Annotated in this window: 63 protein-coding genes, 5 tRNA genes and 2 pseudogenes (1 of these 70 running past the window's edge); 10 read left to right on the top strand and 60 right to left on the bottom strand. The window is 61.9% G+C overall.

The genetic code is table 11. The features are described 5' to 3' along the window. From ABR989_RS11425 to tldD, 7 genes are all read right to left on the bottom strand, one after another. Window positions 1-739, bottom strand: partial view of an efflux RND transporter permease subunit gene (locus ABR989_RS11425; RefSeq protein WP_428128570.1) — the start only. 2,387 nt of this gene lie to the left of the window's left edge; 739 of the gene's 3,126 nt are visible here — the first part of the coding sequence; the start codon lies at window positions 737-739; its stop codon lies off the left edge, out of view. Between the two features lie 33 nt (window positions 740-772). Further along, window positions 773-1,738, bottom strand: a complete 966-nt coding sequence (locus tag ABR989_RS11420; protein ID WP_428128567.1) for an efflux RND transporter periplasmic adaptor subunit — start codon at window positions 1,736-1,738, stop codon at window positions 773-775. A 161-nt stretch (window positions 1,739-1,899) separates the two neighbouring features. Beyond that, window positions 1,900-3,084: a TolC family protein gene (locus tag ABR989_RS11415; protein WP_428128565.1), complete on the bottom strand. Its 1,185-nt coding sequence runs from the start codon at window positions 3,082-3,084 to the stop codon at window positions 1,900-1,902. A 351-nt stretch (window positions 3,085-3,435) separates the two neighbouring features. Next, complete coding sequence (locus ABR989_RS11410; RefSeq protein ID WP_428128563.1) at window positions 3,436-4,038, bottom strand: c-type cytochrome; 603 nt, start codon at window positions 4,036-4,038, stop codon at window positions 3,436-3,438. A gap of 33 nt (window positions 4,039-4,071) precedes the next feature. After that, window positions 4,072-6,684, bottom strand: a complete 2,613-nt coding sequence (gene clpB / locus ABR989_RS11405) for an ATP-dependent chaperone ClpB (RefSeq protein ID WP_428128562.1) — start codon at window positions 6,682-6,684, stop codon at window positions 4,072-4,074. A gap of 143 nt (window positions 6,685-6,827) precedes the next feature. Continuing rightward, the gene (locus ABR989_RS11400) at window positions 6,828-8,177 is read right to left on the bottom strand and encodes a TldD/PmbA family protein (protein ID WP_428128560.1); all 1,350 of its coding nucleotides are present in this window, start codon (window positions 8,175-8,177) and stop codon (window positions 6,828-6,830) included. A 28-nt stretch (window positions 8,178-8,205) separates the two neighbouring features. Next, window positions 8,206-9,654, bottom strand: coding sequence for a metalloprotease TldD (tldD, locus tag ABR989_RS11395; protein ID WP_428128557.1), 1,449 nt, complete (start codon window positions 9,652-9,654; stop codon window positions 8,206-8,208). A 127-nt stretch (window positions 9,655-9,781) separates the two neighbouring features. Here tldD and ABR989_RS11390 point away from each other — a divergent pair, with 127 nt between their 5' ends. Then, window positions 9,782-10,036 (top strand): hypothetical protein, encoded by a 255-nt coding sequence (locus tag ABR989_RS11390; protein ID WP_428128555.1) that lies wholly within the window; start codon window positions 9,782-9,784, stop codon window positions 10,034-10,036. Between the two features lie 102 nt (window positions 10,037-10,138). Here the strand turns inward: ABR989_RS11390 and rplQ are convergent, their stop codons facing one another. From rplQ to ABR989_RS11145, 49 genes and pseudogenes are all read right to left on the bottom strand, one after another. Then, complete coding sequence (gene rplQ, locus ABR989_RS11385) at window positions 10,139-10,591, bottom strand: 50S ribosomal protein L17 (protein ID WP_428128552.1); 453 nt, start codon at window positions 10,589-10,591, stop codon at window positions 10,139-10,141. A gap of 16 nt (window positions 10,592-10,607) precedes the next feature. After that, a complete protein-coding gene (locus ABR989_RS11380) occupies window positions 10,608-11,636 on the bottom strand; it encodes a DNA-directed RNA polymerase subunit alpha (RefSeq protein WP_428128549.1) in 1,029 nt (342 codons plus the stop codon). 83 nt (window positions 11,637-11,719) lie between these two features. Next, the gene (gene rpsD / locus ABR989_RS11375; protein ID WP_428128546.1) at window positions 11,720-12,346 is read right to left on the bottom strand and encodes a 30S ribosomal protein S4; all 627 of its coding nucleotides are present in this window, start codon (window positions 12,344-12,346) and stop codon (window positions 11,720-11,722) included. A gap of 103 nt (window positions 12,347-12,449) precedes the next feature. Then, a complete protein-coding gene (gene rpsK, locus ABR989_RS11370; RefSeq protein ID WP_428128544.1) occupies window positions 12,450-12,911 on the bottom strand; it encodes a 30S ribosomal protein S11 in 462 nt (153 codons plus the stop codon). 48 nt (window positions 12,912-12,959) lie between these two features. Then, a complete protein-coding gene (gene rpsM, locus ABR989_RS11365; RefSeq protein WP_428128542.1) occupies window positions 12,960-13,343 on the bottom strand; it encodes a 30S ribosomal protein S13 in 384 nt (127 codons plus the stop codon). 13 nt (window positions 13,344-13,356) lie between these two features. Next, window positions 13,357-13,470: a 50S ribosomal protein L36 gene (gene rpmJ / locus ABR989_RS11360; RefSeq protein WP_324096801.1), complete on the bottom strand. Its 114-nt coding sequence runs from the start codon at window positions 13,468-13,470 to the stop codon at window positions 13,357-13,359. 29 nt (window positions 13,471-13,499) lie between these two features. Further along, the gene (gene infA / locus ABR989_RS11355; protein ID WP_304829624.1) at window positions 13,500-13,718 is read right to left on the bottom strand and encodes a translation initiation factor IF-1; all 219 of its coding nucleotides are present in this window, start codon (window positions 13,716-13,718) and stop codon (window positions 13,500-13,502) included. Beyond that, a complete protein-coding gene (gene map, locus ABR989_RS11350) occupies window positions 13,711-14,481 on the bottom strand; it encodes a type I methionyl aminopeptidase (protein WP_428128539.1) in 771 nt (256 codons plus the stop codon). The genes infA and map overlap by 8 nt, the downstream gene beginning before the upstream one ends. Then, window positions 14,468-15,127, bottom strand: a complete 660-nt coding sequence (locus ABR989_RS11345; RefSeq protein ID WP_428128536.1) for an adenylate kinase — start codon at window positions 15,125-15,127, stop codon at window positions 14,468-14,470. Before ABR989_RS11345 ends, map begins: the two co-directional genes overlap by 14 nt. A gap of 4 nt (window positions 15,128-15,131) precedes the next feature. Further along, window positions 15,132-16,439 (bottom strand): preprotein translocase subunit SecY, encoded by a 1,308-nt coding sequence (gene secY / locus ABR989_RS11340; protein WP_428128533.1) that lies wholly within the window; start codon window positions 16,437-16,439, stop codon window positions 15,132-15,134. Continuing rightward, window positions 16,440-16,907: a 50S ribosomal protein L15 gene (gene rplO / locus ABR989_RS11335; RefSeq protein ID WP_428128531.1), complete on the bottom strand. Its 468-nt coding sequence runs from the start codon at window positions 16,905-16,907 to the stop codon at window positions 16,440-16,442. It lies immediately after the preceding gene. An 8-nt stretch (window positions 16,908-16,915) separates the two neighbouring features. Further along, window positions 16,916-17,098, bottom strand: coding sequence for a 50S ribosomal protein L30 (gene rpmD / locus ABR989_RS11330; protein ID WP_428128527.1), 183 nt, complete (start codon window positions 17,096-17,098; stop codon window positions 16,916-16,918). A gap of 28 nt (window positions 17,099-17,126) precedes the next feature. Next, window positions 17,127-17,636 carry a 30S ribosomal protein S5 gene (gene rpsE / locus ABR989_RS11325; RefSeq protein ID WP_428128698.1) on the bottom strand — a complete coding sequence of 170 codons (510 nt, stop codon included), beginning with the start codon at window positions 17,634-17,636 and terminating at the stop codon, window positions 17,127-17,129. A 32-nt stretch (window positions 17,637-17,668) separates the two neighbouring features. Continuing rightward, complete coding sequence (gene rplR / locus ABR989_RS11320; RefSeq protein ID WP_428128524.1) at window positions 17,669-18,031, bottom strand: 50S ribosomal protein L18; 363 nt, start codon at window positions 18,029-18,031, stop codon at window positions 17,669-17,671. A 15-nt stretch (window positions 18,032-18,046) separates the two neighbouring features. Then, entirely contained in the window at window positions 18,047-18,598 is a 552-nt protein-coding gene (rplF, locus tag ABR989_RS11315) for a 50S ribosomal protein L6 (RefSeq protein ID WP_428128522.1), read from the bottom strand. Window positions 18,599-18,604: 6 nt separating this feature from the next. Further along, the gene (gene rpsH, locus ABR989_RS11310; RefSeq protein ID WP_428128519.1) at window positions 18,605-19,003 is read right to left on the bottom strand and encodes a 30S ribosomal protein S8; all 399 of its coding nucleotides are present in this window, start codon (window positions 19,001-19,003) and stop codon (window positions 18,605-18,607) included. Between the two features lie 12 nt (window positions 19,004-19,015). Continuing rightward, the gene (locus ABR989_RS11305) at window positions 19,016-19,201 is read right to left on the bottom strand and encodes a type Z 30S ribosomal protein S14 (protein ID WP_423948858.1); all 186 of its coding nucleotides are present in this window, start codon (window positions 19,199-19,201) and stop codon (window positions 19,016-19,018) included. A 128-nt stretch (window positions 19,202-19,329) separates the two neighbouring features. After that, window positions 19,330-19,866, bottom strand: a pseudogene (gene rplE / locus ABR989_RS11300) (50S ribosomal protein L5); the annotation flags it as partial. Between the two features lie 179 nt (window positions 19,867-20,045). Then, window positions 20,046-20,378, bottom strand: coding sequence for a 50S ribosomal protein L24 (gene rplX / locus ABR989_RS11295; protein WP_428128517.1), 333 nt, complete (start codon window positions 20,376-20,378; stop codon window positions 20,046-20,048). After that, window positions 20,378-20,746, bottom strand: coding sequence for a 50S ribosomal protein L14 (rplN, locus tag ABR989_RS11290; protein ID WP_428128515.1), 369 nt, complete (start codon window positions 20,744-20,746; stop codon window positions 20,378-20,380). Before rplN ends, rplX begins: the two co-directional genes overlap by 1 nt. A 6-nt stretch (window positions 20,747-20,752) precedes the next feature. Next, entirely contained in the window at window positions 20,753-21,007 is a 255-nt protein-coding gene (gene rpsQ / locus ABR989_RS11285; protein WP_428128512.1) for a 30S ribosomal protein S17, read from the bottom strand. Further along, a complete protein-coding gene (gene rpmC / locus ABR989_RS11280; RefSeq protein WP_428128509.1) occupies window positions 20,991-21,224 on the bottom strand; it encodes a 50S ribosomal protein L29 in 234 nt (77 codons plus the stop codon). Before rpmC ends, rpsQ begins: the two co-directional genes overlap by 17 nt. Beyond that, window positions 21,214-21,639 (bottom strand): 50S ribosomal protein L16, encoded by a 426-nt coding sequence (rplP, locus tag ABR989_RS11275; RefSeq protein WP_333646407.1) that lies wholly within the window; start codon window positions 21,637-21,639, stop codon window positions 21,214-21,216. Before rplP ends, rpmC begins: the two co-directional genes overlap by 11 nt. 10 nt (window positions 21,640-21,649) lie before the next feature. Continuing rightward, the gene (rpsC, locus tag ABR989_RS11270) at window positions 21,650-22,327 is read right to left on the bottom strand and encodes a 30S ribosomal protein S3 (protein ID WP_428128507.1); all 678 of its coding nucleotides are present in this window, start codon (window positions 22,325-22,327) and stop codon (window positions 21,650-21,652) included. Window positions 22,328-22,335: 8 nt separating this feature from the next. Further along, window positions 22,336-22,674 carry a 50S ribosomal protein L22 gene (gene rplV / locus ABR989_RS11265; RefSeq protein ID WP_423944898.1) on the bottom strand — a complete coding sequence of 113 codons (339 nt, stop codon included), beginning with the start codon at window positions 22,672-22,674 and terminating at the stop codon, window positions 22,336-22,338. Between the two features lie 20 nt (window positions 22,675-22,694). Further along, window positions 22,695-23,033, bottom strand: a complete 339-nt coding sequence (gene rpsS, locus ABR989_RS11260; RefSeq protein WP_428128503.1) for a 30S ribosomal protein S19 — start codon at window positions 23,031-23,033, stop codon at window positions 22,695-22,697. 5 nt (window positions 23,034-23,038) lie between these two features. After that, complete coding sequence (gene rplB, locus ABR989_RS11255; protein WP_428128501.1) at window positions 23,039-23,869, bottom strand: 50S ribosomal protein L2; 831 nt, start codon at window positions 23,867-23,869, stop codon at window positions 23,039-23,041. A gap of 67 nt (window positions 23,870-23,936) precedes the next feature. Next, complete coding sequence (gene rplW, locus ABR989_RS11250; protein ID WP_428128499.1) at window positions 23,937-24,227, bottom strand: 50S ribosomal protein L23; 291 nt, start codon at window positions 24,225-24,227, stop codon at window positions 23,937-23,939. After that, window positions 24,224-24,883, bottom strand: a complete 660-nt coding sequence (rplD, locus tag ABR989_RS11245) for a 50S ribosomal protein L4 (protein ID WP_428128496.1) — start codon at window positions 24,881-24,883, stop codon at window positions 24,224-24,226. The genes rplW and rplD overlap by 4 nt, the downstream gene beginning before the upstream one ends. Further along, window positions 24,876-25,544, bottom strand: a complete 669-nt coding sequence (gene rplC, locus ABR989_RS11240) for a 50S ribosomal protein L3 (RefSeq protein WP_428128494.1) — start codon at window positions 25,542-25,544, stop codon at window positions 24,876-24,878. Before rplC ends, rplD begins: the two co-directional genes overlap by 8 nt. A 5-nt stretch (window positions 25,545-25,549) precedes the next feature. Next, complete coding sequence (gene rpsJ / locus ABR989_RS11235; protein ID WP_304829554.1) at window positions 25,550-25,858, bottom strand: 30S ribosomal protein S10; 309 nt, start codon at window positions 25,856-25,858, stop codon at window positions 25,550-25,552. Window positions 25,859-25,933: 75 nt separating this feature from the next. Further along, the gene (tuf, locus tag ABR989_RS11230; RefSeq protein ID WP_428128493.1) at window positions 25,934-27,133 is read right to left on the bottom strand and encodes an elongation factor Tu; all 1,200 of its coding nucleotides are present in this window, start codon (window positions 27,131-27,133) and stop codon (window positions 25,934-25,936) included. Window positions 27,134-27,171: 38 nt separating this feature from the next. After that, window positions 27,172-29,244: an elongation factor G gene (gene fusA, locus ABR989_RS11225; RefSeq protein ID WP_428128491.1), complete on the bottom strand. Its 2,073-nt coding sequence runs from the start codon at window positions 29,242-29,244 to the stop codon at window positions 27,172-27,174. A gap of 17 nt (window positions 29,245-29,261) precedes the next feature. Then, window positions 29,262-29,732 (bottom strand): 30S ribosomal protein S7, encoded by a 471-nt coding sequence (rpsG, locus tag ABR989_RS11220; protein WP_331961100.1) that lies wholly within the window; start codon window positions 29,730-29,732, stop codon window positions 29,262-29,264. Between the two features lie 6 nt (window positions 29,733-29,738). Further along, window positions 29,739-30,110, bottom strand: coding sequence for a 30S ribosomal protein S12 (gene rpsL, locus ABR989_RS11215; RefSeq protein WP_428128489.1), 372 nt, complete (start codon window positions 30,108-30,110; stop codon window positions 29,739-29,741). Window positions 30,111-30,319: 209 nt separating this feature from the next. Next, window positions 30,320-34,597: a DNA-directed RNA polymerase subunit beta' gene (gene rpoC / locus ABR989_RS11210; protein WP_428128486.1), complete on the bottom strand. Its 4,278-nt coding sequence runs from the start codon at window positions 34,595-34,597 to the stop codon at window positions 30,320-30,322. 20 nt (window positions 34,598-34,617) lie between these two features. Next, window positions 34,618-38,727: a DNA-directed RNA polymerase subunit beta gene (gene rpoB, locus ABR989_RS11205; protein WP_428128484.1), complete on the bottom strand. Its 4,110-nt coding sequence runs from the start codon at window positions 38,725-38,727 to the stop codon at window positions 34,618-34,620. Between the two features lie 190 nt (window positions 38,728-38,917). Continuing rightward, window positions 38,918-39,307, bottom strand: a complete 390-nt coding sequence (gene rplL / locus ABR989_RS11200; RefSeq protein WP_428128482.1) for a 50S ribosomal protein L7/L12 — start codon at window positions 39,305-39,307, stop codon at window positions 38,918-38,920. Between the two features lie 103 nt (window positions 39,308-39,410). Then, a complete protein-coding gene (gene rplJ, locus ABR989_RS11195; RefSeq protein WP_428128480.1) occupies window positions 39,411-39,986 on the bottom strand; it encodes a 50S ribosomal protein L10 in 576 nt (191 codons plus the stop codon). 35 nt (window positions 39,987-40,021) lie between these two features. Then, on the bottom strand, window positions 40,022-40,735 hold the full coding sequence (gene rplA, locus ABR989_RS11190) for a 50S ribosomal protein L1 (protein WP_428128477.1): 714 nt from the start codon (window positions 40,733-40,735) through the stop codon (window positions 40,022-40,024). Window positions 40,736-40,746: 11 nt separating this feature from the next. After that, window positions 40,747-41,172 (bottom strand): 50S ribosomal protein L11, encoded by a 426-nt coding sequence (rplK, locus tag ABR989_RS11185; RefSeq protein ID WP_423945201.1) that lies wholly within the window; start codon window positions 41,170-41,172, stop codon window positions 40,747-40,749. An 89-nt stretch (window positions 41,173-41,261) separates the two neighbouring features. Then, window positions 41,262-41,813, bottom strand: a complete 552-nt coding sequence (gene nusG, locus ABR989_RS11180; protein WP_428128474.1) for a transcription termination/antitermination protein NusG — start codon at window positions 41,811-41,813, stop codon at window positions 41,262-41,264. Between the two features lie 67 nt (window positions 41,814-41,880). Further along, complete coding sequence (secE, locus tag ABR989_RS11175; protein ID WP_428128472.1) at window positions 41,881-42,084, bottom strand: preprotein translocase subunit SecE; 204 nt, start codon at window positions 42,082-42,084, stop codon at window positions 41,881-41,883. Window positions 42,085-42,140: 56 nt separating this feature from the next. After that, window positions 42,141-42,217, bottom strand: a tRNA-Trp gene (locus tag ABR989_RS11170). Between the two features lie 106 nt (window positions 42,218-42,323). Next, the gene (rpmG, locus tag ABR989_RS11165) at window positions 42,324-42,479 is read right to left on the bottom strand and encodes a 50S ribosomal protein L33 (RefSeq protein ID WP_428128469.1); all 156 of its coding nucleotides are present in this window, start codon (window positions 42,477-42,479) and stop codon (window positions 42,324-42,326) included. Window positions 42,480-42,531: 52 nt separating this feature from the next. Further along, window positions 42,532-42,604, bottom strand: a tRNA-Thr gene (locus tag ABR989_RS11160). 79 nt (window positions 42,605-42,683) lie between these two features. Then, a tRNA-Gly gene (locus ABR989_RS11155) sits at window positions 42,684-42,759 on the bottom strand. A gap of 26 nt (window positions 42,760-42,785) precedes the next feature. Continuing rightward, a tRNA-Tyr gene (locus tag ABR989_RS11150) sits at window positions 42,786-42,871 on the bottom strand. 23 nt (window positions 42,872-42,894) lie between these two features. After that, window positions 42,895-42,966, bottom strand: a tRNA-Thr gene (locus tag ABR989_RS11145). Window positions 42,967-43,168: 202 nt separating this feature from the next. Between ABR989_RS11145 and ABR989_RS11140 the strand changes: the two genes are divergently transcribed. Next, window positions 43,169-43,519 carry a hypothetical protein gene (locus ABR989_RS11140; protein ID WP_428128467.1) on the top strand — a complete coding sequence of 117 codons (351 nt, stop codon included), beginning with the start codon at window positions 43,169-43,171 and terminating at the stop codon, window positions 43,517-43,519. 288 nt (window positions 43,520-43,807) lie between these two features. Further along, window positions 43,808-45,124 carry a collagen-like triple helix repeat-containing protein gene (locus tag ABR989_RS11135; RefSeq protein ID WP_428128464.1) on the top strand — a complete coding sequence of 439 codons (1,317 nt, stop codon included), beginning with the start codon at window positions 43,808-43,810 and terminating at the stop codon, window positions 45,122-45,124. Window positions 45,125-45,202: 78 nt separating this feature from the next. Here the strand turns inward: ABR989_RS11135 and rlmB are convergent, their stop codons facing one another. Then, window positions 45,203-46,114: a 23S rRNA (guanosine(2251)-2'-O)-methyltransferase RlmB gene (rlmB, locus tag ABR989_RS11130; RefSeq protein ID WP_428128462.1), complete on the bottom strand. Its 912-nt coding sequence runs from the start codon at window positions 46,112-46,114 to the stop codon at window positions 45,203-45,205. A gap of 137 nt (window positions 46,115-46,251) precedes the next feature. On the opposite strand from rlmB, the gene lptF reads away from it, so the two are divergent. From lptF to ABR989_RS11115, 3 genes are all read left to right on the top strand, one after another. Beyond that, on the top strand, window positions 46,252-47,442 hold the full coding sequence (gene lptF, locus ABR989_RS11125; RefSeq protein WP_428128459.1) for an LPS export ABC transporter permease LptF: 1,191 nt from the start codon (window positions 46,252-46,254) through the stop codon (window positions 47,440-47,442). Then, a complete protein-coding gene (lptG, locus tag ABR989_RS11120; RefSeq protein WP_428128457.1) occupies window positions 47,439-48,539 on the top strand; it encodes an LPS export ABC transporter permease LptG in 1,101 nt (366 codons plus the stop codon). The genes lptF and lptG overlap by 4 nt, the downstream gene beginning before the upstream one ends. 87 nt (window positions 48,540-48,626) lie before the next feature. After that, window positions 48,627-49,286, top strand: coding sequence for a tetratricopeptide repeat protein (locus ABR989_RS11115; RefSeq protein WP_428128695.1), 660 nt, complete (start codon window positions 48,627-48,629; stop codon window positions 49,284-49,286). Here the strand turns inward: ABR989_RS11115 and ABR989_RS11110 are convergent. Beyond that, window positions 49,283-49,618: a gamma-butyrobetaine hydroxylase-like domain-containing protein gene (locus ABR989_RS11110; RefSeq protein WP_428128455.1), complete on the bottom strand. Its 336-nt coding sequence runs from the start codon at window positions 49,616-49,618 to the stop codon at window positions 49,283-49,285. The genes ABR989_RS11115 and ABR989_RS11110 overlap by 4 nt on opposite strands. 61 nt (window positions 49,619-49,679) lie before the next feature. On the opposite strand from ABR989_RS11110, the gene ABR989_RS11105 reads away from it, so the two are divergent. The 4 genes from ABR989_RS11105 (at window position 49,680) to ABR989_RS11090 (ending at window position 53,321) form a co-directional block, all read left to right on the top strand. Continuing rightward, entirely contained in the window at window positions 49,680-50,726 is a 1,047-nt protein-coding gene (locus tag ABR989_RS11105) for a glycoside hydrolase family 88 protein (RefSeq protein ID WP_428128453.1), read from the top strand. A gap of 78 nt (window positions 50,727-50,804) precedes the next feature. Next, on the top strand, window positions 50,805-51,641 hold the full coding sequence (locus ABR989_RS11100; protein WP_428128451.1) for an SDR family NAD(P)-dependent oxidoreductase: 837 nt from the start codon (window positions 50,805-50,807) through the stop codon (window positions 51,639-51,641). A gap of 5 nt (window positions 51,642-51,646) precedes the next feature. Beyond that, entirely contained in the window at window positions 51,647-52,264 is a 618-nt protein-coding gene (locus ABR989_RS11095; RefSeq protein WP_428128448.1) for a TetR/AcrR family transcriptional regulator, read from the top strand. Between the two features lie 163 nt (window positions 52,265-52,427). After that, window positions 52,428-53,321, top strand: a complete 894-nt coding sequence (locus ABR989_RS11090) for an alpha/beta fold hydrolase (RefSeq protein WP_428128447.1) — start codon at window positions 52,428-52,430, stop codon at window positions 53,319-53,321. Between the two features lie 208 nt (window positions 53,322-53,529). Here ABR989_RS11090 and ABR989_RS11085 read toward each other — a convergent pair whose 3' ends face one another. Both ABR989_RS11085 and ABR989_RS11080 read right to left on the bottom strand, forming a co-directional pair. Then, window positions 53,530-54,450: a lysophospholipid acyltransferase family protein gene (locus ABR989_RS11085; protein ID WP_428128445.1), complete on the bottom strand. Its 921-nt coding sequence runs from the start codon at window positions 54,448-54,450 to the stop codon at window positions 53,530-53,532. Window positions 54,451-54,522: 72 nt separating this feature from the next. Continuing rightward, window positions 54,523-54,755: pseudogene (locus ABR989_RS11080) on the bottom strand (hypothetical protein); the annotation flags it as partial.

The raw sequence follows: 54,755 nt of genomic DNA, 5'->3' as shown, positions 1-54,755 counted from the left end.
TGTTCGATGTGAGCACGACGTTGCCGATGTCGCCGACCCCGCGGATCAACCCAAGCCCCCGCACATCGAATGCCTGTTCGCCCACGTTGAGATAGCTTCCTCCCGAATTGGTGTTCGAGTTCTGAATCGAACTGATCACCTGGGAAAGCGGTATGGAGTAGTGATTGAGTTTCTGCGGGTCAACTTCGACGTGGTACTCTTTCGTGAGACCGCCAAAGCCCGAGACGTCGAGCACTCCAGGCACGGTCTTAAACTGTTTCTGACAAATCCAGTCCTCGACCTCTTTCTCTTTGACCAGGTCGTGATCGGGGGCTCTGACGGTATATCGATAGATCTCACCGATGGGGTTTTCCGCCGACAGGCCAGCCTGGATACCCTGGGGAAGAGTAACGAACTGCAACTGGTTTATCGTCTGAGTGCGGTCAAACTCGTAATCACTGTCCCAATCGAAGTACAGGCGGACGTCGGATAGCCCGTATAGCGATATGGATTCCATCGATGTCAAATGAAGCATACCGCTCATCCCATACTCAGTCGGGACCGTGACGAGTTTCTCGACCTCCTCGGCGCTGAGACCGTTGGGCAGCGTCAGAACCTCGGTCATGGGTTGCACAGGATCGGGATAAGCTTCGATGTCAAGCTGTGAGAATGAATAAAGCCCCGCCAGCAGCAAAAGCACGGCGGCGCCTATCACGACCGCGCGCTCGCGAAGCGCCAGCGCCATCAATGCTTGAATCATCGCTTTAACCCTTGAAGGCGATAGACCGCCCGGCTATGAGCTCTCTCCGCGTGCTTGATGCCAGAGGGCGTTGACCTGGATTGTCTCACCCGTGACGACGCGATCGCCCGCTCTTAGTCCTGAGATCACGCGTGCATAGCCTTCCTGATCCCACGCACCGATCACGACCGTGCGCCGTTCGAGCATGTGGTTACCGGCATCGACGTATGCGAAGTACTTGTCGGTTTCAAACACGAGTGCGTCCAGCGGCACTAGCAGCGCTTGCCCGGGCCGCACCGCGATCGTGACGCGCGCGAGCATTTGCGGCTTCAACTTAAAACCGGGATTCTTTACTTCGCAGCGAATCTGGGCAGTATGCGTGGTCGGATCGACGTTGGGACTGATCCGTGCAATCGTTCCATGGAAAGTCTCGTCGGGGTATGCGGTGGTGACCGCTGAGAGCTCCTGCCCGGGTTTCACGCGAGCAAGCTCATCTTCGTAGATGTCTGCGGTAATCCAGACGTCTTCGAGTGTGCCGAGTGAATACAATACGTCGCCGGGATTAACCGCCGAACCGCGCAGGGTCTGATTCTGAACTATATTTCCGCTTATCGGTGCGTGCATCACGAAGGTTGGAGCCGGTACCGTGATCTTCGCTATCTGCTCAGGCTCGATCCCCAGTAGGTCTAGCTTTCGTCTCGATGCTTCCAGCATCGCGCGTCCGAACTCGCCATTATTGATGCCCGCCAGCTTGGAAACAGAGTCCTTGGCTTGAAGATACTCCGCCTCAGCAGTCATGATGTCCGGGCTGTAGAGCGTGGCGATCGCCTGGCCGCGTTGAACATAATCCCACTGCGAGACCCGCACTTCCTCGATACGGCCTGCCACCCGCGAAATAATGGAGGCCACTCGACGATCGTCGAAGGTAACCTGCCCCGACGTTTCCAGAGTCCCGGGTAGATCGACCGATTGGATGGTCGTCATAGTCATGCCCGGCAAATCCGCCTGAGCCAGTTCCATCAACTCGGGACCTTGTCCCTGGTGAATAAATTTCGGCAATTCCAGACCCGGCTGGTCATTTGCAGTAACGCTTGGAGAACGGCCGCAACCAATCGTCGCGCTCGCAATCACTGCGAGTAACCAAGTGACCAGTAGCCGCGGCCGGGAAGGCCTGATCAACGTCATTGGAGATTTCCTCCCGCCGCCTGCTCGATGGCCACTTTCCCCGCCAATAGCTGATTCACCGCCTGCAGATACGTCGCCCTTGAATCGCTTTCCTGACGGAACGCCGATATGAGCGTGGTAAAATCAACCTTCTCGTTCTGGTACGCGACCATCATGACCTCGAATGCCTGACGTGCGAGTGGGATAAGCGTATCTCTATACAGGAGCGCGGTTTCGCGCGAACGAAGTATCTGGCGATAGAGCGTGGTGACTTGCCCCGCGGTCTGGATGCGGATCGACGAGAGGTCTTCTTTGGCGGCCTCCAGATCCTGATGGGCTTTCGCGATGTCTTCGTTCTTGGCCCAGAAGAAAATCGGCACGTTGAAGCCTACGGTGAAGCTGTAGTCTTCGGTGTGACTCAGCGTCGGCGCCCAGCTGGCAATCAGGTAATGATCGAAGGTGAAACCCAGCGAATAGTCGGGCGCGTATTCGAGACGCGCCAGTGTCAGCGCGGTACTCTGGTTTTGCTGGGCGAGGGCGGCTTGGAGAATCTCCTGACGCGCGGCAATCGCGCGCGCGACGATCTCATCGAGACTGGTTTCGAAGGGCGCAAGGTCGAAGGCACGATCGACTTCCAATGGCTCGTCCGGGCGCCGGGCAAGTAAGACATTCAGGGCAGTCTTATCGTTTGCAACCGTAACTCGCCCCTGACGCAGCGTTTCCCGGTCTGCTTCGAGTGCGAACTGGCCGTTGATGTAGTCGCCCTGGGTTACCATGCTCGCCGCATACGCGATTTGGGTGACCTTCTGAACCCGCTCAAGGTTCGCGACGTTTTCGGTGAAGAGATCGATCAGGGCGTTATCGAGCTGGAGCTGGTAATAGCCGGTTTCCGCCTGTGCCTTGATGTCGCGAACAGCGGCAAAGTAGGTAAGCCGCGCGATCTCGGCAGTCCGTTTTGCCTCTTGGCCCTGCAGCAGACCCTTTCCCGGGAACTGCAAGGACTGAGTGACCGTGACATTGTGAAGATCGGTGCCGCCGCCGAGCCAATGATCAGGGCTGTCTGAATCCAGAAACGTGAACTGCGGATCCGCCGGCGTGTAGTTTTGAATTATGTGGTGAGTTGCCGATTCCCATCGATGAAGCGCCCCGCGAACCTGCGGATTTTGAGTTTGAACCTCGGCTACAACCTGCTGAAGCGACATGACCTCGGCTCTCGCGTGGGCGGGAACGCTCAATAGACTGAGCGACACAAGAACGATCCGGAGAGACTTTGTTCGCATCGGGGTTCCTCACGCCGCGCTATTCGGAAAACCGCTCGCTTCTCGCAACTCCTCGATCCACCTCGCCCATGGCAATACGCAGTCGGCTCGGAAAGGTTCCATCGCCTGACGTGAATTATTTGTGTTTAACCTAAATGAGAATGAGAATCAATCTCTATACTAGCCACGCCGCGTCAGCAATCGATAATCAATTAAACCGATTTGAATCGACGACCGAAAGCACTCCTTCGGATCGCAATTGTGGAAGGCTGGCGGGCGCCGCGCCGGCAACCGTCAGTTGCCGGCGACCTTGGCTTTTGCGGCCGCTGCACTCTGCATCGATCGCAGGTACATCACGACCTGCCAGCGCTGCTCGGCGGGCATTTCTTCAGCGTAGGAGGGACTCGACAGAACACCGTCGCGGATCACGCCGTAGATATAGCCGTCGGGACGATCCTTGATGACGCCAATGAGCAGACTTTTCGGCGGCTTTGCCAGGATGTGCGCGACGGGGCCGTTACCCTGCGCCGATTCTCCGTGACACGGCGCGCAGTAGGCATTGAACTGCTCTTTACCCTTGGCGAGATTTTCCGGCGTCGCCTGCAAGGGGTTGTGCATCTTGATCGCCGCCTGCTCGAGGCTCATCGGCGGTTCTCCGCCATGAACCGGAATTGTGTCCGCGGGAGTGACGCGCGGCGCCTCGGCGAACGGCTGAATCTCCGGCCCGCGGTACATGTCGATACTCCACGGGAAACAAGCAGCCGGCGCCGGGATCGCCGCGATCGCAATCGCAACGGCGAGCATCAATCCCGCGGCGCGAATCACCCTGGAATGCGGACCAATCACTTTTCTGAAAATCTCCCGGCTCTGCTTCTTTATGACAACCACCCCGAGCATACCCGCCTTCTCATGCCGAAGGCAAAAGTAGCATTACGTGGCGCTGGCCAGCGGCTGGCTCGAGAACTTCAGCCCTCGAGCGCCGGCATCGACCGTGACCCGCGAACTGTCGCGAATCTCACCCGCGAGCAATTTCCGCCCCAGCGCCGTCTCGAGCTCGCGCTGGATGAGTCGTTTCAACGGACGCGCCCCATACGACGGATCGTAGCCATGCTCGGCCAGATAATCGCGCGCTTTGTCGGTCAATTCGAGCTCGATCTTGCGCTCCTCGAGCCGCGCGCGCAGCCGCACCAGTTGGATGCCGACTATTTGGCGCAGCTCTTCGCGGGTCAGCGGATGGAACACGACGACCTCGTCAACCCGGTTGAGAAACTCGGGCCTGAAACTCTGGCGCAAGACCTCGAGCGCCTGCGCCTTCATCTTCTCGTAGTCCTGTCCCTTGAACCCGAGAATAATCTGGCTGGCGATATTCGACGTCATGATCACAACGGTGTTGCGGAAATCTACCGTGCGTCCGTGACCGTCGGTAAGCCGGCCGTCGTCGAGCAATTGCAGCAGGATATTGAACACGTCGGCGTGCGCTTTTTCGATCTCGTCGAACAGGATTACCGAGTACGGACGGCGCCGCACGGCTTCCGTCAGTTGCCCGCCCTCCTCGAAGCCGACATAGCCCGGAGGCGCGCCGACCAGCCGCGAGACGGTGTGCTTCTCCATGTACTCGGACATGTCGATTCGGATCATCGCGGCTTCGCTGTCGAACAGGAACTCGGCCAGCGCGCGCGCCAGTTCGGTCTTGCCCACGCCGGTGGGGCCGAGAAAAATGAAGGACCCGATCGGGCGGTTGGGATCCTTGAGTCCGGAGCGGGCGCGAATTACCGAATCGGAAACGGCGATCACCGCTTCGTCCTGGCCGATGACGCGTTTGTGCAGATGCTCCTCGAGATGCGCGAGCTTCTGCACCTCGCCTTCGAGCAGGCGCGAGACGGGAATTTTGGTCCATCGCGCGACGACTTCGGCGATATCGTCCTCGTCCACTTCTTCCTTGATCAATCGCTTGCCGCCGGAGTGCTTCTCGACGAGCTTCTGCTCCTCGGCGCCGAGCTCCTTTTCGAGCGACGCGAGCTTGCCGTACTGCAGCTCCGCGACCTTGTTGAGGTCGTACTCGCGCTTGGCTTTTTCGATCGCAAGCCTGGTTTGTTCGATCTCGGCTTTAATTTTTGCGAGTTTCTCCAGTCCGCTCGTTTCGGTTTCCCACTGCGCCTGCAGGCCCGAACGCTTTTCCTTGATCTCGGCGAGCTCCTTCTCGAGTTTCTGCAGCCGATCGCGCGAGGACTGATCGGTCTCGCGCTTGAGCGCCTCGCGCTCGATTTCCAGCTGCATCACGCGCCGATTGACCTCGTCGATCTCGACCGGCATCGACTCCTTCTCGGTGCGCAGTTTGGCCGCCGCTTCGTCCATCAGGTCGATCGCCTTGTCGGGCAGGAATCGATCGGTGATGTAGCGTTTTGAGAGCACCGCGGCCGTCACCAGCGCGGCGTCCTTGATTCGAATTCCGTGATGGACTTCGTAACGTTCCTTCAGCCCGCGCAGAATCGAGATGGTGTCCTCGACGCTCGGCTCCTCGACCATCACGGGCTGAAAGCGCCGCTCCAGCGCCGCGTCTTTCTCGATATACTTGCGGTACTCGTTGAGCGTGGTCGCACCGATGCAATGCAGTTCGCCGCGCGCCAGCATGGGCTTGAGCAGGTTCGACGCATCCATCGCGCCTTCAGCGGCGCCGGCGCCGACGACGGTATGCAACTCATCGATGAACAGAATTATCTCGCCCGCGGCTTCCTGCACCTCCTTCAACACGGCCTTGAGCCGTTCCTCGAACTCGCCGCGGAACTTGGCGCCCGCTATCAGCGCTCCCATGTCGAGCGCGACCAGCTTGCGATTCTTGACGCCCTCGGGCACATCGCCCGCAACGATTCGCCGCGCAAGGCCCTCGACAATCGCGGTCTTGCCGACCCCCGGCTCGCCGATCAGCACCGGGTTGTTCTTGGTGCGGCGCGAGAGAACCTGGATTACGCGTCGAATTTCCTCGTCGCGTCCTATCACCGGATCGATTTTGCCGGCCGACGCGAGCTTGGTCAGGTCGCGGCCGTATTTTTCCAGCGACTGGTAGGTCGCCTCGGGATTCGACGAGGTGACGCGCTGGTTGCCGCGGACCTTCTTGAGCACGGCCATCAGCTTGTCGTGGGTCAAACCGGCTTCGCGCAGAATTTTCGAAGCGGCGCCCGGCTCATCGAGCATCGCGATCAACACGTGCTCGACCGAAACGTACTCGTCCTTGAGCTTGCCCGCCTCCTGCTCTGCGCGCGCCAGCACCCGGCCCAGGCGCTGGGTCGCGTAAACCTGCCCGCTGTCAGAGCCGCCGCCGGTTACTTGCGGAATTTTGCCGAGTTCGGCGGCGAGCTTGCGGCGGATCGCGTCGCGATCGACGCCCGTCAGCTTCATGATCGAGGACGCCAGGCCTTCGTCATCTTCGAGCAGCGACGCTAGCAAATGCTCGACGTCGACGGCCTGGTTATGCGCGCTGAGCGCGGCGTTTTGCGCGCGCCCGAGCGCCTCCTGGAGTTTTTCGGTGAATCGGTTGGCGTTCATGCGATCGTCGGTTTTCCTTGCTGATTAAGCTAACCATTTTCCGGTTTAGGGCAAACTGAAATTCATCATCGGCCGTCGCGGTGCTCAGATGCGCGCCTCGGTCAAGCGGAGCCGAAATACCTGTAATAAATTATCGCAAGCGCTCAGGCCCCGGCGATCGTCATCTCGGCTATCTTGATCGTGGGCGCGACGGTGGATGAACGCCAGTTGAGATCGTTGCCGATCATCTCGACGCCGGCCATCATGTCTTTCAGGTTGCCCGCGATGGTGATTTCATTCACCGGATAGGCGAGTTCGCCGTTCTCAATCCATATTCCACCCGCGCCCCGCGAATAGTCCCCGGTGACCATGTTCACGCCGAAACCGATGATCTCGGTCAGGTACAGTCCCTGCTTCACCGATCCGATTATCTGCGCGGGCGTATAGCTGCCGGGCGCCAGGTACAGATTGGTGGTCGAGACGCTGGGAGCCTCGCCCACCGAACGCGCGGCGTTGCCCGTGGGAGCCAGACCGAGCTTGCGCGCTGAATAGCAGTCGAGCAGGTAGGTCGCGAGCACGCCCTTGTCCACCAGGTTCTTGCGGGAGGTCGGCAACCCCTCGCCGTCGAACGGCTTGGAGCCAAGACCGCCGGGGATCAGCGCGTCGTCGATGATAGTAACGCCGGGGGCGGCGATCGGATTGCCCAACTGTCCCACCAGAAATGACGCTCCCTTGTACAGCGAGGGACCCGAAGCTGCGCCGGCAATCGATCGAATCAATCCCGCAGCCATGTCGGGATCGAAGACGATCGGCGCGCGCATCGTCTTGATCTTGCGCGCTCCGAGCCGGCGAATCGCCCGCCTGGCAGCGGTTATTCCGACCGACTCCGCATCTTCGAGTTTTCCGAAGCGGCGGTTCGAGGTGTACCAGAATCCCTGTTGCATCGCGTCGCCGTCTTGCGCGATCGGCTGCACGACAAGGGTGTACGAGGTGCCGGAATACTCGCCTGAAAAACCCTGGCTGTTGGCGAACAGAATCTGGCCGCGCCCGGAGCTGAATTCGGCCCCCTCGGAGTTCTTCATGCGCGGATCGAATTTCAGCGCCGCGTTCTCGGCGGTGCGCGCGATCTCGAGCGCGCGATCCGCGGCCACTATTCCGCTGTCAGGATCCGCCAGCGAAAGCTCGGGCAATGACTTCGGATGCATCGAAGGGTCGGGCAATCCGGCCCACGGATCGGCGGCCGACAAGCGCGCAAGCTCGACCGTGTTCGCGATGAAGTCGCCCAGTGAATCGCGCTCCAGTTCGGCCGTCGATGAGGTCGCGGAAGACTGTCCGCAAAACACCCGTAGACCCAGCCGCCGCTCGCGCGAGCTCTTGAGTTTCTCGACTTCGCCCAGCCGCACACCGGCAGCAAGAGACTCCGCGGTCACGCACAGAACTTCCGCCGCGCTGGCGCCTTTGCGCCTGGCCTCGTCGAGCGCCCAGTTGGCGAGTTCAATATCAACCGTCGCCATCAGATTATTCTCATTCTCATTCCATTTGTCAGGCGCGCGTGCCGCCGACCGTTATGCCGTCGATTCGAATCGTCGGCAGACCCACGCCCACCGGCACCGATTGGCCATCCTTGCCGCAGGTCCCGATCCCGGCGTCGAGCGCGAGGTTGTTGCCGACCATCGAGACCCGGGTCAGCACGTCGGGACCGTTGCCGATAAGCGTGGCGCCCTTGACCGGCCGCGTCACCTGGCCGTCCTCGATCAGGTAAGCCTCGCTCGCGGAGAAAACAAATTTGCCGTTGGTGATATCGACCTGTCCGCCGCCGAAGCTGACCGCATAGAGGCCGTTCTTGACCGACTTTATTATCTCCTCGGGCGTGGATTCGCCGTTAAGCATGAAGGTGTTGGTCATTCGGGGCATCGGCGAATGCGCAAAGCTCTCGCGCCGTCCGTTGCCGGTGGGCGCCATCTTCATCAGCCGCGCGTTCATCCGGTCCTGCAGATAGCCGCGCAGGATTCCCTTTTCGATCAGCACCGTGCGCGAAGTGGGCGTGCCTTCGTCGTCAACGTTCAGGCTGCCGCGGCGATTCGGGATGGTGCCGTCGTCGATCACCGTGCAAAGTTCGCTCGCGACTTTCTGGCCGATTCGATTCGCGAATGCCGACACGCCCTTGCGGTTGAAGTCGCCTTCCAGCCCGTGGCCAATCGCTTCGTGAAGCAAAATTCCGGGCCATCCCGGGCCGAGCACGACCACCATCTCGCCCGCGGGCGCATCGACCGCGTCGAGATTCACGATCGCCTGCCGCGCCGCTTCCAGCGCGTACTCGCGCCAGCGGTCATTTTCGATGAAGTAGTTCCACTCGACGCGCCCGCCGCCGCCGTAGGAGCCCATCTGGCGACCCTTGCCGTCGTCGGCGATTACGGTGACGTTGAGCCGGCACAGCGGCTGCACGTCGGCCGCGACTTGCCCGTCGCTGTTCACGACCATCACGATCTTCCGCTCGCACGCGAACGACGCCATCACGTTCTTCACGCGCGGATCGGAGGCGCGCACCACGCGATCGATCTCGCTCAGCAGCCGCGCACGCTCCTGCACCGGAACTTCGAGCGGGGTGCTGTCGAGATCGTACAGCGCATGACGCGCGACCGGAGTGCCGACCCGCACCGCGGCCGCTGTCGTACCGCGCTGATCGGCGATCGCGCGGGCGGCCTCCGCCGCAAGGCGCATCCTGTCGATCGTGACTTCGTCGGAATACGCGTAGCCGGTGCGATCCTCGGCGCACACGCGCACGCCGACGCCGTGGCTCACGCTCTTGCTGGTGTGATTCACCATCGATTCCTCGAGCCCGAGACCCTCGGCGCTGCGGTACTCGAAGTAGAGATCGGCGTAATCGGCCTTGCGTTCGAGCGCAGTGCCGAGGATTCGCTCGAAACTGCGCTCGCTCACGCCGAAGCGGTTAAGAAAGAATTTATCGGGAGCAAGCAATTCGTTGGACATCGTTTTTGTCGCCTGTGAATCAAGTTTATCAAAGCGCGCAGCCGCCAAGAAGGTCGCTTGCTCGAATCCGCGCAAAGAATCGGCTCGACGATGGCGAAGCGGCCGCGAAACGGGTTACGATTTACCAATGGCGGCGGCAACGCGAAATACATTGGCGCTCGTCGATCGCCTGATGCTCGACATGATCGCGCAGCAGGAGACCAAGGTCCTCGCGATGGCGCGCGCGATTCATCCCGGGCTCACCTCGGAGGACATCCGCAATCCGAACGATTTCGCCGACTTGATGGCGAGCGGCGAGTGGAACTTCGAGGACGGAATTCTGGCCGGGCTCAAGAGCGCGCACATGGCGCTCCGCGCCAGGCTGCTTGAGAGCGTCGAGTAAGAACTCGAAAAAGTTCCACCAGCAGGACGCCGAGAAGAAAGAAAAGGCACGAAGAGATTTTCTTCGTGCCTGCGCGTCTCTGGCCGCGACGTTCGAGCTGGATTAGCCGGCGGCCGCCGCTCGACGAGGTTTCTCGGCAGGAGCGCCTTCCTTCTTCGCAGCCGAGCGCTTGCGCGGCTTCTTCGACTTGCTCTGCTCCTCGCTGCCGGTGAACTCGATGACTGACAGCATGGCGGCATCGCCGCGGCGATGACCGAACTTGATCACCCGCGTATAGCCGCCGTTGCGATCTTTGAAGCGCGGCGCGATCTCATCGAACAACTTCTTGACCGCCTCATGCGACTGCATGAACGCAAACGCGCGCCGTCGCGCAGCGAGATCGTTCTGCTTGCCGAGCGTGACCATCCGGTCCGCGATGCGTCGCAGTTCCTTGGCCTTGGGATCGGTCGTCTTGATTCGCTCATGACGAATCAGCGCGAGCACCATATTCTTGAACAGCGCCTTGCGATGCGCTGAGGTGCGATTGAGCTTGCGGCCCGAGTTGAGATGACGCATCAGTTACTCCAAACCGCTATGCCGATTCGCGGCGTTCCTGCTCTTCCCACATGCGGTCGAGCTCGCCGCGCGGCGGCAGGTTCTCCAGCCGCATCCCGAGCGAAAGGCCCATGTCGGCGAGGACTTCCTTGATCTCGTTGAGGGACTTGCGTCCGAAGTTTTTGATCTTGAGCATGTCCTGCTCGGTGCGCTGCACCAGCTCGCCGATGTACTTGATGTCGGCGTTCTGAAGACCGTTGAACGCGCGCACCGAAATCGGCAGCCCTTCGACGGGCCGATAGAGCAGCTCGCTCATCGAGGGACCGGCCTCGCCGCCCTCGGCCGTGCCGGCGGGTGCTCCCGCCTCTTCCTCGACGCCCGCGAAAATCGTCATCTGATCGCGCATCACGCGCGCCGCGTAGGTAAGCGCCTCGCGCGGGTTGATCGAGCCGTCGGTCCAAATCTCCAGCGCCAGCCGATCGTAATCGGTGCGCTGTCCGACGCGCGCGTTGGTCACGGTGAAGTTGACCTTGCGAATCGGCGAGAAGATCGCGTCGAGGCGAATCGTCCCGATTGGCTCCTCGTCTTCGGTGCGCTCGCCGGGGACGTAGCCGCGGCCGCGCTTGATGACGAGTTCCATGTCGAGTTCGGCGCCCTTGTCGAGCGACGCGATATGCTTGTCGGGGGTCAGGATTTCCAGGCTCGGTCCGCCGGTGATATCGCGCGCGGTCACCTGCGCCTCGCCCTTGACCTTGAGGGTCGCGGTAATCTGCTCGCCCTCATGCAGCCGCAAGCGGATTTCCTTGAGGTTGAGGACGATGTCGGTCACGTCCTCTTTGACTCCGGCCAGAGTCGAAAACTCGTGAAGAACGTTTTTGATCCTGACTGCCGTAATCGCGTAGCCGGGCAGCGTGGACAGCAGGATGCGCCGCAGCGCGTTGCCAACGGTGATTCCGTAGCCGCGTTCGAGCGGTTCCGCGGAAAACTTGCCGTAGGAAGGAGTGACTTCCTTCTCGTCGAACTCGACAGCCTTGGGTTTGATCAGATCTCGCCAGTCGTTCTGCATAGTCTATGCTCTTTTTTCCGATGGATTTCCCGCGCCCACACAGGTCCACCACGGACCGGGACGCCGATCGGTATGCCTCCGCCCTATCTGGAGTAATGCTCGACGATCAGCTTCTCGCTGATCGGCATCGTCAGTTCAGCGCGCGCCGGCAGCGACCGGAGCGAGCCGCGGAATTGTTCGCGCTCGAGTGCCATCCACGGCGGGACGCCGCGGCGCTGCGCCATCTCGATTGCCTCGACGATCACCTTCTTGGTGCGACTCGCCTCGGCCACGCTGATTACACTGCCAACCTCGACCAGCGTCGAGGGAATCGTGACTTTCTTGCCGTTGACGTGAATATGCCCGTGGCGAACCACCTGGCGCGCCTGCGCCAGCGAACTGGCGAAGCCGAGACGATAGACCACGTTGTCAAGCCGCCGCTCGAGCAGCACGAGCAGGTTCTCGCCGGTAATTCCGTCCATCCGCTCAGCAATCTTGAAGTAGGCCGAGAACTGCGTTTCCATCATTCCGTAAATGCGCTTGACCTTCTGCTTTTCACGCAGTCGAATCGCGAATTCCGAAAAACGCGTGCGCGCCTGACCGTGCGCTCCGGGCGGATAATTGCGCCGCTCGATCGCGCACTTGTCGCTGTAGCACCGCTCTCCCTTGAGGAAGAGTTTCAGTCCTTCGCGCCGGCACAGCCGGCATACCGGACCCAGATTCCTAGCCATCTTCGATTACGCCTTCTTTTTTCAGTGAATCCGCTTGCGTGCTGACAGCATGATGAAAATTTCCCTGCTTGCCCGCGTTTTCATCGCTCGTTCGTATTTCTGCTCAGACTCTGCGCCGCTTCGGAGGACGGCATCCGTTGTGCGGAATCGGCGTGACGTCCCTGATCGAGATGACGCCGAGTCCCGCGGCTTGCAGCGCGCGCACTGCCGATTCGCGTCCTCCGCCCGGGCCTTTGACGTGAACGACCACCGCGCGCATCCCCACTTCCGAGCACTTGCGCGCGCACGCCTCCGCCGCCATCTGCGCTGCGAACGGCGTGCCCTTGCGCGAGCCCTTGAAGCCTACCGAGCCGGCGCTCGACCATGCGATCACGGTGCCCTGCTGATCGGTGATCGTCACGATCGTGTTGTTGAAGGTCGCGTGCACATGCGCGACGCCCTCGGGCACGTTGCGGCGCACCTTCTTGCGCCGCGGCGCAGGCGCAGGCGCTCCAGCAGCGGGGGCCGCGGCAGCAGCGGCCTTCTTTTCGGGCGCGGCTTTCGTCTCTTTGATTTCTTCAGCCATTTATTCCAAACGCTCTCGTCCTGATGCTTGCTATGTCACTCGCGCCCGTTAGCCCTTGGTCGGCGCCTGCTTCTTGCCCGCGACCACTTTGCGCGGACCCTTGCGCGTACGCGCGTTGGTATGCGTGCGTTGCCCGCGCACCGGAAGTCCGCGACGATGCCGAATCCCGCGGTAGCACCCCAGATCCATCAGGCGCTTGATCGACTGCTGAAAGTCGCGCCGCAGATCGCCTTCGACCTCGAAGTCGGTGTCGATCACCTGGCGGATATGGACCTGCTGGTCTGCCGACAGGTCGTCGGTCTTGGTCGCGGGATCGACTTTGGCGGCGGTGAGGATTTTCAGCGCACTCGGCCGGCCTATTCCGTAGATGTAGGTCAGCGCGATATCCATCCGCTTGTTCTTGGGCAGTTCGACTCCAGCTATGCGTGCCATCGCGAAACCCCTCCTAGCCCTGACGCTGCTTGTGGCGCGGGTTCGAGCACAGGATGCGCACGACGCCTTCGCGGCGCACCACCTTGCAGTTCTTGCAAATCTTTTTAACCGACGCTCGGACTTTCATATTTCGCCAATCTCTATCCGGCGCGCCCGCTAGCGCATCCGGTACGTAATCCGGCCGCGCGTGAGGTCGTAAGGCGACAACTCAACCGTGACCTTGTCGCCGGCCAGAATCTTGATGTAATGCATCCTCATTTTGCCCGAGATATGAGCCAATACCTTGTGCCCATTGTCGAGCGTCACCCTGAACACCGCATTGGGAAGCGCTTCCTGAACCGTCCCCTGTACTTCGATCGCGTCGCCCTTAGACATTTTCGAGTTCGCTTAAGATTTCCGGCCCGTTGGAGGTAATCGCGATGGAATGCTCGAAGTGGGCAGATAGTTTACCGTCCGCCGTCACCGCAGTCCAGCCATCGGAAAGGATCTCCAAATCGGGGCTTCCCTCGTTAACCATCGGTTCAATCGCCAGCGCCATTCCCTCGCGCAGCCGCGGATTAGGCATCCCGGGACGGAAATAATTCGGCACCTGCGGATCCTCGTGGAGTTGGCGGCCGATTCCATGTCCCGCAAAGTCGGTCACGACCGAAAACCCCGCCCGCTCGACCATGTCCTGCACCGCGCGTGCAATATCGCTGATACGATTGCCCGCGCGAGCCTGCGCGATTCCCGCGTAGAGCGACTCGCGCGTCACCCGCAGCAGTTTCGTCACCCGCTCCGGCACCGGGCCGACCGCGACCGTCCGCGCCGAGTCGCCGAAGAAGCCCTCGTACATCACACCGAAATCGAGCCCGACGATGTCACCGGCCTTCAATTTGCGGCTCGACGGGATGCCATGGACGATCTCGCTGTTAACCGACACGCACAGGCACTTCGGATAAACGACGTCGCCCGGTTTGTAACCCTTGAACGCCGGTGCCGCGCCTTTTTTGTAGGTCAGCTCCTCGGCCAGCTTATCGAGCTCCTCGGTCATGATTCCGGGGCGCACTGCCGCCGCCAGCGCCTCCAGGATCTCGGCGACGATTTGATTCGCCTGGCGCATCACGGCGATCTCCGCCGGGGTCTTAATCGTAATCATGATCGCCCGTTACCGCGGCCAGAATTCGCTTCTCGACTTCGTCGATGCGCCCCTCTCCGTCAACCTGCGCCAGCAGCCCCAGGCGCCGATAATGATCGAGCAGCGGCCGCGTCGTCGCATGATAAACCTTGATCCGTTCGCGCACGGTTTCCTCGGCGTCGTCCTCGCGCTGATAAAGTTCCTCGCCGCACTTATCGCACACGCCCGCTTTGGCCGGCGGCTCGAAGATTACGTGATACATCGCCGCGCAATTCCTGCAGGTGCGCCGTCCTGAAATCCGTTTCACGACCTCTTCGTCCGGCAGCATCACCGCGACAACTTTGTCCAGCTTCCGGCCCGCGCGCTCGAGTCCCGCCGCCAGCGCCTCGGCTTGCATTACGTTGCGGGGGAATCCATCGAGGATAAATCCGTCGCGGGCGTCTTTTTTTCGCAGCCGCTCCGCGATCATCTTCAACACCAATTTGTCGGGGACCAGCTGCCCGCGATCCATATAGCCGACCGCCTCGCGGCCAAGCTCCGAGTCTTCGTGCACTGCTGCACGCAGCAAATCTCCGCTGGCGACCTGCGGGATGCCCCACCGCGCAGCGAGCGCCTGCGCTTGCGTACCCTTGCCCGCACCCGGCGGCCCCAGCAGCACCAGCCGCACCAGCCTAGGCGCCCCTCTTGGTCTTGACCCGTCCGCGGCGCATGAAGCCTTCGTAGTTGCGGGTCAGCAGATGGGTTTCGATTTGCGCAACCGTGTCCAGCGCCACACCCACGACGATCAGCAGCGCGGTGCCGCCGAAGAAAAACGGCACGTTGAAGCGCGCGATCAGAATCGTCGGCAGCACGCACACGGCGCTGACGTAAACCGCGCCGCCGAGCGTGATTCGCGACAGCACGCGATCGATATAGTCGGCGGTGAAACGCCCGGGCCGGATTCCCGGTATAAAGCCGCCGTACTTTTTCAGATTGTCGGCGACGTCCACCGGGTTGAAAGTCACCGACGTGTAGAAGTAACAGAAAAAGACGATCAGCCCGACGTAAACCAGGTCGTAATAGAAGCCGCCCGGCGTCAGGTAGCTCGAGTACGGTTTCAGAAATGGAACGAAGGTGGCCAGCGTCGCCGGGAACACCAGCAGCGCCGACGCAAAGATCGGCGGAATTACACCCGAGGTGTTGATCTTCAGCGGCAGATGCGAAGTCTGACCGCCGTAAACGCGCCGTCCAACCACTCGGCGCGCATACTGAATCGGGATGCGCCGCTGCGCCGTCTCGATATAGACGATACCGGCGATCACCCCGGCTGCGACTGCCAGGATGAAGATGAGCAGAAAGATGCTCATTTCGCCCTCGCGCACGAACTGCGCCGTGGTGCCGATCGCGCTGGGCAGACGCGCCACGATTCCCGCCATGATGATCAGCGAGATGCCGTTGCCGATTCCGCGCTCGGTAATCTGCTCGCCGATCCACATCAGGAACATCGTGCCCGCCGTGACGGTGAGCACCGTCATCACGATAAACCCCGGTCCGGGATTGTAAACGATACTGCCGCCGCCGGGCGCCTGAATCTTTTCGAGCGAGAACGCGATCATCGTGCCCTGAAACAGCGCCAGAGCCACCGTGCCGTAGCGCGTGTACTGGGTTATCTTGCGCCGGCCCGCCTCGCCTTCCTTGTAAAGCTCGTCGAGATAGGGCGACGCGATTTTCAGCAGGTCAAGGACGATCGCGACCGAGATGTAGGGCATGATGCCGAGCGCCAGGACCGAGAAGCGCTCCAGCGCGCCGCCCGAAAACAGGTTGACCCATCCGAACAGCGTGCCGCTGGCCGCGTCGAAAAACGACGCGAGCGCCTGCCCGTCGATGCCGGGTGTAGGCACGGCCACGCCGACGCGGTAAACGGCCAGCATAAAAGCCGTGAATACCAGCCGGCGGCGCAACTCCGGGATGCGCGAGGCGTTTGAAAACCCATCCAGCATCTAGCTTTCGGTGGACGTTACCAACTCCGCGACGCCGCCGGCGGCGGCGATTTTGTCCAGCGCGCTTTTCGAGAACGCATCCGCGCGCACTTTAATCTTACTCTTCAGATCGCCGTCGCCTAAAACCTTGACCTTCCGTCCGGCGGGAATCAGTCCGCGCGCGGCGAGCGCGGCCGCATCGATCAGGACGCCGTCGGCGAAATCGCCCAGCCGCGACAGGTTCACAATCGCGAATTCGTCGCGGCGCGCCTGGTTCTTCAGCGTGCGTCGAAAACCCTGCTTGGGCAACCGTCGCTGCAGCGGCATCTGGCCGCCTTCGTAACTCGGCGGCGTGTTGCCGTGCGAGCGCGCGCCCAGTCCCTTATGCCCGCGGCCTGCGGTCTTGCCGTGGCCGGAGCCGATTCCCCTGCCGACGCGGCGTTTGCGATGCGTCGAGCCGGGGGACGGTTTCAAATCCTTCAAATCCATGACTGAGCCTAATCCTTGAGCTCGACCACCAGGTGCTTCAGACGCTTGAGCATCCCTTCGACCGCGGCGCTGCGCTTGAGCTCGCGCACGCTTCCGACTTTGCCCAAGCCCAGCCCCTTGACCGTCTCGCGGACGCGCCGGGTGGTGCTGATCGGACTGCCGACGAGTTTCACGCGAATTTTATCGGACATCGTATTCCTCGATCACGGTAAACCTCGATCACGCCGCCGCTTCGGGATGATTCGGCGTGCGTCCGCGAAGCCGATTAATATCCTGCATGCTGCGCAGTTCGGCTAGCGCCTCGAGCGTCGCTCTCACCAGGTTGTGAGGATTCGACGACCCCAGCCGCTTGGTCAAAATATTGCGGATTCCCGCCAGCTCGACCACCGCGCGCACTCCGCCCGCCGCGATCACTCCGGTGCCCTCGGCCGCCGGCCGCAGCACAACCCGGCCCGCGCCGAAACGTCCGACCACTTCGTGCGGAATCGTACCGTCCTGAATCGGCACGCGCACCAGGCTTTTCTTGGCCCGATCGACGCCCTTGCGAATCGCCTCGGGCACTTCGTTGGCCTTGCCCAACCCGAATCCAACCAGCCCGTTATGATCGCCTGCGACCACCAGCGCGCTGAAGCTGAAGCGCCGTCCGCCCTTGACGACCTTCGCGACGCGGTTGATATGCACGACCTTCTCTTTGATCTCGAGGCCCTGCGGATCGATTCGCTGCGTAATAGCGCTTTCTCTTAGCGTTCGTTGCCTGCCGTTCAAAATTTTAACCCCGCTTCGCGCGCCGCATCGGCCAGCGCCTTGACGCGGCCGTGATAGAGAAATCCGTTTCGGTCGAACACGACGCTCGAAATCCCGCTTTGAAGGCATCGCTCGGCAATCGCCTTGCCCACGGCCTTGGCGGCCGCGAGGTTGCGCTTGCTCTTGAGCCCCTCGCGCACGCCGGCGGTGGCGGTCGAAGCCGCGGCCAGCGTACGTCCGCTCTGGTCGGAGATAACCTGGACGTAAATATGATGCAGCGAGCGGAAGACCGAGAGCCGCGGGCGCTGATCATTGCCGACCGCCTTGCGCCGCACCCGGCGCTGGCGCAGCTTGCGTTTTTCTGATCGCTCTACAGCCATAATCGCAACCAACCTTTATGCCGATGTGGAGCCCGCCGCGGCCTTGCCGGCCTTGCGGCGAATCGTTTCGGTCGCGTACTTGATTCCCTTGCCCTTGTACGGTTCGGGCGGCCTGAGTTCGCGAATCTGCGCCGCGACCGTCCCGAGCAGTTGACGGTCGGCGCTCTCGAGGGTCACCGTCACCTGTTTCTCGACTTTGGCCGTGACCCCGGGCGGAAGCTGATAGACGATCGGATGCGAATAGCCCAGCGTCAGGTTGACTTGATTGCCCTTGGCTTCCGCGCGGTAGCCGACGCCGTTTATCTCGAGCACGCGGGTAAAGCCCTTGCCGACGCCCTCGACCATGTTGGCGACCAACTTGCGCATGAGACCATGGATGGCGCGATCTTCGCTGGTATCGCCCGGCCGCTTCACGACGATTTCCGAGTCCTTGATCTCGGCGCTGAAGCCGGGATGAAGCCTGAGCTCGAGCTTGCCCTTGGGGCCCTCGACTTTAAGCGTCCCGTCGGCGACCGAAGCCTTGACGCTCTTATCCAGATGAATCGGCAGTCTTCCTATCCGCGACATCGCTGATCACCAAACCCTGCAGAGGATTTCGCCGCCGACTTTCCTGCGCCGCGCCTCGCGTCCGGTCATCACGCCGAGCGGCGTCGATACGATTTGCACGCCCATCGCGCCGCGCACCTTGCCGATCTCCGCGGCGCCCGCGTAGCGCCGATTGCTCGGCTTGCTGATGCGGTCGATTCCGCGGATCACGGATTCGCGGGTCGGCGAGTAACGAAGTTTGAGCGCCAGCATCTTCTTGGGCACTTCGCCGCCGACTTCGACCCCGCCGAGGAAACCTTCGGCCATCAGCACCCGGCAAATTGCTTCGCGCAGCCGTGAATGGGGCACCGTGAGTTCATTGTACCGCGCGCGCATCGCATTGCGGATTCGCGTAAGCAGTTCTGCAATCGGATCGGTCTGCGACATAATTCGTCTCTCTTACCAGCTCGCCTTGATCACGCCCGGCAACTTGCCGTCGAGCGCCAGTTTGCGCAGGCAAAGGCGGCACATTTTGAACCGCCGATAGTACGCGCGCGAGCGGCCGCATAGCGGACAGCGGTTGTACTGGCGCACTTTGAACTTTTGTTTACGGGTTGCCTTAACCCGCAGGCACATTTTCGCCATTCAACTATTCCTTATGTCCCCTGCGCCGGCGTCGGCGCGGCGGCTGCGGCCTTGGCGGCGGCGGCGGCGGCGTGGGCCTGCACGGCGGCTGCGGCCTTGGCCGCGTCCGCCTCGCGCTCCGCCGCTCCGCGCATCGGCATCCCGAGCGCGCGCAGGAGCGTCAGCCCCTCGAAGTCGCTGCGCGCCGTGGTCGTGATCGAAATTGTCAAACCCTTCACCTTCTCGACCTTGTCGAGGTTGAGTTCGGGAAAAATCGTATGTTCCTTCAGCCCGAGCGAGTAGTTGCCCCGGCCGTCGAAGGCCTTGTCGCTGACCCCGCGGAAGTCGCGCACGCGCGGCAGCGAGATATTCACCAGCCGGTCGAAAAACTCCCACATCTTTTCGCGCCGCAGCGTTACCATCACGCCAATCGGCATCCCCTGGCGGAGCTTGAAGTTCGATATCGCCTTGCGCGCGCGCGTCAGCACCGGCTTCTGCCCGGCGATCACCTTGAGCTCTTCGAGCGCGGAGTCGAGAATCTTGACGTTGTCGCGCGCTTCCTGGAGCGCCATGTTAATCGTGATCTTCTCAAGCCGCGGCACCCGCATCTTGTTGTCGATCTTCAGCTCGCGCATCAGCGCCGGCGCGATCTCGTTGTCGAACCGAACGCGCAGCCGGGCCGGCAGCTTGGGCTCGGGCGGCAGCGGCGCCGCAGCCGCGGCCTTGGCTTCTTCGGCCGCTTGCTTGGACTGAGCCTGGCGGGCCTTGCCTTCGCGCTTGGCCTTGGCCGCCTGATCGGACTTGGCGGTCTGTTCGGCCTTGGCGGCCTGCTCCGTCTTGTCGGGCTTTTCCTTTTTGTCGGCCATCAGTCGTTACCTATCACTTCGCCGCAGCGGCGGCAGACCCGGGTCTTGGCGCCGTCGCCGGCAATCTTGACCCCGACCCTGACCGGAGCGTTGCAGCGATCGCAAAAAATCATGACGTTCGAGATGGCGATGGGCGCTTCCTTCTCGACGATGCCGCCGGGGCTCTGCGCGCCGCGCGGCTTGCTGTGACGCTTGACGATATTGAGCCGCTCGACGACGACGCGGCCGCGCTCCGGCAGCACGCGCATCACCTTGCCGGTCTTGCCACGGTCGCGGCCGGTGACGACCATCACGGTGTCATTCTTCTTGATCTTGTACTTCGCCGACGCCATCACAGCACCTCCGGCGCGAGCGAGATGATCTTCAGGAACTTTTTCGCGCGCAGCTCGCGGGCCACCGGTCCAAAGATGCGGGTGCCGACCGGTTCGTGATCCTTGTCGAGCAGCACCGCCGAGTTGCCGTCAAAGCGGATGTAACTGCCGTCGTCGCGGCTGATTTCCTTGGCCGTTCGCACGATAACCGCGCGCGACACGTCGCCCTTTTTGACCTTGGCGTTGGGAATCGCCTCTTTGATCGCCACCACGATCACGTCGCCGACCGACGCGTATCGGCGCTTGGAGCCGCCGAGCACCTTGATGCACATCACTTTGCGGGCGCCCGAGTTATCGGCGACATCCAGAACCGTTTGTACCTGTACCATCGCGCCTTACCCCGCGGCCTTTTTGAGAACGCGGCTGACGCGCCAGCGCTTGTTCCTGGAGAGCGGCCGCGACTCGATAATCTGCACGCGATCGCCTTCCTTGCACTCGCCGCCTTCGTCGTGCGCCATGAAGCGGGTGCTGCGGCGCACGCGCTTGCCGTACAAGGGATGCTCGACCATGCGGTCCACCCTGACCAGGACGGTTTTGGCCATCTTGGCGGACACCACAGTGCCCTCGCGCCGTTTAATTCGTTCCCGCATTGGCCACCTTCTTGTCGGCCGCGGCCGCGCCGCGCGCCTTCTCGCCGAGCAAAGTCATGATGAGCGCCAGCTCGCGGCGTGCGCGCCGGTAGCCGGCGTGATTGTCCAGCTGATTGGTGCGCAGCTTCAGGCGCAGCCGGAAAATTTCCTCGCGCGCCTCGCGCTCCTTGACGCGCAAATCCGGCGCGGTCATCTGCCTTAGTTCGTCAAGCTCCAAGGCCGCCCTCCTCGCGCTGGATCATAATTGTTTTGATCGGCAGCTTGTGCGCCGCCAGGCGCATCGCTTCTTTTGCCGTGGCGTAATCGACGCCTTCCATCTCGAACAGAATCCTGCCGGGCCTGACGCACGCGACCCATCCCTCGGGCGAGCCCTTGCCCTTGCCCATGCGGGTTTCGGCCGGTTTTTTGGTGAAGGGCTTGTCGGGGAAGACGCGAATCCAGACGCGGCCGCCGCGCTTGATATGGCGGGTCAGCGCGATACGGGCGGCCTCGAGCGCGCGGGTATCGATGCGGCAAGTCTCCAGCGACTTGAGTCCGTAGTCACCGAACGCGAGCGTGAGTCCGCGCGACTCGGCGCCGCGGACGCGGCCCTTCATCATTTTGCGCCATTTAACTTTTTTTGGTGCGAGCATCTTGCCTTCGTCAATTCGCCTGCGCAGGCGTGCCTGCGCGTTTCGCGTCCGCATCCTTGCGGGTGAGGACTTCGCCGCGGAAAATCCAGACCTTCACGCCGATCTGGCCGTAGGTGGTGCGCGCTTCGGCAAATCCGTAAGCCACGTCCGCGCGCAGCGTCTGCAGGGGCACGCGACCCTCGCGGTACCATTCCTGACGCGCGATTTCCGCGCCGCCCAGGCGTCCGGCGACGTGGACCTTGACGCCCTGCGCACCCATCCGCATCGCGCGCGTGACGGCTTCCTTCATCGCGCGGCGAAAGGCGACGCGGCGCTCGAGCTGGAGCGCGATATTCTCGGCGACCAGCTGCGGGTCGAGGTCGGGGCGGCGCACCTCGTGGATATTGATAAACGAGTCGCGCCCTTTCATCAGCTTCTGGATATCGGTCTTGAGCTTGTCGATTTCGGCGCCCTTCTTGCCGATGACGATGCCGGGGCGCGCCGTGTAAATATTTATTTTGGCCTTGTTGGCCATCCGCTCGATTTCAATCCGCGAGATGCCAGCGTGGTAGAGCCGCTTCTTGATGAAATCACGCAGCTTCAAATCCTCGTGCAGCAATTTGGCGTAGTCGTGGCTGGCGTACCATCTGGAGTCCCAGCTTTCGATGATGCCGAGGCGAAACCCGCGCGGATGTACTTTCTGTCCCATCGAAGACCTCAGGACGCCCGCTCGTCCACGATTACCGTGAGATGGCTGGTGCGTTTGTGGATTGGCGTCGCATGCATATGTGCGCGCATGAGCGATCGCTTCCAGGTCGGCCCGGTGTCGGCGGTCGCGCGTTTTACGAACAACTTGTCCTCGTCCACGTTCTGTTGATCGCGCGCGTTGGCGATTGCGGCAAGCAAAGTTTTAGAGACGAACCTGGCCGCCTTCTTGGGCGTGAACTCGAGGATCGAAAGCGCCTGATCGACTTTCTTGCCCGCGATCAGCTCGCACACAAGCTTGAGCTTGCGCGGCGAGATCCTGATGAAGCGGGTTCGCGATACGGATTCCATGACTGTTACAACTTCCCCGCTTACGCGCCCTTGGCCGGGGCCGGAGCCGGAGCCGGTGCGGCGGGAGCGGCGCCGGCGGCCGGCTTCACTTCGCCCTTGCGATCGCCGGCATGACCGTGGAAGGTCCGGGTCGGCGCGAATTCGCCGAGCTTGTGGCCGACCATGTTCTCGGTGCAGTACACGGGGATGAACTTGTGCCCGTTGTGGACGGCGAACGTCAGCGCGATCATGTCCGGCGTTATCATCGAGCGCCGCGACCAGGTCTTGATGATTCGCTTGTCGCCCGAGGCGGACGCGGCGGTGACTTTTTTCTGCAGATGCCCGTCAACGAATGGACCTTTTTTGAGTGACCTGGCCATAACGATTAATGCTTCCCGCGCGGCCGGCGGCTGACGATCAGATTGTCCGACGGTTGCTTCTTGCGCGTCTTGTATCCCTTGGCGGGCTGGCCCCACGGCGACTGGGGATGGTTTCCCTTCGACTTGCCCTCGCCACCGCCGTGCGGATGGTCAACCGGGTTCATCGCGACTCCACGCACATGGCCGCGCTTGCCGAGCCATCGCGAGCGCCCGGCCTTGCCGATAGAAATATTTTCGTGGTCGAGATTGCCGACCTGGCCGATGGTGGCGCGGCAATCGGCCTGCACCATCCGCTGCTCGCCCGAGGGCAGCTTGAGCAGCGCCATCTTGCCCTCTTTCGCCATCAACTGAGCCTGCACACCCGCGCCGCGCGCGAGCTTCGCGCCGGCTCCCGGTTTCATCTCGATGGCGTGAACGATGGTGCCGAGCGGGATGTTCTTGAGCATGAGCGCGTTGCCCGGCTTGATGTCGGCGTTCTCGCCCGACTCGACTTTGGCGCCGACCTTGAGCCCGGCGGGGGCCAGGATGTAGGTCTTGACGCCGTCGGCATAGTGGAGCAGCGCGATATTGGCGGAGCGATTGGGATCGTATTCGAGCGCGAAGACGACGGCCGAAATACCGTCGCGGTTGCGCTTGAAATCGATCAGGCGAAGACGGCGCTTGTGTCCGCCGCCGCGATGACGCGAGGTCATGCGGCCGCGATTGTTGCGCCCGCCGGTGCGCTGGAGCGGGACCAGCAGGCTTTTCTCCGGCTCTTTTTTGGTGAGCTCGGAGAAATCGGCTATCTGCATGAAGCGCTGGCCGGGAGTGCGCGGATTTAATTGTATGACTGCCATTTTTCTTTTTTCAGTGTCTCTTCTGTCTAGCTACGAGCGCTCTCGTCCAGGCATCGCGCTCCGCCGCTTATAGGCCTTCGAAGAATTCGATCTTGTCGCCTTCCTTGAGGGTTACGTAGGCCTTCTTCCAGTCCATCTGGCGGCCCTTGATTGCGCCCTTTTTCCGTTCCTTGCCCATGAAGTTCGAAGTGCGGACCTTGAGGACGGTGACCTTGAACAGATGCTCGACGGCCTCGCGAATGTTGTCCTTGCTCGCCCCGGGACGCACGCGGAACAGCACCTGGCCGGCCTTTCCGCTGACCATGGTGCCCTTCTCGGTGATGATGGGCGCGAGAATCCGACTCTCGGGGCTGCTCATTTCGCTTCTCCGGCAAATCGGGCTTCGATCGCTCTGGCGGTCTGACTCGTCATCACGAGTTCCCGGTAATTGAGCACGTCGTAAACGTTAAGCCCTTCCAGCGCGAGCACCTTGTGCGCGGCGAGGTTGCGCGCGGCGAGAAGAAACTTGCCATCGCCTTCGCCCAGCACTATCAGCGCGTGCTCGAGGCCGAGCTTGTCGAGCGCGGCCTTGGCGGCTTTGGTTTTCGGCTCGGACAGATCGAGCGACTCGACGACAAACAGCTTGCCGTTTTTGGCGCGATCGGAAATCGCAATGCAGAGCGCGGCGCGCCACGCCTTTTTCGGCATCTTGTACGAATAGTCGCGCGGCTGCGGGCCGAAGATGGTTCCGCCGTGACGCCATAGCGGCGATCGCGTCGATCCTGCGCGCGCACGTCCGGTGCCCTTCTGCCGCCACGGCTTGCGGCCGCCGCCGGAGATGAGTCCCTTGGTCTTGGTGGACGCCGTTCCGGAGCGGCGATTGGCAAGCTGCATCCGGACCGCCTCGTGCAGCAGCGACAGATCGCCGTCGCGGCCGAAAACTGTGCCGGCGACTTCGAGCTCGCCGACTTTTTCATGGGCGGCCGAGTACAGCGGCAGCTTGACCGGCGATAGTTTTTCTTTCCGCTCAGGCATTGGCCACCTTCACATTGGCGCGTCGGCGCGGGCGGGCCGCGTGATGAACGACGAGCAAAGCGCCGTCGGGTCCGGGCACCGCGCCCGACACGACGACTGCGTTGTCATCGGCAAGTATCTCGATCACCTCGAGATTCAGGATCGAGGCCGTCTCATTGCCCATCTGCCCCGCCATCCTCATCCCTTTGCGCACGCGCCCGGGATACGAGCGGTTACCGATCGATCCGCCGTGGCGGAAATACTCGTGGGTGCCGTGGGAGCCGGGGAAGCCGGAGAAATGGTGGCGCTTGATGACGCCAGCATAGCCGTGGCCCTTCGAGACCCCGGTTACATCGACCTGATCGCCGACCTTGAACACATCGGCAGCCGCGATGGGCTGTCCGAGCTTCAACTCGCCCTCGCCGCGGCGTTCAAACTCGCCCGATCTGATTCCGGCCGCGATGTTGGCGCGGGCGAAATGGCCGCGCTCGCCGCCGGTCACGCGGTTGAGCTTTTTTTTGCCGAAGGTGACCTGCACGGCTTCGTAGCCGTCGGTCGCCGCGGTCTTTAACTGGGAGACGGTGCATGGACCGAGCGTCAACACGGTGGCGGCGCGCACGCGGCCGGCGGCGTCGGTCATCTGGGTCATCCCGATTTTCTTTCCAATCAATCCGGTCAGCATCGGCCCTACTCGAGCTTGATTTCGACGTCCACGCCCGCGGCCAGATCGAGCTTGCCCAGCGCGTCGATGGTCTGTTGGGTCGGCTCGAGGACGTCGAGCAGACGTTTATGAGTACGAATTTCAAAATGCTCGCGCGATTTCTTGTCCACGTGCGGCGAGCGGTTGACGGTGAAGCGCTCTATGCGGGTCGGCAGCGGAATCGGACCGGCCACGCGGCCGCCGGTGCGCCGGATGGTGTCCACGATTTCGCGAACCGACTGATCGAGCAGGCGGTAGTCGTACGCCTTGAGGCGTATGCGTATCTTGTCGTTCATCTGGGAATACCGCGCCCGATTCGTTAAGCGCTCCGCTCCATCTCAGTTCGATTGCGCACCCTGCTTCGGTGTCCGTTACTTCAAAATCTTCGAAACGACGCCGGCGCCGACCGTGCGGCCACCCTCGCGGATGGCGAAGCGCAGCCCTTCGTCCATCGCGACCGGCGTGATCAGCTCGCCAAGAATCTTAATGTTGTCGCCCGGCATCACCATCTCGGTGCCCTCGGGCAGCGTGAGCACTCCGGTGACGTCGGTGGTGCGGAAATAGAACTGCGGGCGATAGCCCGAGAAAAACGGAGTATGGCGACCGCCCTCGTCCTTGGTCAGGATGTACGCCGACGCCTCGAAGTTGGTGTGCGGGGTTATCGAGCCGGGCTGCGCGAGCACCTGTCCGCGCTCGACGTCTTCGCGCTTTAGGCCGCGCAGCAGGACGCCGATATTGTCGCCGGCCCGGCCCTCGTCGAGCAGCTTGCGGAACATCTCGACGCCGGTGACCACCGTCTTTTGGGTGTCCTTGAAGCCGACGATTTCGACTTCCTCGCCGACCTTCACCTTGCCCTTCTCGACGCGCCCGGTGACTACCGTGCCGCGGCCCGAGATCGAGAACACGTCTTCGACCGGCATCAGGAACGGCTTTTCGGTCTCGCGCTTGGGCTGCGGGATGTAGCTGTCCACTGCGTCCATGAGATCGAGAATCGGCTTGCAGTTGGGGCAGTCGGCCTTGCCGCATCCGCAGTTGAGCGCGTTGAGAGCGCTGCCGCGAATGACGGGCACCTCGTCGCCCTTGTAATTGTACTTGGTGAGCAGGTCGCGGACTTCGAGCTCGACCAGGTCGAGCAACTCGGGGTCGTCAACCATGTCGACCTTGTTCATGAAGACGACGATCGACGGCACGCCGACCTGGTACGCGAGCAGGATATGCTCGCGAGTCTGCGGCATCGGGCCGTCGTTGGCGCCGACCACCAGAATTGCGCCGTCCATCTGCGCGGCGCCGGTGATCATGTTCTTGATGTAGTCGGCATGTCCGGGGCAGTCGACGTGCGCGTAGTGGCGCTTGGTCGTTTCGTATTCGATGTGGGCGATGGAAATCGTGATGCCGCGTTCTTTCTCTTCGGGCGCCTTGTCGATCTGATCGAAAGCGGTGAAGACGGCGAGCTTCTTTGACGCAAGCACCTTGGTAATCGCAGCCGTCAGCGTGGTCTTGCCGTGATCGATATGACCAATGGTGCCGACGTTCGCGTGCGGCTTGGTGCGTTCAAATTTAGCCTTTCCCATTTAAGTAACCTCCGATTGAGACCCTTGCTCGCAGGTCCCTATGATGCGCGCTTGAGCGCCGTCAATTCTTCAAAAATATTTCGCGGCACGGGTTCGTACGCGCCGAACTGCATGGTGTAAGTTGCGCGGCCCTGGGTCATCGAGCGCAGCCGCGTGGCGTAACCGAACATGGTGGCGAGCGGGACGCGGGCCTCGATGACCTGCGCGCCGGCGCGATTTTCCATGTCGAGAATCTTGCCGCGCCGCCCGCTGAGATCGCCGATCACTTCGCCCATGAACTCCTGCGGGGTGACCACCTCGACATCCATCACGGGCTCGAGCAGAATCGGGTCGGCCTTTTCGCAGCATTCCTTGAACGCCATCGAGCCGGCGATCTTAAACGCGAGTTCCGACGAGTCCACTTCGTGGTACTTGCCGTCGAGCACGGTGGCCTTGATATCGACCATCGGATAGCCGGCGACGACACCGTTTTCCATCGCCTCTACGACGCCGTCTTCGATCGACGGAATGAAATTGCGCGGAATCGATCCGCCCTTGGTGCCGTCCTCGAACTCGAAGCCGGAGCCCTTGGGAAGCGGCTCGATGCGCAGCTCGACGACGCCATATTGGCCGTGGCCGCCGCTCTGGCGGACGAACTTGCCCTCGGCTTCGGAGGCGCGCTTGATGGTCTCGCGATAGGCGACCTGCGGCTTGCCGATATTGGCGTCAACTTTGAACTCGCGCAGCATGCGATCGACGATAATCTCGAGATGCAACTCGCCCATGCCGGCGATGAGGGTCTGCGAGGTTTCCTTGTTGACGCTGACGCGGAACGACGGGTCTTCCTTGGCGAGCTTCTGGAGCGCCTCGGCGAGCTTCTCCTGGTCGGCCTTGGTCTTGGGCTCGATGGCGATCTGGATGACGGGCGCGGGGAACTCGATTGACTCGAGCACGATTGGCGCGGCGGGATCGCACAGCGTGTCGCCGGTGTTCGTGTCGCGCAGGCCCACCGCGCAAATCTCGCCGGCGTAAACCTCGTTGAGCTCCTCGCGCTTGTTCGCATGCATCTTGAACATGCGGCCGACGCGTTCGCGCTTGCCGCGCGTCGAGTTGAGCACCGAGGTGCCGGTCTCGAGCTTGCCCGAGTACAGCCGCAGGAAGGTCAGCGTGCCGAGATACGGGTCGGTCATTATCTTGAAGGCGAGCGCGGAGAACGGCGCGTCGTCGCGCGGCCATCGCTCTTCGATCTTGTCGCCCGCCCTGCCGACGACCGGAGGCAGGTCCAGCGGCGACGGCAGGTAGTCGACCACCGCGTCGAGCATCGGCTGCACGCCCTTGTTGCGAAACGCGGAGCCGAGAATCACCGGCGTAATCGCCATCTTGAGCGTGGCGGCGCGAATCGCGGCGCGAATCTGGTCGGGCTCGGGCGCCTTACCCTCGAGATAAAGCTCCATGATGCGCTCGTCGTGATCGGCGAGCGTCTCGACCATCTTGTCGCGGTATCCCGCGGCCTGCTCCTTCAAATCGGCCGGGATCTCTTCGACGCGAAAGCTCGCGCCGAGCCGATCCTCGTCCCAAATCAGCGCCTTGCGATCGATCAGATCGACCAGCCCGGTGAATTTTTCCTCGGCGCCAATCGGCAGATGCAACAGCAGCGGCGTAGCCTTGAGCTTGTCGCGCATCTCCTGCACGACGCGCTCGAACTCCGCGCCGACGCGATCCATCTTGTTGATAAATGCGACCCGCGGCACGCGGTACTTGTCGGCTTGGCGCCAGACGGTTTCCGACTGCGGCTCGACGCCGCCGACCGCGCAGAACACCGCGACCGCGCCATCGAGCACGCGGAGCGAGCGCTCGACCTCAATTGTGAAATCAACGTGTCCGGGCGTGTCGATAATATTGATGCGGTTGTCGCGCCAGAAACACGTGGTCGCCGCCGACGTGATCGTGATGCCGCGCTCCTGCTCCTGCACCATCCAGTCCATCGTCGCGGTGCCTTCGTGCACCTCGCCGATCTTGTAGTTGATGCCGGTATAGAAGAGCACCCGCTCGGTGGTGGTGGTCTTGCCGGCATCGATGTGCGCCATGATGCCGATATTGCGCACCCGTTCTATTGATGTCTCACGAGCCATCTAAAAAAACTCGGTAATTACCAGCGGTAGTGGGCGAACGCCTTGTTGGCGTCGGCCATTCGATGTGTGTCTTCGCGCTTCTTGACCCCGCCGCCGCGATTGGCGGCTGCGTCGAGGATTTCGGCGGCCAGCCGCTCTTCCATCGACTTCTCGCCGCGCGCACGCGCCGCCGCAACCAGCCATCGCATCGCCAGCGAATTGCGCCGCACCGGGCGCACCTCGCTCGGCACCTGGTAGTTGGCGCCACCGACCCGGCGCGAGCGAACCTCGACGGCCGGACGAACATTGTCGAGCGCGCGTTTGAAAACGACCAGGCCGTCTTCCTTCGAGCGTTCCGCGACGAGATCGAGCGCGTGATAGAAGATCTGCTCGGCGAGCGACTTCTTGCCGCGTTCCATCACGACGTTCATGAACTTCGCGACGGTGCGGTCGTGATACTTGGGGTCCGCCGGAATTTCGCGGACGCGAATTTGTCCTTTGCGCGACATATAACTCTACTTGGGTTTCTTCGACCCGTACTTGGAACGGCTCTTGCGCCGCTCCTGCACGCCGATCGAGTCGAGGGTGCCGCGAATCACGTGATAGCGAACGCCCGGCAGATCGCGCACGCGACCACCGCGAATCAGCACCACCGAATGCTCCTGCAGGTTGTGTCCGACGCCCGGAATATAGGTATTCACCTCGATCCCGTTGGACAGCCGCACGCGTGCGACCTTGCGCAGCGCGGAGTTGGGCTTCTTGGGCGTAGTCGTCTTCACCTGCGTGCATACGCCGCGCTTCTGGGGCGAGCCTTCGAGCGCGCGCGCCTTAACCTTGAAGCGCTTTTTCACGCGCGCCTGTCGGATCAACTGGTTTATCGTCGGCACGTTATAATTCTCGTTCTCTTCGTTTCTCTTCCATTTCGACCAGCGTACCCATCGGACGTTTGCCGACTCTCCAGACCGCTCGGCGCTCGCATCGCGCCGGCCCGGTGCGCCGGATTGCCTCTAGTGGGACGCGGTGTTCAAACAAACCCCCCAAGGACACTTATGCCCTTGGGGGAAACATCATTATGTACGGGACCAGACCCGCCGTGTCAATCTCCGCCCGGTGCGGGAGCGGCAGCCAGCTCCGGTTTCCCCGCATCTTCTTCTTCGGTCGCGGCGCCTTCGACCTTGACCACCATCCGGTTGTACAAGTTCATGCCCGTGCCGGCCGGAATCAAGCGTCCCATGATCACGTTTTCTTTCAGTCCGACCAGCCTGTCAACCTTGCCGTTGATGGCCGATTCGGTGAGCACGCGCGTGGTTTCCTGGAACGACGCCGCCGAGATGAAACTCTCGGTGGAGAGCGACGCCTTGGTGATGCCGAGCAGCAGCGGCTCCGCGATCGCCGGCTCTCCGCCGCGCGTGAGCACGCGGCCGTTCTCCTCGTCGAAGCGCCATTTCTCGACCTGATCGCCGACCAGGAACGGCGTGTCGCCGACTTCCTTGATACGCACCCGGCGCAGCATCTGGCGCACGATCACCTCGATGTGCTTGTCGTTGATACGCACGCCCTGGAGCCGGTAGATTTCCTGGATTTCGTCAACCAGGTATTTCGCCAGCGCCTTTTCGCCGAGGATCGTCAGGATGTCGTGCGGATTGGACGAGCCTTCCATCAGCGGCTCGCCGGCCTTGACGATATCGCCCTCGTGGACCGCGATATGCTTGCCCTTGGGGATCAGGTATTCGCGCTTCTCGCCGATTTCGGGAGTGACTTCGACCTTGCGCTTGCCCTTGGTGTCCTTGCCGAACGAAACCTGCCCGTCGATTTCCGAGATGACGGCGAATTCCTTGGGCTTGCGCGCTTCGAACAGCTCCGCGACGCGCGGCAGACCGCCGGTGATGTCCTTGGTCTTGGTGGTCTCGCGCGGGATCTTCGCGATCACGTCGCCGGGCTCGACCGCGGTGCCTTCGGGCACGTTGATATACGCGCCCACCGGCAGGAAGTAGCGCGCGACGTTGTTCGAGTTGGGCAGCTTGGCGGTCTTGCCCGACGCGTCCTTGATCGAGATACGCGGGCGCACGTCGAGGTCCTTGAACTCGACGATAACGTTGGAGCGCGCGCCGGTTCGTTCATCGACCCGCTCCTCCATCGTTTTGCCTTCGATAATATCGCCGTACTTAACCGTGCCGCCGACCTCGGTGATGATCGGCGTGGTGTATGGATCCCATTCCGCGATCAGCTCGCCGGGCTTGACCTTGTCGCCCTCGGCCTTGCGCAGCTTGGCGCCGTACACCAGCGGATAGCGCTCGCGTTCGCGCTCGCGGACGCGGCCGCCTTCATCGGTGACCTGCGCCGCAATAACGACCTCGCCGTGGCGCGTCATGACGACCAGGCTGCCGTCGCGGCTCTTGACGGTGTTGACGCCATGCAGGCGCATCACGCCTTCGTTGCGGACCTCGAGCGTGGTATCCGCGGCACGCCGGCTGGCGGTGCCGCCGATGTGGAAGGTGCGCATCGTGAGCTGCGTGCCCGGCTCACCGATCGACTGGGCGGCGATAATTCCGATCGATTCGCCGAGGTTCACCAGATGCCCGCGGCCGAGATCGCGTCCGTAACACTTCACGCACACGCCCTGGCGCGACTGGCAGGTCAGCACCGAGCGAATCTTGATTCGCTCGACGCCGGCGTCTTCGATTCTCTTTACCTTGTCCTCGTCGATCATCTCGTTGGCGCGCACCAGCACTTCGTTGGTGAACGCGTCGCGGATATCTTCGAGCGCGACGCGTCCGAGCACGCGATCGCCCAGTCCTTCGATTATCTCGCCGCCTTCGACCAGCGGCGACATCTCGATCCCGTCCAGCGTGCCGCAATCGTCCTCGCTGATGATCGAGTCCTGCGCCACGTCAACCAGGCGCCGCGTCAGATAGCCGGAGTTCGCCGTCTTGAGCGCGGTGTCGGCCAGGCCCTTGCGCGCGCCGTGGGTCGAGATGAAGTACTGCAGCACCGTGAGCCCCTCGCGGAAGTTCGCGGTGATCGGAGTCTCGATGATTTCACCCGACGGCTTCGCCATCAGGCCGCGCAGTCCCGCCAGCTGGCGAATCTGCTGTTCGGAACCGCGGGCGCCCGAGTCGGCCATGATGAAGATCGGATTGAACGACGGCCCGGTGACGGTCTCGCCCTTGTCGTTCTTGCCGAAGACCTGGGTCGAGAGGCCCTTGATAACGGCGCTGCCGATTTGGTCCTGAACTTCGGCCCAGATATCGACGACCTTGTTGTAGCGCTCGCCGTCGGTGATCACGCCGTTGTTGTACTGCTGCTGAATCTCGTTGACCTGCTTCTGCGCGCCGTCGAGCAGATGCGCCTTTTGGGGCGGAATCGTCATGTCCTTGATCGAGATCGAGATTCCCGCCTTGGTGGCGAATTCAAAGCCGATGTCCTTCAAGCGGTCGGCGAAGATAACCGTCGCCTTGTCGCCGGCGCGCCGATATACGAAGTCGATAAGGTTGCCGAGCTCCTTTTTCTTCATCGTCTTGTTGAGCTCGGTGAACGGAATCTCGGGCGGCACGATTTCGTACAACAGCACGCGGCCGACGGTGGTGGTGACCCGCTCGTAGCGCGGCATCGCGGCTGCGGCGGCTGCGGCTGCGGCAGCGCGCTCTTTGGCCTTGCCGCGAGGATGGCCGTTGGTCTCGGCCGCTGCGGGGACGATTCCGGTCGCCAGCAGCGGCGACATCCGCACCGTGATTTTCGCGTGCAGATCGATTTCCTCGTGATCGTACGCGATTCGCACTTCCTCGACGTTGGCGAAGTTCTTGCCCTCGCCGCGCGCCAGCGGACGCTCGCGCGTCATGTAGTAAAGACCCAGCACCATGTCCTGGGTCGGCACGATCACCGGCTTGCCCGACGCCGGCGACAGGATGTTGTTGGTGGACATCATGAGCGCGCGCGACTCGACCTGCGCCTCGATCGACAGCGGCACGTGCACCGCCATCTGATCGCCGTCGAAATCGGCGTTGTACGCCACGCATACCAGAGGATGCAGCTGAATCGCCTTGCCTTCGATCAACACCGGCTCGAACGCCTGGATGCCGAGCCGATGCAGGGTAGGCGCGCGATTGAGCAGCACCGGATGCTCGCGGATAACCTCGTCGAGGATATCCCAAACGTCCTTGCCCTCTTTCTCGACCATCTTTTTGGCGCTCTTGATGGTCGTGACGTAGCCCTTTTCTTCGAGCTTGTTGTAGATGAACGGCTTGAACAGCTCGAGCGCCATCTTCTTGGGCAGCCCGCACTGATGCAGCCTGAGCTCGGGGCCGACCACGATTACCGAGCGGCCCGAGTAATCGACGCGCTTGCCGAGCAGGTTCTGCCGGAAGCGGCCCGACTTGCCCTTGAGCATGTCGGACAGCGACTTGAGCGGACGCTTGGACGGTCCGGTGATCGCGCGGCCGCGCCGTCCGTTGTCAAACAACGCATCGACGGCTTCCTGGAGCATCCGCTTTTCGTTGCGAATAATGATGTCCGGGGCGTTGAGCTCGATGAGCCTCTTCAACCGGTTGTTGCGGTTGATCACGCGCCGGTACAGATCGTTCAGGTCCGAAGTGGCGAAGCGGCCGCCGTCCAGCGGCACCAGCGGACGGAGATCGGGAGGAATCACCGGCAGGATGGTGAGAATCATCCACTCGGGCTTGTTGCCCGAGTCGCGAAACGCGTTGACGACCTTCAGGCGCTTGGCGACTTTCTTGCGCCGCGCCTCGCTGGCCGTCGCTTTCATCTCGGCGCGCAGCTCTTCGGCAAGCTTGTCGAGCGTGAGTTGTCCCAAGAGCGAGCGAACCGCCTCGGCGCCCATCTCGGCCTTGAAGCCGTCGGCGTATTGCTCGCGCGCCTCGCGATATTTGCGCTCGGTCAGCAGCTCCCTGTACTGGAGCGGGGTCTCGCCGGGGTCGATGACGATGTAGCACTCGAAGTAGAGGACCTTCTCGAGTTCCTTGAGCGTCATGTCGAGCAGCGTGCCGATCCGCGACGGCAGCGAGCGCAGGAACCAGATGTGCGCGACCGGAGCGGCGAGATCGATATGACCCATGCGCTCGCGGCGGACCTTGGACTGAATCACTTCGACGCCGCACTTTTCGCAGACCACGCCGCGATGACGCATCCGCTTGTACTTGCCGCAGTTGCATTCGTAGTCCTTGGTCGGCCCGAAAATCTTGGCGCAGAACAGTCCGTCCCGCTCCGGCTTGAAGGTCCGGTAGTTGATCGTTTCGGGCTTCTTGACCTCGCCGTGCGACCACGAGCGGATCATTTCCGGCGACGCGATCGAAATCCGGATCGCGTTGAACGCCAGTGGATTCTTGGGCTTCTCGAAAATGCCGAAGAGATCTTCCATCTCTTTATTACTCCCTGGCCTTAAGCCCTTTGCGGCTGCTCAAGCAGCTCCATGTTCAAGCACAGCGATTGGAGCTCCTTGACCATAACGTTGAACGACTCGGGCAGTCCGGGCTCCAGCGTGTTCTCGCCCTTGACGATCGCTTCGTACATCCGCGTTCGTCCCGCCACGTCGTCGGATTTAACCGTGAGCATCTCCTGCAACGTGTAGGCGGCGCCGTAAGCCTCCAGCGCCCACACTTCCATTTCTCCCAGCCGCTGCCCGCCGAACTGAGCCTTGCCGCCCAGCGGCTGCTGCGTGACCAGGCTGTAGGGACCGGTCGACCGCGCGTGAATCTTGTCTTCGACCAGGTGATGCAGCTTCATCATGTACATGATGCCGACCGTCACCGGCTGCTCGAACGGCAAGCCCGTGCGTCCGTCGTGCAGGGTCGCCTGTCCGGTCTCGGGCAGGTCCGCGCGCTTGAGCAGCTGGAATATTTCCTCTTCACGCGCGCCGTCGAACACGGGCGACGCCACGTGCACGCCTGCCAGCGCCTTGGCCGCGAGCTTGAAGATATCGGGCTCGGCCAGCTCGTCGATAAACTCGTGGCTTTCCTTTTCCGGGTAGATTTCCTTAAGCCGCCGCTTGAGCTGCGCGGCGCTGACTCCCGCGCGCAGGTCTTCCGCGATTTTGTGGCCGAGTTCCCGCGCGGCCCATCCCAGATGGGTCTCGAGAATCTGCCCGACGTTCATGCGCGACGGCACGCCGAGCGGATTGAGCACGATATCGACCGGGGTCCCGTCGTCCAGGCACGGCATGTCTTCCTCGGGCAGGATGCGCGAGAGCACGCCCTTGTTGCCGTGGCGCCCCGCCATCTTGTCGCCGACCTGGAGCCGGCGCTTGATCGCGACGAAGACCTTGATCATCTTGATGACGCCGGGCGCGAGTTCGTCGCCGCCCTTGAGCCGTTCGATCTTGGCGCCGTAATGATTCTGCACCGCCTCGACGTTCGCGTTCATCGCCGCGATCGCCTGCGCAGCTTCCTCCTGCGCCGATTCGTTCTCGACGCGGACCTGGCCCCATAGGGTCGGCGCCAATCCCTCGAGTTCGTCGGCGCTGAGCGTGTCGCCCTTCTTGAGCAGCTCCTTGCGCTCATCGGACATCACGCGTCCTGCAAGTTTCTTGCCCGCCAGCGACTTCTTGAGCTTGCGCAGAGTTTCCTGGCGGATGATTCGGACTTCCTCGGCTTCGTCCTGCTTGAGACGTTCGGCCTCGAGCACTTCGATTTCCTTGGTGCGATCGTCCTTCAACACGCCGCGCCGTGAAAACACCCGTCCGTCGATAACGGTGCCTTCGACGCCCGGCGGCACGCGCAGGCTGGTGTCGCGAACCTCGCCGGCCTTTTCGCCGAAGATGGCGCGCAGCAGTTTCTCTTCGGGAGAAAGCTGGGTCTCGCCCTTGGGCGTTATCTTGCCGACCAGGATGTCCTGCGGGCGCACTTCGGCGCCGATGCGGATGATGCCGCTGGTGTCGAGGTCCTTGAGCGCCTCTTCACCGACGTTGGGAATGTCGCGGGTGATCTCTTCGGGTCCGAGCTTGGTGTCGCGCGCGATGCATTCGAATTCCTCGATATGCACCGACGTGAACAGGTCTTCCTTGACCACCCGCTCGGAGATCAGGATCGAATCCTCGAAGTTGTAACCGCCCCACGGCATGAACGCGACCAGCACGTTGCGGCCGAGCGCCAGCTCGCCCATGTCGGTGGAAGGTCCGTCGGCCAGCACGTCGCCGGTCTTGACGCGCTCGCCCTTGACCACGATGGGGCGCTGGTTGATGCAGGTGTTCTGATTCGAGCGCTGATACTTGATCAGATTGTAGATATCGACGCCGGCGTCGCGGAGATCCTTGGTCTGCTTGTCGGCGCGCACGACTATTCGTTCGGCATCGACGCTTTCGACGACACCGTCGCGCTTGCCGATCACGGTAACGCCCGAGTCGCGGCCGACCGTGCCTTCCAGGCCCGTGCCGACCAGGGGCGCGTCGGGCTTGAGCAGCGGAACCGCCTGGCGCTGCATGTTCGATCCCATCAGCGCGCGGTTGGCGTCGTCATTTTCAAGAAATGGGATCAAGGACGCGGCCACCGACACGAGCTGGTTGGGCGACACGTCCATGTACTGGACGTCCTCGGCGCGGATCACGGTGGACTCGCCGCCGACGCGCGCCGAGACCAGGTCGGCGGTGAAGCGGCCGTGCGAGTCGAGCTGCGCGTTGGCCTGCGCGATCACCTTGTCTTCCTCGTCCAGAGCGGACAGATAGACGATTCGATCGCTGACGCGATTGTTTTCGACTTCGCGGTACGGCGTCTCGATAAAGCCGTATTCGTTGACTCGCGCGTAGGTCGAGAGCGCCGCGATAAGTCCGATATTGGGGCCCTCGGGCGTTTCAATCGGGCAGACGCGGCCGTAATGGGTCGGGTGAACGTCGCGGACCTCGAATCCGGCGCGCTCGCGGGTCAGTCCGCCCGGTCCAAGCGCGGACAGCCGGCGCTTGTGCGCGATTTCGCTGAGCGGATTGGTCTGATCCATGAACTGCGACAATTGCGAGGAGCCGAAGAACTCCTTGATTACGGCCGAAGCCGGCTTGTAGTTGACCAGCTCCTGCGGCATCAGGGTCTCGATATCCTGCAGGCTCATCCGCTCTTTTATCGCGCGCTCCATCCGGACCAGCCCGATGCGGAACTGGTTCTCGACCAGCTCTCCGACCGCGCGCACGCGGCGATTGCCAAGATGGTCGATATCGTCAACCTGGCCGTTGCCGTTCTTGAGCTCCATCAGGTAGCGGACGACTTCGAGGATGTCTTCGCGGCGCAGCGTGCCCTGCTCCAGCGGCACGTCAATCTTGAGCTTATGATTGAGCTTGAGGCGCCCGACTTTCGACAGGTCGTAGCGCTCGGCGTTGAAGAACAGGTTGTTAAAGAAAGTGGTCGCCGTTTCCTGGGTCGGCGGATCGCCCGGACGCAGGCGCCGGTAGATCTCGATTACCGCTTCTTCGGGCGTGCCGAGCTTGTCCTGCGCGAGCGTCAGGCGCAGCGGACCGCCGCCGGGGGCCTCCTCGGTGAACAGCACTTCGATTTTCTTTACGCCGTGCGCCTTGAGCTTCTCGAGGGTTTCCTCGGTCAGATCCTCGTTGGTGCCGATCAGCACCTCGCCGGTGGTGGAATCGACGATATCGTGCGCCGACACGCGGCCGACAATCTCGTCCAGTGCGACCGGAACTTCGCTGATCTTCGCCTGCTCCATCGCGCGCACGATGGCCTTGTTGAACTTGCGGCCCTCGCGCGCGATAACCTCGCCCGACTTGGGATCCTTGACGTCGCGGCTGACCCGCGAGCCCAGCAGATGGTCGGCGACGAACTGCTTGGTGTACTGCTTGCTGTCGAGGACGATTACGTCCTTGCGGTAATAGTAGTTGAGGAGATCCTCGGTGGTCATGCCGAGCGCGCGCAGCAGCACGGTCGCGGGAAACTTGCGGCGCCGATCGATTCGCACGTACAGCACGTCGCGCGGGTCGAATTCGAAGTCGATCCAGCTGCCGCGATACGGAATGATTCGCGCCGAGTACAAAAGCTTGCCGGTGGAATGGGTGCGGCCCTTGTCGTGCTCGAAAAATACTCCGGGCGAGCGATGCAACTGCGACACGATGACGCGCTCGGTGCCGTTGACCATGAAGGTGCCGTTGCCGGTCATCAGCGGAATCTCGCCGAAGTAAACTTCCTGCTCTTTGACGTTCTTGATCGAGCGGCGGCCGTTCTCGACGTCCCAAATGACGAGCTGAATCTTGACCTTCAGCGGCGCCGCGTACGTCATGCCGCGCTGATGGCATTCCTCGACGTCGTACTTGGGCGTGCCGAGCTCATACGAGACGAACTCGAGCGACGCGGTCTCGTTGAAATCCTTGATCGGAAAGACCGACTTGAAGACCGCCTGCAGACCTACGTCCGCGCGGTCCTCGGTCGAGACGCCGACCTGCAGGAAATCGTCATACGAGCGCTTCTGAATCTCGATCAGATTCGGAATCTCGATGATCTTCTTGATCTTGCCGAAGGAGCGTCGAATGCGGAGATTGCTCGTTACATGAACCTGGGCCATCAGCTACCTCACCGTGCGTGCGCCACAGACTTCGGCGCGCCGTGAAGCAATAGAGGACGCGGGCGCAGAGGTCTCCCCCGTGCCCACGGCTTCATCGATAAAGACCGTTTGAAATCCGCGCGCGCCTGAAAGTCCCGCGCCTCGTGAATTTCCCGACCCTTTGTTGTGCGTCAAAAGGACTAAATCCTTCCTACTTCAGCTCCACGCTGCCGCCGGCGGCTTCGAGCTTCTTCTTGATCTCTTCGGCCTCGGCTTTGTTGACGCCTTCCTTGACCGCCTTCGGCGCTCCATCGACCAGGTCCTTGGCCTCCTTGAGGCCGAGTCCGGTCAATTCGCGCACGACCTTGATCACCTGGATCTTCTTGTCGCCCGAGCCCGTCAGCACGACGTTGAACTCTTCCTTCTCGGGCGCCGCCGCTACTGCGCCGCCGGCTGCCGGAGCTGCCGCCGCCGCGACCGGAGCCGCAGCCGATACGCCGAGCTCGGCCTCGAGTTCCTTCACCAGCGCCGCTGCATCGATCAGGCTGAGGTTCTTCAGATAATCCTTGACCTGATCGCGGCTGAGTTGTGCTTCTGCCATGTTACCTTCTCTCCTTGTTCACGCATCCGGGGAGATGTGGGAGCGCTTTTTCAGCGAAACCTCTTCCGGGCGTTGTGCATGAATTAAAATCAGTAATCCTTAATCAACCCTCAGAGGCCGGCGCCGCCGGAGGCTCAGCCACCGGGGCCGGAGCTGCCTCGCCGGCGCCGTTCTTTTTTCCAATCGCGTCGATCACGCGCGCCAGATACGAGCCCGGCTCGTTCAGCAAGCGGACCAACTGAGTCGCCGGCGCATTCAACAGACCGAGCAACTGGCCGAAAACCACCGCGCGCGGCGGCAACGCCGCCAGCGCCTGGACCTCGGCGGGCGTGAGCGCCTTGCCGTCGAGCACCGCGCCGCGAAGCTTGAGCTTGTCGCCCAGCGGTCCGAACGAGGTGAAGGTCTTGGCCAGTACGACCGGATCCTCGTAACTGAGGATCAGCCCGATCTGCCCGCCCAGCTTGCTGTCGAGCGCCTCGTAGGCGGTGCCCTTGATCGCGAGGCGGATCAGCGTGTTCTTGGCCACCCGCATCTCGCCGCGCACGGCGCGCAAGCGCTTGCGCATCTCGGTCGATTCCGCCGCCGTCATCCCGCGGTATTCGGACACCAGCGCGATACTGGCGCGGCCGAAACTCTGCGTCAGATCTTCGACCAGCGCGGTTTTCTCTGATTTCTTCATCTAATTATACCGATCCGGCTCCCACGAACGAAAACTTATGCGGCCGCCGCGAGCGCCTTGGCCGCCGCCTGCGCCGTATCGACCCGCACTCCCGGGCCCATCGTCGAGGAAATAGCGACGCTGCGAACGTAATTTCCCTTGGCGCTGGCTGGCTTGGAGCGAACGATCGCACCAAGGATCGCGCGCACGTTGTCGAGCAGCTTCTGCTCGCCGAAACTCACCTTGCCCACGCGCGCGTGCACCACACCGGCCTTGTCCACGCGGTAGTCCACCTTGCCGGCCTTTATCTCGGCGACCGCCTTGGCGACATCGAACGTGACGGTGCCCACCTTGGGATTGGGCATCAGGCCGCGAGGTCCAAGAATTTTGCCGATTCGTCCGACTTGGCCCATCATGTCGGGCGTGGCGATGACGCGGTCGAAGTCGAGCCAGTTCTCTTCCTGGATCTTCTTTATGATCTCGTCGCCGCCGACGAAGTCCGCACCCGCCTCGCGCGCCTCGCGCTCTTTCTCGCCCTTGGCGACCACCAGCACCCGCGCAACCGCGCCGGTGCCATGGGGAAGCACTATCGTGCCGCGCACGTTCTGGTCGGCCTGGCGCGGATCGACGCCGAGCCGCACTGCTATCTCGACCGTCTCGTCGAACTTGGCGACCTTGTTATCGACCACCAGCTTGACCGCTTCTTCGAGCGTGTAGCGCTTTTCGCGATCGATCTTCTTGGCCGCTTCCTTGTATTTCTTGCCTGCCATCTTCTTCAGCCTTAATCCGTGACGTCGATTCCCATGCTGCGCGCGGTGCCCGAAACGGTATTGACCGCCGCTGCCAGGTCGGCCGCGGTCAGGTCCTTGAGCTTGGTCTTGGCGATTTCCTCGACCTGCGCGCGCGTGACCTTGCCGACCTTGTTCTTGTTCGGCATCGGCGAGCCCTTTTCGATTCCCGCCGCGCGCAGCAGCAGAATCGACGCGGGCGGGCTCTTGGTGACGAAAGTAAACGAACGGTCGGCGTAAACCGTGACTATCACGGGGATCACCAGGCCCTGCATGTTCTGGGTCTGGGCGTTGAAGGCCTTGCAGAACTCCATGATATTGACGCCGCGCTGGCCCAGCGCGGGGCCCACCGGCGGCGAGGGATTCGCCGCGCCGGCCGGAATCTGCAGCTTGATCGATCCGACTACTTTCTTAGCCACTTTAAAATCGTCCCCGGTTGCTCAGTCGCGAACGCCGCTTGCGCGCATCGGCTGCGCACATCCGGCGAATCGAGTGTTTTTTCGTCGTCTCAGGCCTTCTCTACCTGCACAAAGTCGAGTTCGACCGGGGTTGCGCGGCCGAAGATCGAGATCAGAACGCGCACCTTGCCCTTTTCCGGCTTGACTTCCTCGACGGTGCCGTTGAAGTCCTGGAAGGGGCCATCGACAACTTTGATCGCCTCTCCCACCTCGAACAGCACCTTGGGCTTGGGCCTGAGCGCCCCTTCTTCCATCTGCTGCTCGATCTCTTCAACTTCGGACGTCGGAACTTCGGGCGGATTGGTGGAATGCCCGACGAAGCCGGTAATTTTCGGCGTGTTCTTGATGACGTGCCAGGTCTCGTCGTCCAGCACCATCTGCACGAAGATGTAGCCGGGGAAAAACTTGCGGCTCGAAACCTTGCGCGCGCCGCCTTTGCCGAGTTCCTGCACCCGCTCGATCGGCACCAGCACCTTGCCGATCTTGTCTTCCTTGTGCAGCGAGCGCACCCGCTCCTCGAGCGCGGCCTTGGCCTTGTGCTCGTAGCCCGAATAGGTATGGACGACATACCATTTCATCGCGGGCTTCGCGGTTTCGGTCATCGGTTCAGTCATTTGAATGAGCAGTCTTCATCGAGAATCAGCGGTTCCGCGTCCGGTCATTTGGTCCCTAGCGGAGCAGCATCTGCACGCCGCGAACCGCGAAAAAATCGATCACTCCGAGCCACAGCGCCATCACAAACGTCAGACCGACAACCACAATCGTGGCCTGCATGGTCTCCTTGGGCGAGGGGTAATGGACCTTGGCAAGCTCCGTCCATGCTTCCGTGACGAAACTTACGCCCTGATTGAAGTAACTTTTCACACTATCCATTTTTCGTGCCTAAATCAAGAACCGCGTGATTATTTCGGTTAAACCGCTGTCATTTTTGGCGGGCCAGCCAGGATTCGAACCTGGAACCCTCGGATTTGGAGTCCGATGCTCTGCCAATTAGAGCTACTGACCCTCGCAACCGTTTGCGCCGGCGCGCGCCGGGCGCGCAATTCGAACGCCGGACGCGCCATCCTTATATACCCGCCCGAGATACGCGCCGCTTTCGGACAAACTGCTTTTCAAGAAATTTTGCCTTCCTTGTGCACCGTGTGCGCGCGGCACTTCGGACAGAATTTCTTGATTGAAAATTTGTCGGTCTGCGTCTTCTTGTTCTTGCTCGTCGTGTAGTTGCGCGACTTGCAACCTTCGCATGAAAGCGAAATCAGATCTCTCATTGTTGTCCGCCTCGAAAAACTTTTCCGCCGCTTAGCCGGCGCAAATTTGGAAAGCCCACGACGGGATTCGAACCCGTGACCTCTTCCTTACCAAGGAAGTGCTCTACCGACTGAGCTACATGGGCATTCGTGCACTGCTCAACCGGAATTTTTCAGTGAAAAAAGATCCACAAAACTCGTTGCCTCTCGCCGTCATGGAAAATCTGGAGCGGGAAACGGGACTCGAACCCGCGACCCCGAGCTTGGAAGGCTCGCGCTCTACCAACTGAGCTATTCCCGCTCTCCCCTTCAAACTCATTATCATACTGGTGGAGAGGGGAGGATTCGAACCTCCGAAGGCATAAGCCGGCAGATTTACAGTCTGCTCCCTTTGGCCACTCGGGAACCTCTCCTCCCAAGGCTGTTGTGCCGACCAAGCCGATGGCGAGAATCGAACTCGCAACCACCTGATTACAAATCAGGTGCTCTACCGTTGAGCTACATCGGCAAACGACGTTAAGAAAGAAAAGTTATTCGCCGCCGCCGCGACTGTCAAGCTGAACGGCGTTTCAGGGTCTGCTTCTTGCATTCGGGCGGCCGGGCGCGGCAGGTCGCGTTCGACAATTTCGGCGCGCAAACTGAGCCTCGTGGTTCCGCACGTGACAGCGCGGTACTTGCGATCGCGGGCGTCGACGGGGACAGTGTTCGGCATGACGAAACTCAAGCCACCTGCCAGCAGCACCCTGATCGATCTCGAATGGGCCAGGGTTTACGCCGACCGCATCAAGGGCGAACTGAAGCTGATTGCCAAGACGCTGACCGACCTCAACCTGCATGGGATGCATCCGCATCTCGCCAAGGGAGCCGCGCTTCTGAAAGCGCAGATGAAGGAAGCCAGCCGGCAAGTTGGCGGGATGAGAAAAATCGCGGACGAGTTCGAATCCAACTGGGTGAACACTATCAAGAAGGCGCTGGCCAAGAAGTATCCCGGTCTCGCCGAGCGCAAATCGACCGAAGCCAGGCCGATGGCAAAAAAGACCGCCAGGAGCAAATCGCGATAGGTAGCCAGCCTTAGGAACTTGCGGAAAGCTGCGATGGCGCCGATCGAACCATCTGGCCGGTTCATTTGTCTCCGTTGGAAGCAATTTTCTTGACATAAGGCTGGCGCATCAGTACCTTCGTGCGGTATTTGCCGCTAGTCCGGCAGGAAAAGCGCGTTAATCTCGTCAACAGCAGCAATACCGGAAAGACTCGCACTTTTCGGGCTGTGAACTCTTAGGGATGGTTCGACGTGCGTGGTGCGCGTCGGAAAACTCGGCGGGCATCGTCGACGAGATCGGGGAGGTCGTATGAATTGCAAGGTCTGGTCAGGCAAACGTCGAGAGTCGCGTTGGGTGGGGTCCAAAGTGATGGCTGCGGCTGCATTTCTCAGTTATATCGCGGTCGCATTTTTTCCGAACGTCGCTTCGGCGGCAGAGATCAAGGCGTGCGTCGCCAAATCAGGGGCAATCACAATCCTGCTCACGGGCGCGTGCAAATCAACTCAAACTTTGTTGACGTGGAACACTACTGGACCAGCAGGTCCAACAGGGAAACCAGGTCCCGAGGGTCCAGCAGGTGCAAAAGGTGCAACAGGTCCAGCAGGGGCAACAGGTCCAGCAGGGCCAACAGGTCCGGCAGGGCCAAGAGGTCCGGCCGGCTCGCTGAGTCCAGTTGCGAGCGTGCAAACACTCAACCTGGTGAACAAAAGTAGCCAGGTTCTCGCCACGCTTACAGCCGCCCCTGACGGAGGCGGAAGCTTGACCTTTTTCGACAGCAACGGAAAACGATTCATGTTGGTCGGCGTGTCTGATGACGGTACAGAGGCGGGCCTGGAGGGATTTGACGGCAACACGCTCGCCTCAGGTGACGGGGTTGAGCGCAGTGGATTTGGGGTGTTCGGATCCAAGGCTGCCATCCCTGGATTTGGCCTGGGAGTTGCTGGCGCCGACGGCAAAACCGCCCGCCTCACACTAGGCTCGAGCCTGGACGGCACGACCACTCCATCGGGTATCCTACTTTTCGACAGCTCAGGGATTGGGCGCACCGGTATCCAGGTGAATCCGACCACCGACTTCGTAGGATTCTACAGTGGAATCTACACACCGACAGGAAGTGGAAGTAGCCTGACGTATCCTGGACCGAGCGAATCGCTGGTCGGCAATGCGTACGACAATTCCAGTTCTTACGCCTATCTGTACGACTCGTCCGGCAACTTTCGCAACGGGATCCAATACTATCCACCCACCAACTTCAACGGATTCTTCAGCCAGGACGGAGCCGGTCATAACGAATCGCTGATCGGTAATGCGGCCGACAATTCCGCCTCTTACGCTCTGTTGTACGACTCATCCGGCAACCTGCGCAACGGTATCGATTACTATCCGCCTGGCAACTTCAACGGATTCTTCAGCCAGGACGGCGCCGGTGACACTCTTTCGTCCGTCGGTAATTTCTTGACCACCAACGCCGGGTTATCAGAACAAGCGAATGAGTCGTACCTGTCTCTTCAGGACACGACCGGCACCACGCGTCTGGTCGAACTCCAGGAGGGCACGACTACCCAGGGCGGCCTTGAATTCAACTCCGGTAGTACGACTGCTGCGGGTTCTTGGGGTAACCCGTAATTCTCCGAACCGGCGCGGTCTATTGGCCGCGCCGGCCGGTCTCGCCCGACATCAGCAATGTCGATAACGACTCAGGCGCTAACCCGCCTGCTTCGCGGCGGAGCGGCGGCGGGCGATTTCGAATAGCGCCACTGCGGCGGCGACCGACACGTTGAGCGAGCCGACTTTCCCGCGCATCGGGATGTCCACGACAAAATCCGCACCCTTCTTCACGATGTCGCGAACGCCGCGCCCCTCGGAGCCGACGATGATCGCGAGCTTGCGCGAGGTGTCGAGCGCGTAGATCGACGTATCGCCGCCGGGTGCGAGCGCCGCGGTCCAGTAGCCCGCCTCTTTGAGCTGCTCGATCGTGCGCGCGACGTTACCGCATCGCGCGATCTTCAGATGTATCCACGCACCGGCCGACGACTTAACCGCCGCGGGCGTGATGGCGGCGGTTCGGTCCTTGGCGAGAACGATCGCACCGACGCCGGCGCCTTCCGCCGAGCGCATCAGGGCGCCCAGGTTGCGCGGATCGGTGACGCCGTCCACCAGCACGATCGGATCGTGCTGCTCGGCGAGAATCTGCTCGAGCGGCGTGTACTCGTACTCGCGCATCAGGGCTGCAATCCCCTGATGGCGGGCGGCCGGTCCCGCCAATCGCTCCAATCCGGCTTCATCGGCGAATTCGACGCGGCCTCCGCCGGTTCTGACGAGATCGATCTCAGCCGCGAAGCGCCGCTCGTCGCCGGATTTCACGTAGAGCACTCGAATCGAGGCGGGCGCCGCAGCGACCAACTCGCGGATTGGTTCGACGCCATAAACTATTTCGCGGTCGTTGCCGCTTGCGCGCCGAATCTCGCGCTCGCCCGCATCCGCACGCCGATAGTCGTGGCCCGAAGCCGGCGCCGCGACAGGTTTGGCGATGGACGCGGGCGAATCCCGGCGCGGCGGACTCGGCGCGTTGCGGTTGAAGCGGGGATTGCGGCCCTTGTCGCGAAAGTCTCTCATCGGGGGCGATACTATCAGAGCGCCGCGCAAGTAGCTGTCGCGGCCTGCGGGAGAAGAAAATCGAATCGCAAGTTTCAATCGCGCGCCGGGATGTCTAAGCTTGAAGGCGACCCCTTGCCGGCGGCAGGGATCAAACAATGAGACTAGCAATCCCGGGATTCGCCATTATCGACCGCTACGTCGCGCGCGAAGTGCTGGCGCCGTTCGCGGTCGACGTCGGCCTGCTGACCTTCGCGCTGGTCACGGGCAAGTTGCTGAAGCTGATGGACATGGTCGTCAATCACGGCGTCAGCCTCGGCGAGGTGATGGGGATCATGGGCTACATCATGCCGGCCTTTTTGGAACTCACGTTTCCGATGGCGGTGCTGCTCGGAGTGCTGATGGGATTCGGGCGGATGTCGAGCGACCAGGAGATGACCGCGGCGCGCGCCTGCGGCATCAGCCTGTATCGGCTGGCGGTGCCCGTGATGATGGTGGCGCTGGGCGTGTACGCGCTTTCGAGCTACTTCGCGTTCTCGCTGAGGCCGTGGGCGAATTCTAATCTGCGCAACAAGCTTTACGAACTCAGCCAGACCCGGACCAGCGCCGGGCTGAAGGAAAAAGTCTTCAACAGCAATTTCCCCGGCCTGGTCGTTTATGTTGACGAGATGTCCGATACCGATTCCAGTTTGAAGGGCGTCATGATCTCGGACGCGCGCGATCCGCACAACCAGAACACGATAATCGCCAAGCATGGAATGATGCTGCCCGACGCGCAGCAAAAGTCGATCACTCTGCGGCTGTCCGACGGTTCGATCTTCGGCGCCGAGCCCGCCAGCAACGCGACTCACGTGACCAGCTTCAAGACCTACGATCTCAGCGTCAGCCCCGAGTCGGCGCTCGGCGTCAGCGAGCAGGATCCGGGCGAAATGACGTACTCGGCACTGCGCGCCGACATCGAGACGGCGCGCGCCAAAGGGAAACCGGACTACGCCGCCGAGACCGAGCGGGCGGGCAAGTTTACCGTCCCGTTCGCCACGATGCTGTTCGCACTGCTGGGTATCTCGCTTGGGCTCAAACCGGCGCGCGGCGGCCATTCGGAGCGCTTCGGCGTCAGCGTCGCGCTGTTCTTTCTCTATTACTCACTGATGCGCGTGGGCGAGACGCTGGCGCAGCGCGGCAAGCTCGACGCGTGGGCCGCGATGAGCATCCCCGACATCGTATTCATGGCGCTGGCGTTCTGGTTCTTCTATCGCGCCGCATCTGACAAGGGCGACCAGGGCCGCGGCCCCGGCGACATCATCTGGGATCTCGTCGAGCGCTTCGAACGCAGCAGGCAAGCCGCATGAAACTTCAACCCCGCCTTTCGCCGGTGATGGACCGCTTCATCGCGGGCCAGTTCTTCGGCCCGTTCATGGTTTGCCTGGCGGCTTTCACGGCGGCCTATCTGCTCGGCGACATGTTCGATCGATTCGACGATTTGATCCGCTACGGCGGGCTGGGGTTGTTGGGCCTCGAGTACTTCGCGCTCAAGCTGCCGCTGATCGTCTCGCAGGTTTTGCCGGTGGCGAGTCTGGCCGGCGTGTTGCTCGGCTTCGCGCTGCTCAATCGATCGGGAGAGGTGCTGGCCTGCCAGCAACTCGGCATCAGCCGGCTCGAGATGGCGGCGCCGGTGCTGATAGTCGCGGTGTTGATTTCGGGTTTTGATTTTTTCATCAGCGAAACAGTGGTTCCCGCCGCGACGCGCCAGGCAAAGTATATCTACTCGGTGGAACTCAAGAAGCACCAGCTCAAGGCGGTATTCGCCAACCGGCGCATCTGGGTGCGCGTGCGCGACGGATTTATTTCGGTCGACAGCTACGACAAGGAAACCGCGCAGCTCGACGGAATTACCCACTACCAACTCGACGACGCTTTCGGACTCAAGGACCTAGAGCATGCGGCGCGCGCGAAATGGAACGGCCACGAATGGGTCGAGAGCGGGTTGAACTCGTTCCAGATCGCCGAGGGCGGCACGGTGACCAAAACTGACGCCACGCGCCTCGAGCTTGGACTGACTCCGGCCGATTTCGGGCTGCTGCGCTTCGACCCGGAGGAGTTCAGCTTGTGGGAACTCGACCGCTACATCGCGGATCTCCGCAGCAAGGGACTCGACCCGGGCGGCTACGTAGTCGATCGCGATCTGAAGTACGCGATGCCGCTGGCGTGCCTGATAATGGCCGCGCTCGGAATGGCGCTCAGCCTCGATCCGTTGCCACGCAACCTGAGTCTGGGCCGCAGCTTCGGGTTGGCAATCGTGATCGGCTTCGCCTACTGGACCTCGCTCGGAATCACGTCCGCGCTGGGCCGTTCGGGGCTGCTGCCCGCGGTGATCGCCGCGTGGATTCCGAATTTCATGTTCGCGATGATCGCGGTCTCGATATTCCTGTTCGGCGAAGAACGCTGACCGCCGCGAGGCGCGCGGGTGCTCAATCTTGCCAATTTGTACGCAGCACCTGTTATCATTGGCATCGGGGTGAATGGTGGCGTGAGCATGGTTTATCGATTGCACGGCAACTCGCGATTGAATCCGGTTTTGATTCTCGCCATCGCGATCGCCGCATTGGGAGTCCTGGCGATCGCAGCTTCGAGCTACGCGGCCGGCGACAAACGCGCCGCATCCGACGCGGTTGTTACCGAGGCGGAAAAGCTGATCATGCAGGCGGGCCGGGAGGATCCCGTCGATACCAAAAAAATTCATCAGGCGATGGACAAGCTGCATGAGGCGCTGCGCATCGATCCTCGGAACGACTCAGCGTACGTGGACCTCGGCTTCTGCTACGGCGTGCTGCGCGACGGCGATAGTGCGATCGGCATGTACCGCACGGCGACCGAGCTGAATCCGTCAGGCAGCAACTTCATCGAGCTGGCCGACGTGTATCTGCGCGTCGGCGACCCTGAGGATGGGCTGCTCGCGGCCAACGCCGGAATAATCAAGGACCCTCGCAACGCGCGGCTTTACAACGCCAAGGGCATGGCGCTGAACGATTTGCAGCGCTTCGGCGAAGCCGAAGAAGCGTGGGAGAAGGCCCTCAAGCTCAATCCCAATCTGAGAGTCGCGCAGGTAAATCTCGACGCACTCAACGGCGGCCCAAGCGGCCGCGGCAGTATCGTCAAGCATCCGCAACAACCGCCGGCAAGCACGACGCACTAGCCGCCAGTGATCGGACGCTCGGGCTCCGCCACGCAATATGCGCATCGGCAGAGATTCCTGAGTTGGGGCATCGTGTAGATGGTCTCGTGGCCGTCAACCCATCCGATAAACACCGCCGCTTCGCCCAGCCGCGAAAGCTGCCGCATGCGGAGGCTGGCGGGCGGCACGTCGCCGTTCACGCTGCCCTTGCACGCGTCGCACGGACATCCGCGGCGCAAATTTTCCAGCGGGAAAATGCTGTCGTGACCGTCAACCCATTGCACGCCGACGGCGTAGCGCCCCACTTCGTGAAGCCCTTTGATCTTCGGAGTCTTTGACTTGATAAGCGCCATCGGTGCAGTCTCTGCGCAAGTATATCTCCCGCGCCGCCGGCTGTGGAGACCGCGCGATGCAATGGATACCGCCGAGATTAGAATCGACGAACTAAGCCGCGCGCTCGAGCGCCTGGCCGCGAGCGCCAGCCGCGAGTTGCTCGCCAAGCAGCCTCATTGGGGCGACGCGATTCTGTGCGACGGCCTCGTATACGCCGCGCGCGCGCTCGGGACCAACGCCCCCGCCGAGGCGGCCGAGCGATGGTTCGCGCCAAAGCTCGCGGCGGGTCCGCGCACCAACGGATGGTTCTGGTTCTGGGCGGCCGAAGCGCTCCCGGCGCTCGACCTGCACCTGAAGACGGGCGATCCGCGCTACCTGGAATATGCGCGCGCGATCGTCGGCTTCATGGAAAATTCAGCCGCGCGAACCCCCGACGGCGCTTTCATCCCGCATCCACCGGCGCTCGAAGTGTGGATCGACGTCTGCTACTTCACCGCGCCCGCTTTAGCATTGCTCGGCCGAATCTCGGGCGACGCCGCGATGATCGAGCGCGCGGCGGATCAGATGATCGTTCATCGCGATCATCTGATCGACCCGGGCAGCGGACTTTTCTGGCATGTCGCATACGTTGACCGAAAGTCGCATTCGCCGTGTCTGTGGGCGCGCGGCAACAGCTGGTTTTCGATCGCGGCGCCGCAAGTGATCGCGGAAATCGAGGCGGCCGGCCAGTTTCAACCGCTTGCTGCAAAGGTTGACAAGATACGCGAGGCGCTGGCGCTCCAGCTCAATAAAGTCGCGTCGTTGCAGGACGAGTCCGGCCTGTGGCACACCGTGATCGATCGCGACGATTCGTACCTCGAGGCGTCGGCGGCGGCCGGATTCGCGCTCGCGCTGGGCCGCGCGATTCGGACCCGGCTGAGCGGTCTCGACGAGGCGCGCGCGCGCGAGGCCTACTCGCGCGCGCTTGGCGCGATTTGCGCGAAGACCGACTCGCACGGCGCGTTCACGGGCGTGTCGCAGCAAACACCGCCGGGCGACTTTACCTTTTACAATTCGATCGAAATCGGGACCGCGCCGTTCGCGACCGGCGTATGCCTGATGGCGCTGAGCGAGGCGGTCGCTTCGTAGGATTCGATCGCGCCGGTGCGATTGGGGTGTGCAATCCGATGGACAATATCGATACAGGTATGTATCGTATATAGCCGGATGGAACAGTTTGAGAACAAAGTCGCGATCGTCACGGGTGGCGGCATGGGCCTGGGACAGGCCCTCTGCGAGGAGCTGGCGCGGCGAGGGTCGATCGTCGTCGTCGCGGACATCGACGACAATGCCGCCAAACAGGTGACTTCCCGTATTGCACAGAGCGGCGCACAAGCTCGCGCGGTGCAGGTTGACGTTTCCAGGCAAGAAGACGTTGCGCGTCTGATTGCAACGACGGTCGCCGAATTCGGACGCCTCGATTACATCTTCAACAATGCAGCGATCTTTATCGGCGGCGATGCGCGCGACATCTCCGCGGAACAGTGGGACCGCGTCCTCGGCGTAAACCTGCTCGGCGTCGTCTATGGGACGATCGACGCGTATCAAGTCATGGCGAAACAGGGCCACGGGCACATCGTCAACATTTCCTCCGCCAGCGGCCTGATTCCGCAGCCCGGCAACTCATCCTACTGCACCTGCAAGCACGGGATAGTCGGGCTCTCGCTCTCTATGCGATTTGAAGGAGCTGACTTGGGAGTGAAGGTGAGCGCCGTTTGTCCGGGCGACATGAAGACGAGCGTCTATGAGAACATGGTCGTTATGAACATGCCGCATGATGAGGTGGTCCGGGTAAGCCGGCTATCTCATTTTCCAATCCGCCAGATGAGTGCTGAAGATGCCGCGCGCGCGATCCTGCGCGGAGTGTCCCGTAACCAGGCTCTGATCGTCTTTCCGGCGGCGGTTCGATGGATATGGCGCGTGTATCGCGCGTCCCCGCGCTTGATCTATTGGATAAGCCTTCGCCGGATGAGGATGTTTCGCAAGCTTCGGATTAACACCTGAGCGATGTGAATACCGCGCGACGCCAAGCCAAGGCCGGCCGTGGGCGGCCGCGCGATCCGGCCACCGACAAGGCCATCTTGCGCGCGGCGCTGGAACTCTTCGTCGAGCACGGCATCGAGGGCGCGAGCTTCGAGCAGATTGCGAGACGGGCCGGTGTTGCGCGGACGACCATTTACCGCCGCTGGTCCGGTAGGGAGGACCTACTCGCTCAAGCGATGGAAGTGGCCAGGGAAGCCCCGGAGCGATCTTTGACGGCGGCGGCCGGTGTTGCGCCGAAGCGGATGGCCGACGAACTGATTAACGCGCTCTCCGAGATGGTTACCAGGCGCGATTATCTCAAGACGGTCGCAAAACTAGTCGGCTCGGTGCCTGACTCTCCGAAGCTGATGTCAGTTTATTGGAACACCTATTTGATCCCGCGGCGCAGGATGGTCGCCGAGATCATCGGTCGGGCACGCGAGCGTGGCGCGATTCCAAAACGAACCGATTCGGAGATTTTGCTGGACATGATCGGCGGCGCGATCATGTATCACCTGCTGGTTCGTCCGGGCCGCAAGAATCGGAAAGAAATGCGCGCTTACATCCGCCAGTTGATCCGCTATGCTGGATTAACGGAAGGCTAATGTCATGAGTGAGACCGCTCACGCTTGCGTTGACGATGGAAAAACCGTGGATCAAACCGGGCTAAGTCCTTGCCGGGGAGGCCGCTTAAGACTACAAGGCGAGTTGAAATCGGAGAGTTAAACGGAAATCCCGGCTTAAATCGGCGTGTTGGGAGAAACGAGCGTGGGCAGCATCAGCGCGGTGGACAAAAAGACCGGTCGCAAGTTCTATCTTGACGATCCAGACGATCTTCAGCCTGGCGACAAGGTGGTGTTCCTCTTGAGCCTGCACGGGGGCGGTTCGGTCGGCGCATGGCAGCGCGCCTACTTCCCGGCTTTCCAATACAAAGAGAGGTATCGCCTGGTTATCGCCACGCCATCTGCGGCCACCAAGGAGCCGGTGCGGCACTGGCTGGGAGAGGCGGATGACGCCCATCTGCGCAACATTGTGAACTATGTGTTCGACAGGTATGGGAAGGACAACATCGCCTCGTTCTGGATCATTGGCCATTCCCAAGGCGGCATGACGGCGAACCGCCTGCTCGGTGACGACTTCTTCAAGCACCGAGTCGACGGCTGGCTCAGCCTCTCTGGCGGGCGGATCGGGCCGATCGAGCTTCCAGCATCCTTCTTCGTCCCAGTGCGCGGGCCACTGCCCCCGATGCCGTCCCAGGGGGGCGACACACCCCGCCCAGGCCGCGCCTCGCCGCCTGACTGTGACATCTCCTTTATCTTCGCGACGGGCGAGCATGAGATGGTCGCCCTGCCATCGACTTCGCCATGGGCTGACAAATACGGGGCCGGCCCACGGGTGAGGTTGGCCGATGTGGTCGATGACGAGCCCGGCCAAATCTATGACACCATCCGCGAAGGGAAATCGACCCCAGCCTGGGGTCTGTCGCCCCGACCGGGCACGGCTCAGGTATATCTCTATCCCAAAGCTCGAGACGGACGCCTGATCGCCGACGTCGTGCGCCTTGATAAGGGCCACACCGAGGGACTGGAGCCGAGGATCACGGAAGAGCTTATCAAGATGATGGTTGCGGCACCCGGCGGGAAAGCCCGGCGGAGCAGTTAGGACGGCGCGATAACTGAGGCGGCTTGCAAGGAACCAGGGCTATTGTCCTAGTGACTTAGCATAGGCCGTTCCGAGTGTTCGCCAACCTTGCTTTCGGCGGCCACACTCCTATCTCTCGCTTTCCGAGGGACAACCTGTTGCAACTCCACACCCAACCTCTAACCCCTTTCCGCGTGGGAAGGGGAACAATCTGAATAGCGATCTCCATCTAGTAGAAGCGGGGTTCGCCGGGCGGGCGGGTTTTCCAGCGACGGTGAATCCAGTTCCAATGATCGGGATGCTCGCGGATCATCTGCTCGATCGTGTCGGTGTAGCGCTGCGTGTACTCGCGCACGGCAGCCTCGCGGTTGCGGGTCTTCTCGGCGTAGATGGCGGGCAGAATTTTAATCTTGTTATGAATCGTGTCGCCCTCGCGCACCATGAACGCCGGCAGCACGGGCGCGCCCGTGGCGATCGACAGCCGCGCCATGCCGTCGCTGGTGGAGGCTGGCATCCCGAAAAAATCGACAAACACGCCCTTGCGCACGTCGAGGTCGAGCGCGAGTGCGATCATCCAGTTCTGCCGCAACATCCGCATCATCTCGCGCGCGCCCGCCTTGCGCGCGATGAGTCTGTTCCCGTGGCGGACTCGCTCAGCGCAAACGGCGGCGTCGATCAGCGGATTGCGCAGCGGACGATGAACCATGGCGAGGTGGTAGCCGTAGATGGAGTGGGCTATCGGCAGGAGCTCGAAATTTCCGTAGTGGGCCGTCAGCACCAATATGCCGCGGCCGTTGGAGCGTCGCTCCGCCTCGTCCCAATTTTCCTTGTCCTCGTAGGTGACGACCTGCTCGATGTTGGCGCGGCTGAGTTCGGGCAAGTGGGTCCATTCGGCAAGCACGCGGCCCCAACTGCGATACATCTTGCGCAGGATTGCCAGGCGGGCCGCCGGGGTCATCTCGGGGAAAGCGATCTCGAGGTTTTTGAGCGCGATCGGCCGGTTCGGACGATCGAAATTCATCGCCCATCCTCCCAGCCGCGCGCCCGCGCGCACCGCCCGTTCCAACGGCATCGCACGCAACGCCGCAGTGACGGTGGTTATGCCCGTGTATTCGATTCGGGCCTGAACGGGACCGATTTGCCTGGCCATCCGGGATCGAGAATGTTCAGAGAGGACTGCGGCGCGCAACCAGCGGGAAGAGATCCCTTCCCGCTGCGTTGGTTAGGGGTCGATGCCGGGGGTAATGCCTGCGGCGACGCTGGCCTTGGATGTGTCGAGCGCGCTTGACGAGGCGGCGAAGCCGGCGCCGCCGGCCGCTGGTGCTGCCGAGACTTTGCCGGCGCCGGGATCGAGCGGGGCGGCAGGCCCGGTGGTAACGAATCGTGCGGACGCCGGCGAGTAGGGCGGGGCGCTGGTCATGGCCGCCGAAGTCGCAGTCGAGTAGCCGGTGGTGG

This window comes from Binatus soli (SeqCode), from assembly GCF_050015535.1.
GTDB classification, from domain to species: Bacteria; Desulfobacterota; Binatia; order Binatales; family Binataceae; genus Binatus; species Binatus soli.
This window is presented reverse-complemented; position numbering and strand designations above follow the sequence as displayed.

Coding starts and splice junctions, on each gene's coding strand:
- rplF (WP_428128522.1), bottom strand. CDS start 18,598: ATGTCGCGGATAGGAAGACTGCCGATTCATCTGGATAAGAGCGTCAAG.
- rplV (WP_423944898.1), bottom strand. CDS start 22,674: ATGGAATCCGTATCGCGAACCCGCTTCATCAGGATCTCGCCGCGCAAG.
- rpsH (WP_428128519.1), bottom strand. CDS start 19,003: ATGTCGCAGACCGATCCGATTGCAGAACTGCTTACGCGAATCCGCAAT.
- rplR (WP_428128524.1), bottom strand. CDS start 18,031: ATGGCTGTAGAGCGATCAGAAAAACGCAAGCTGCGCCAGCGCCGGGTG.
- lptF (WP_428128459.1), top strand. CDS start 46,252: ATGAGACTAGCAATCCCGGGATTCGCCATTATCGACCGCTACGTCGCG.
- ABR989_RS11305 (WP_423948858.1), bottom strand. CDS start 19,201: ATGGCGAAAATGTGCCTGCGGGTTAAGGCAACCCGTAAACAAAAGTTC.
- rplD (WP_428128496.1), bottom strand. CDS start 24,883: ATGCCTGAGCGGAAAGAAAAACTATCGCCGGTCAAGCTGCCGCTGTAC.
- rplA (WP_428128477.1), bottom strand. CDS start 40,735: ATGGCAGGCAAGAAATACAAGGAAGCGGCCAAGAAGATCGATCGCGAA.
- ABR989_RS11100 (WP_428128451.1), top strand. CDS start 50,805: ATGGAACAGTTTGAGAACAAAGTCGCGATCGTCACGGGTGGCGGCATG.
- rplP (WP_333646407.1), bottom strand. CDS start 21,639: ATGCTCGCACCAAAAAAAGTTAAATGGCGCAAAATGATGAAGGGCCGC.
- rpsQ (WP_428128512.1), bottom strand. CDS start 21,007: ATGCGGGAACGAATTAAACGGCGCGAGGGCACTGTGGTGTCCGCCAAG.
- ABR989_RS11415 (WP_428128565.1), bottom strand. CDS start 3,084: ATGTCGCTTCAGCAGGTTGTAGCCGAGGTTCAAACTCAAAATCCGCAG.
- rpsG (WP_331961100.1), bottom strand. CDS start 29,732: ATGTCGCGCAAAGGACAAATTCGCGTCCGCGAAATTCCGGCGGACCCC.
- ABR989_RS11410 (WP_428128563.1), bottom strand. CDS start 4,038: ATGCTCGGGGTGGTTGTCATAAAGAAGCAGAGCCGGGAGATTTTCAGA.
- rplQ (WP_428128552.1), bottom strand. CDS start 10,591: ATGCGTCATCTCAACTCGGGCCGCAAGCTCAATCGCACCTCAGCGCAT.
- ABR989_RS11115 (WP_428128695.1), top strand. CDS start 48,627: ATGGTTTATCGATTGCACGGCAACTCGCGATTGAATCCGGTTTTGATT.
- ABR989_RS11420 (WP_428128567.1), bottom strand. CDS start 1,738: ATGGAACTGGCTCAGGCGGATTTGCCGGGCATGACTATGACGACCATC.
- ABR989_RS11085 (WP_428128445.1), bottom strand. CDS start 54,450: ATGGCCAGGCAAATCGGTCCCGTTCAGGCCCGAATCGAATACACGGGC.
- secY (WP_428128533.1), bottom strand. CDS start 16,439: ATGCTGGATGGGTTTTCAAACGCCTCGCGCATCCCGGAGTTGCGCCGC.
- rpsD (WP_428128546.1), bottom strand. CDS start 12,346: ATGGCTAGGAATCTGGGTCCGGTATGCCGGCTGTGCCGGCGCGAAGGA.
- rplJ (WP_428128480.1), bottom strand. CDS start 39,986: ATGAAGAAATCAGAGAAAACCGCGCTGGTCGAAGATCTGACGCAGAGT.
- ABR989_RS11140 (WP_428128467.1), top strand. CDS start 43,169: ATGACGAAACTCAAGCCACCTGCCAGCAGCACCCTGATCGATCTCGAA.
- rplB (WP_428128501.1), bottom strand. CDS start 23,869: ATGGCAGTCATACAATTAAATCCGCGCACTCCCGGCCAGCGCTTCATG.
- rpsC (WP_428128507.1), bottom strand. CDS start 22,327: ATGGGACAGAAAGTACATCCGCGCGGGTTTCGCCTCGGCATCATCGAA.
- ABR989_RS11105 (WP_428128453.1), top strand. CDS start 49,680: ATGGATACCGCCGAGATTAGAATCGACGAACTAAGCCGCGCGCTCGAG.
- infA (WP_304829624.1), bottom strand. CDS start 13,718: ATGTCTAAGGGCGACGCGATCGAAGTACAGGGGACGGTTCAGGAAGCG.
- ABR989_RS11110 (WP_428128455.1), bottom strand. CDS start 49,618: ATGGCGCTTATCAAGTCAAAGACTCCGAAGATCAAAGGGCTTCACGAA.
- rpsM (WP_428128542.1), bottom strand. CDS start 13,343: ATGGCACGCATAGCTGGAGTCGAACTGCCCAAGAACAAGCGGATGGAT.
- ABR989_RS11135 (WP_428128464.1), top strand. CDS start 43,808: ATGAATTGCAAGGTCTGGTCAGGCAAACGTCGAGAGTCGCGTTGGGTG.
- lptG (WP_428128457.1), top strand. CDS start 47,439: ATGAAACTTCAACCCCGCCTTTCGCCGGTGATGGACCGCTTCATCGCG.
- tldD (WP_428128557.1), bottom strand. CDS start 9,654: ATGTCCAACGAATTGCTTGCTCCCGATAAATTCTTTCTTAACCGCTTC.
- rplX (WP_428128517.1), bottom strand. CDS start 20,378: ATGGCGTCGGCGAAGTACAAGATCAAGAAGAATGACACCGTGATGGTC.
- ABR989_RS11390 (WP_428128555.1), top strand. CDS start 9,782: ATGGCGGCGGCAACGCGAAATACATTGGCGCTCGTCGATCGCCTGATG.
- ABR989_RS11380 (WP_428128549.1), bottom strand. CDS start 11,636: ATGCAGAACGACTGGCGAGATCTGATCAAACCCAAGGCTGTCGAGTTC.
- rlmB (WP_428128462.1), bottom strand. CDS start 46,114: ATGAGAGACTTTCGCGACAAGGGCCGCAATCCCCGCTTCAACCGCAAC.
- rpsJ (WP_304829554.1), bottom strand. CDS start 25,858: ATGAACGACAAGATACGCATACGCCTCAAGGCGTACGACTACCGCCTG.
- rplO (WP_428128531.1), bottom strand. CDS start 16,907: ATGGATTTGAAGGATTTGAAACCGTCCCCCGGCTCGACGCATCGCAAA.
- tuf (WP_428128493.1), bottom strand. CDS start 27,133: ATGGGAAAGGCTAAATTTGAACGCACCAAGCCGCACGCGAACGTCGGC.
- ABR989_RS11400 (WP_428128560.1), bottom strand. CDS start 8,177: ATGGCGACGGTTGATATTGAACTCGCCAACTGGGCGCTCGACGAGGCC.
- nusG (WP_428128474.1), bottom strand. CDS start 41,813: ATGACCGAAACCGCGAAGCCCGCGATGAAATGGTATGTCGTCCATACC.
- rpsK (WP_428128544.1), bottom strand. CDS start 12,911: ATGGCTGAAGAAATCAAAGAGACGAAAGCCGCGCCCGAAAAGAAGGCC.
- fusA (WP_428128491.1), bottom strand. CDS start 29,244: ATGGCTCGTGAGACATCAATAGAACGGGTGCGCAATATCGGCATCATG.
- rplL (WP_428128482.1), bottom strand. CDS start 39,307: ATGGCAGAAGCACAACTCAGCCGCGATCAGGTCAAGGATTATCTGAAG.
- rplN (WP_428128515.1), bottom strand. CDS start 20,746: ATGGTACAGGTACAAACGGTTCTGGATGTCGCCGATAACTCGGGCGCC.
- rpmG (WP_428128469.1), bottom strand. CDS start 42,479: ATGAGAGATCTGATTTCGCTTTCATGCGAAGGTTGCAAGTCGCGCAAC.
- rplC (WP_428128494.1), bottom strand. CDS start 25,544: ATGCTGACCGGATTGATTGGAAAGAAAATCGGGATGACCCAGATGACC.
- rpoC (WP_428128486.1), bottom strand. CDS start 34,597: ATGGAAGATCTCTTCGGCATTTTCGAGAAGCCCAAGAATCCACTGGCG.
- rpoB (WP_428128484.1), bottom strand. CDS start 38,727: ATGGCCCAGGTTCATGTAACGAGCAATCTCCGCATTCGACGCTCCTTC.
- rplW (WP_428128499.1), bottom strand. CDS start 24,227: ATGAGCAGCCCCGAGAGTCGGATTCTCGCGCCCATCATCACCGAGAAG.
- rpsS (WP_428128503.1), bottom strand. CDS start 23,033: ATGGCCAGGTCACTCAAAAAAGGTCCATTCGTTGACGGGCATCTGCAG.
- rpmD (WP_428128527.1), bottom strand. CDS start 17,098: ATGTCCGATAAAATTCGCGTGAAACTCGTCGGCAGTCCGATCAGCACC.
- clpB (WP_428128562.1), bottom strand. CDS start 6,684: ATGAACGCCAACCGATTCACCGAAAAACTCCAGGAGGCGCTCGGGCGC.
- secE (WP_428128472.1), bottom strand. CDS start 42,084: ATGGATAGTGTGAAAAGTTACTTCAATCAGGGCGTAAGTTTCGTCACG.
- map (WP_428128539.1), bottom strand. CDS start 14,481: ATGATTACGATTAAGACCCCGGCGGAGATCGCCGTGATGCGCCAGGCG.
- rpmJ (WP_324096801.1), bottom strand. CDS start 13,470: ATGAAAGTCCGAGCGTCGGTTAAAAAGATTTGCAAGAACTGCAAGGTG.